Origin of the sequence: Halomonas getboli (assembly GCF_023094245.1) — a bacterium.
GTDB classification, from domain to species: Bacteria; Pseudomonadota; Gammaproteobacteria; order Pseudomonadales; family Halomonadaceae; genus Halomonas; species Halomonas getboli.
In genome coordinates this window covers 389397-445856 of record NZ_JALMEW010000001.1, presented here as the reverse complement: position 1 = coordinate 445856, position 56460 = coordinate 389397, and the positions used below count along the sequence as shown (strand labels likewise).

The window sequence follows — 56460 nt, the reverse complement described above, 5'->3', positions numbered from 1 at the left end:
GGTCATCCACCAGGCCTCCGGGCGCGAGCTCGGCTTCGGCGAGCTGGCCGAGGCCGCCGCCGACCAGCCGGTGCCCGACGAGGTCACGCTGAAGTCGCCCGAACAGTTCACGCTGATCGGCAAGCAGCAGCTGATGCGCCAGGACGGCCCGGCCAAGACCGACGGCAGCGCCCGCTTCACCCAGGACGTGCAGCTCGACGGCATGCTGATCGCCGTGCCCGCGCATCCGACCCGCTTCGGCAGCCGGCTGACCGGCGTCGACGACGCCGAGACGCTCAAGGTGCCGGGCGTGGTGGCCAGCGTGCGCTTCTCCTCCCCGACCCGCGACGGCGACCTGGTCGCGGTACTGGCCACCAACACCTGGGCCGCCATCAAGGGCCGCGACGCCCTGAGCCTCGAGTGGGACGACAGCCAGGCCTTCACCATGGGCAGCGAGGCACTGGAGGCCGACTACCGCGAGCGCGCCGGCCAGCCCGGCGACACGGTCACCGACCGCGGCGACGCCGCCGCAGCGCTGGACGACGCCGCCCAGGTGATCGAGGCCGACTACGTGGTGCCCTATCTGGCCCACGCCGCCATGGAGCCGCTCAACTGCGTGGTCGATCTCAAGGACGATCACTGCAACATCCTCAACGGCGAGCAGTGGCAGACCATGGACCAGAAGCAGGTCGCCGAGCTGCTCGGCCTGGCGCCGGAGCAGGTGCGCATCCAGCAGCTGTTCGCCGGCGGCAGCTTCGGCCGCCGCGCCAACCCGGTCAGCGACTACGTGCTGGAGGCCGCCGCGATCGCCAAGGCCGCCCGCGAACAGGGCCAGGCGGTACCGATCAAGATGGTCTGGACCCGCGAGGACGACACCCGCGGCGGCTACTATCGCCCGTTCAACTATCATCGCGCCCGCCTCGCCCTGGACGCCGACGGCAACCTGACCGCCTGGCACCAGCGCCTGGTCGGCCAGTCGATCATGACCGGCACGCCGATGGAATCGATGATGGTCAAGGACGGCATCGACCCTACCTCCGTAGAAGGCGTCGCCGAGCTGGCCTACGGCGTGCCCTCGCTCAACGTCGAGCTGCACACGCCAAGCGATATCGGCGTGCCGGTGCAATGGTGGCGCTCCGTGGGCCACACCCATACCGGCTTTTCCACCGAGAGCCTGATCGACGAGGCCGCCGCGGCAGCGGGCCAGGACCCTTACCAGTATCGCCGCGAGCGGCTCGGTGAGCGCCCGCGCTGGCAGGGCGTGCTCGACCTGGCCGCCGAGAAGGCCGGCTGGTCGACGCCGCTGGAAGGCGGCGCCGAGGGCGTGAAACGCGGCCGCGGCATCGCCGTCCACGAGTCGTTCGGCAGCTACGTCGCCCAGGTCGCCGAGGTCACGGTCGACGCCGACGGCCAGCTCAAGGTCGACCGCGTCGTCTGCGCGGTGGACTGCGGGCTGGCGGTCAATCCGGACATGGTCCGGGCGCAGATGGAAGGCGGCATCGGCTTCGCCCTGGCGGCGGCGCTGCACAGCGAGCTGACCCTCGACGACGGCCAGGTGCAGCAGTCGAACTTCCATGACTTCCAGGTGCTGCGCTTGAACGAGATGCCAGAGATCGAGGTGCATATCTTGCCGTCCGCCGAGGCGCCCACCGGCGTCGGCGAACCCGGCGTGCCGCCGCTCGCCCCGGCGGTGACCAACGCCATCTTCGCCGCCACCGGCCAGCGCATTCGCCGGCTGCCGATCGCCGACCAGCTGAAGGGCTGACCATGCGCGCACTGGACGTGGAGGTGGTCGAGGCCGCGAAGCGCTGGCACGCCGAGGGCCATGATCTGTGGTGGTGCACGGTGCTCTCGACCTTCGGCTCGGCGCCGCGCGAACCGGGCGCCCTGCTGGTCTCCCGGGGCGACGGCCGTCATCTGGGCTCGCTGTCCGGCGGCTGCGTGGAGGAGGACTTCCTGGAACGGCTTGCGGCCGGCGACTTTCGCGCGCCGGCCCAGGTCATCGCCTACGGTAACGGCCACGATGCGCTGCACGGCAGCCGGGTGAGCCTGCCCTGCGAGGGGCGGCTCGAGGTGCTGATCGAGCACTGGCCGGCTACCGCCGCTGCGGTGACGGTAGCCGACGAGCTCGACGCCTACGCCGAGGCGCTGCAGGGCGGCCAGCTGCTGGAACGCCGGGTGGCCCTCGCCGACGGCGAGAGCCATTGGCAGGTCGCGGCGACCATGGGACCTGGCGTGGCACGCGACGAGGAGGCAGTACGCATCCATGTCGGTCCCGCCGCGCGGCTGCTGGTCGCCGGCCTCTCGCCGGTCAGCCAGTTCTGCGTGCAGTTCGGCCTGGCGCTGGGCTTCGAGGTGGTGGTGTGCGATCCGCGCCCCGAGGCCTGGGAAGGCGTCGAGCTCGGCGACGCCCGCAGCCACCGCGAGCTGCCGAGCGAGTTCCTGCGCCGCGAGGGCGCCCACCGCATGACGGCGGTGGTCGCCGCCACCCACGACCCGCGTCTGGACGACCTGACCATGCTCGAGGCCGTGCGCGGTAAGGCCTTCTACATCGGCGTGATGGGCTCCCGGCGCACCTCGGAGAAGCGGGCCGAGCGCCTCAGGCGCAGCGGCGGCCTCGACGAGGCGGCCCTGGAACGCATCCATATGCCGATCGGTCTGGATCTCGGCAGCAAGACACCGGCGGAGATCGCCCTGGCCACGGTGGGCGACATCGTGCGGGTGATGCGCGGCAAGTGACAACCGACCCCACACAATCGCCCAGCAACGAACGAGGCCCCGCTTGGCGGGGCCTTGTTCGTTCCGGCTCGAGTCGAGCGGTCCTTCGCTGGTGGCCGGCTCAGGTGGTCGCGAGCTTGGCCGGCGCCAGCGGGTCGCCGGAGACCGAGACGTCGGTCTTGACGCTGCGGCTGTGGCTCAGCTGATCGGCGCGGGCCTCTTTCATGGCCTGGCTGCCGCCGCTGATCTGGCTGGCATCGAACCGGGCGGTCGGCGCCTGATGGCTCGGGGCGGCAACCGGCTGCTGGTTCAGCTCCAGGGCGCGCTGGGCGGCATTGTCATCGGCCTGGGCGGCCAGCGGAAGCGCGGCGATCAGCAGCGCGGAAAGGGTCAGCTTGGTGTTCATGAGGATCTCCTTAGAAGCGTGAAAGGCATCTGTGTGTGACGGTCAGGTCGGTGCCTGGCGGGATCTCCGCCGGCGGCCGGCTCGGGTTGTCGCACGCTTAAGTGGTGGCAAGCTTGGCCGGTGCCAGCGGGTCGCCGGAGAGCGGGACGTCGGTCTTGACGCTGCGGCTGTGGCTCAGCTGATCGGCTCGGGCCTGGCTCATGGCCTGGCTATCGCCGCTGATCTGGCTGGCATCGAACTGGACCGACGGCGCCTGATGGCTCGGGGCGGCAATCGGCTGCTGGTTCAGCTCCAGGGCGCGCTGGGTGGCGTTGTCATCGGCCTGGGCGGCCAGCGGCAGAGCGGCGATCAGCAGCGCGGAAAGGGTCAGCTTGGTGTTCATGATGGGGCTCCTGTGGACGTTGGGTTCGTGTCAATCTTTCGGTGCCTTGCAACTTGTTAGCTAGCTTACAGTCCTACTATTACGAACAAAAGCGGCTTAATTCGAATTATATTTTCGAAAACATTGAAAGATTTGCACTAACGGCGGCGAGAATCCGGCAGAGCGGACACAAGGCGAAGAGGCACGGGGATAGCCCGTGCCTCTCGCATCACACCGGATTGGCGCGTCGTCGCATCGCAGGCAGGATCAGGATCGAGGCTTGCGGGCGACGATCGTCCAGGAGCTCGAGCCCATCACGATCTTGCCGCCCTGCTCGAAGGGCGTCAGCGCCTTGCGCAGCGCCGCCTCGATCTCGGGGCGCTGCCGTTCGGCCTCGTCGCCGGCCTCGCGGAACACCTCCCCTGCCGGCCCCAGCGCCAGCTGGAAGCGCAGTGCATCCTCCACCGAGTCGCCCACCTCGACCGGACCGTCGTTGCGGTCGAAGCCGATGTCCTCGAAGCCGGCGATCTCCAGCTGAGCGCGCACCGTCTCGGGGTCGGCCATCGAGAAGGGACCGGGGCCGCAGCTGCGGGCGTTCTCTCCGGGCGGCGGCAGGAAGTCGAGCACCACGTCTCTGGGCAGCCCCAGCCAGGGGTTGTCGGCGATGTCGCGCCAGACGATGAACATCAGCTCCCCACCGGGCTTGAGGGCCTGGAAGACGTTGCGCATGGCGGGCACCGGATGCTCGAAGAACATCATGCCGAAGCGCGAGAAGCACAGGTCGAACGTCGGCGAGAAGGGAAAGCGCTCGACGTCGGCGGCCTCGAAGCGCACGTTGCGCACGCCGGCTTCCTCGGCGCGCCGTCGAGCGTCATCGAGGAAGGCGTCGACGCAGTCGATGCCCAGCACCTCGCCCTCGGGGCCGGTCATCCGCGCCAGCTGAATGGCGGTATCGCCCCAGCCGCAGCCCACGTCGAGAATGCGCGAGCCGGGTGCCACCTCGAGTTCCTCCAGGGCCACGCGGCTGTGATAGCTGAGGCCGTTCATCAGGATGGTCTGGAAGCGGTTGAACTTGTCGGCCAGGGTGTCGTTCCAGAAGGCCACGTAGTCGCTGGTCGAGGACACTCCTCTCGATGGTGGAGATGGGGAGGATGGAGAAGCGGAAGGCGTGCTCATGATGGTCTCCCATACGTGCCGGGCGGCACGACTGAAGAACGGAAACCGCATGTCGGCAGGAGACCATCCCTATCGCCCCCCGTCGGCATCGCGGGGCTCGTTTCTTAGTTCTAGCAGGCGCGCGTTATATGAGCAGGCGCCGCGATCGATCCTTCGGCGCCAGCCCTGTGACACGCGAACGCGCCCTCCCGGAATCGGGAGGGCGCGGAGACCCTGTGCCGACGTTCAGCTCAGGTGGTGAACGTCCTGCAGGCCATATACGGGCGTGGGAATGCCCTCCAGCCGGGCCTTGAGCTGCAGCGCCAGGTACTGGGAGTAGTGGCGGGACTGGTGCAGGTTGCCGCCATGGAACCACAGCGCCTGCTGCTGGGTCGGCTTCCACATGTTGCGCAGCTCGCCCTCCCAGGGCCCCGGGTCCTTGGGCGTGTCGGAGCCCAGCCCCCAGCACTTGCCGACCTTGTCGGCGACCTCCTGGGAGATGATCCGCGCCGCCCAGCCGTTCATCGAGCCGTAGCCGGTGGCATAGACGATCAGGTCCGCGGGCAGCTCCGAGCCGTCGGTCAGGGTCACCGAGTGCGGGTTGATGCGTTCGATGCTCACACCGCTGCGCAGCTTGATGTCGCCGTTGGCCACCAGATCGCAGGCGCCCACGTCGATGTAGTAGCCGGAGCCGCGACGCAGGTACTTCAGGAACAGGCCGGAGTCGTCGGCGCCGAAGTCGAGGAGGAAGCCGGCCGCCTCGAGACGGCGATAGAAGTCGGCGTCGCGCTCTCGGATGGCGTCGAAGGCCGGGCGCTGGAAGTCCGGCAGCACCTTGTAGGGGATCGAGGCGAAGATCAGGTCGGCCTTGTGATGATCGATGCCGTTCTGCAGCGCCTGCTCGGAGTAGAGCGGCCCCAGCGCCTCCTCCATCAGCGAGTCGGACTTCACCACGTGGGTGGAGGAGCGCTGCAGCATGGTCACGTCGGCGTCGTGCTCCCACAGCGCCGCGCAGATGTCATGGGCGGAGTTGTTGGAGCCCACCACCACGACCTTCTTGCCGCGATAGGCATCCGGCCCCGGGTGCTGGCTGGAGTGCTGCTGCTCGCCCTCGAAGGTCTCGGCACCGGGGAACTGCGGCACGTTGGGCATCCCCGACATGCCGGTGGCCAGCACCAGCTGCTTCGGCCGCAGGGTCACGCGCTCGCCGTCGCGATTGACCTCGACCACCCACTCGCCGCTGGCCTCGTCGAAGCGCGCGCTCTCGCACTCGGTGGAGCTCCAGTAGTTGAGCTCCATGACCTTGGTGTACATCTCCAGCCAGTCGCCGACCTTGTCCTTGGGCGCGAACACCGGCCAGTTGTCCGGGAAGGGAATGTAGGGCATGTGGTCGTACCACACCGGGTCGTGCAGGCACAGCGACTTGTAGCGGTTGCGCCAGGAGTCCCCCGCCCGCGGGTTCTTCTCGATCACGATGGTCGGCACGTTCATCTGCCGCAGGCGCGCCGCCAGGCCGATGCCACCCTGACCGCCGCCGATGATCACGCAGTAGGGCTGACGCTGGTAGCCGAGCTCGGCCTCCTCGCGCTGGCGGGCCTCCAGCCAGGTCTCGCGCGCCTTGTTGGCGCCATGCTCGGCGCCCATGGGACGCTGAAGACCGCTGGGCTCGGGAAAATCCCTGAGCTCGCGCATGACGGTCAGCAGCGTCCAGCAGCGGCCGTCCTTCAGGCGCAGCAGGCCCTTGCCGCGGGCCTCGGCGGTGTCGAAGGTGAACCAGGCCTCGACGACGCCACCGGCCTCGCTGGCCTCGCTGGCCTCGCCGTCCAGCTGCCAGTTCGAGGGCGCGACGCGGCCCAGCGTCGCATCGAGCATCGACTGAATCTCGTCCGGGCCTTCCAGCGTCTTGAGGTTCCAGGTGAAGGCGATCATGTCGCGCCAGTAGCACTCCTCGCCGAACAGCGAGAGGACCCGCGCGATATCGCGTTGCGTCAGGGCGGCATCGAAGTCATCGAGCCATTGCCGGGCGATCTGAGTGGGCGTGCGTGCGGTCATGACGAATCTCCGCTTGTTATTGGTGATGTGTGATCGTTATCGGGTCACGCCCCCAGCCACTGGCAGCATTCGTGCCAGACCGTCGGAAATCCACAGCAAACCACTGATAAAAAGAGAAAAACCCCACCCATCACGCGCCGGATCGATAGGCCATCACACGGCGCGATGTCACAGCTGTACCCCGTACGCCGTGACAGCCCGCATTACACCTGTCACCCCCGACCAAGGGCGAAGACCGCGCCGATTGACGCCCGCGCGCAGCGGCATAGGCTGAACAGAGCGCATCGACACATCACAACAACATCACAAGAGCCGCCATCAGGCGGCCCGAGCGGAGGCAGCCTTGGCTCTGCAACCCGAGAAACGCCAGCATATCCGGACCCTGATGCGACTGGGCGAAGGCCACGACGCCAGCCCTGCCGAGCACCGCGACGTCATCCGCCGCTCCTGGCAGCGCTGCCTGGGCGAGTACCGGCTCGACCCCTGCCACCCGCGGCCGGTGCGCGTGCTGACCCAGCAGGCGCTGCGCGACCACCAGGAATCGGTGGACGAGCTGCTGCACGTGGCCCGCGCCGGAGTCGACCGCCTCTACGGCCAGGTCGCCCAGCTCGGCTACGCGCTGCTGCTCACCGACCGGCGCGGCATCACCGTGGCCTTTCGCGGCCAGCCCGAGCAGGACCGGGCCCTGCGCCGCGCCGGGCTCTACCTGGGCGCCGACTGGAACGAGCGCTACGCCGGCACCTGCGCGGTGGGCACCTGCCTGCACGACGGCCAGGCCATCACCTGCCACCAGGGCGAGCACTTCGACGCCACCCACATCGACCTGACCTGCACGGCGGCGCCGATCACCGACCCCCAGGGCCGGGTGATGGCGGTGCTGGACATCTCCGCGCTGCAGTCGCCGCGCTCCCACGAGAGCCAGACCTTCGCCCTGTCGCTGGTCAACCTGCACGCGCGGATGATCGAGGACGCCTACTTCCTGCACCGCTACCGGGACAGCCTGATCCTGCGCTTCGACAGCGCACGGGAATTCGTGCACCTCAACGGCCGCGGACTGATCGCCATCGAGGAGGACGGCAGCCTGATCGCCGCCAATCACGAGGGCCGCGCCCTGATCGACGCCCACCTGCGCCGCTGGCCGCCCTGGTCGGCGGCCTGCCTGCCCGACGCCACCCAACTGTTCGACGCCGAGCTCGGCGACCTGCTGGGCATTCCGGCCGCGGGCGAGGATCAGATCCGCGCGTTTCGCGCCCGGGCCAACGACGCCACCTGCTTCGTCACCCTGCTCGAGCCGCGCGGCCGCCCGGTGAAGGCCACTGCCACGGCGGCCCCGCGCGACACCTCGGTGCCGGCGCTGGACCGCCTCGCCGCCGACGATCCCTCGATGCATCGCCTGCTCAAGCTGGCCCGCCGGCTGCGGAACGAGACCGTGAGCGTGCTGATTCGCGGCGAGACGGGCACCGGCAAGGAGGTGCTGGCCCGCGCCCTGCACGACAGCGGTCCGCGGGCCCAGGCGCCCTTCGTGGCGGTGAACTGCGCCGCCATTCCCGAAGCGCTGATCGAGAGCGAGCTGTTCGGCTATCTGCCCGGTGCCTTCACCGGCGGGCGGCCCAAGGGCATGCGCGGGCTGATCCAGCAGGCCGACGGCGGTACCCTGTTCCTCGACGAGATCGGCGACATGCCGCTGACGCTGCAGACCCGCCTGCTGCGCGTGCTGGCCGAGCGCGAGGTGATGCCGCTCGGCGCGGAGACGCCGGTGAAGGTCGACATCCGCGTGGTCACCGCCACCCACCGCGACGTGACCGAGCTGATCCGTGCCGGCGACTTTCGCGAGGACCTCTACTACCGCCTCAACGGCGCCGAGCTGCGCCTGCCCGCGCTGCGCGAACGCGCCGACCGGCACTACGTGATCCGCCGCGTCCACGACGAGCTCCAGGCCGAACGCGGCCAGTCGCATCACCTGCGCGCCGATGCCATGAGCGCGCTACTGGCCCACGACTGGCCGGGCAACATCCGCCAGCTCAGAAACGCGCTGGCCTTCGCCATGGCCACCGCAGAGGGCGACGAGATCACCCTTCACGATCTGCCCGAGGCCTGCCAGGGCGCCGCCGGGCCCACCACCCTCACGGCAACGGCGTCGTTTGGCTCGGCATCCGGTTCGTCCTCTCCTTCAACGTCGGCCGACGCCGCCCCCTCGGCGGACGGGCAGGCACTGCTCGAGCTGCTTCGGCGCTCGGCCTGGAACATCAGCCAGGTCGCCCGCCAGCTCGGCGTCTCGCGTCCCACCGTCTATCGCCGCATGCGTCGCCACGGCCTGGTGGCGCCCAATCACCAGCCTGTCTCGTGAGTCACGGGGGAAGGCGCAAGGGGAAAAGCGCGAGGAGCCCGGAGGGAGTGAAGCGTAAGGAGTGAGGAGAAAAATCGGCCCTCTCCCGCGACATCCCGCTGGCGCCGCACGGTTCACCTCGCTGCCTCACTTCTTCCTGTTCACCTCACCTCCCTTCCTGCTGCCGTCGGGCTTCTATGCTCAAGACACGGCCCTTCACGATCACGGCGCTTCACGATCACACCCTTGCACGAGCACGACCTTGGTCTAGGCCTCAAAAGCTGCACTTTACGTTAACGTCAACCAATCCTAGGCTAGACCACAACAGCCGAGCACTCGAACGCTCCCGGGACCAACAAACAAAGAACGGAGATCGCCGCCATGCACGCCCCCTACACGCCCCTCGACTTCGGCCTCGACGACGAGCTCAACATGCTGCGCGATCACGTCAATGCCTTCGCCCGCGACGAGATCGCCCCGCGCGCCGCCGAGATCGACGCGAACAACGAGTTTCCCGCCGACCTGTGGCGGAAGTTCGGCGACATGGGCCTGCTCGGCATCACCGTGCCCGACGAGGACGGCGGCGCCGGCATGGGCTATCTCGCCCACTGCATCGCCATGGAGGAGATCTCCCGCGCCAGCGCTTCGGTGGGGCTCTCCTACGGCGCCCACTCCAACCTGTGCGTGAACCAGCTCAAGCTCAACGGCAATGCCGAGCAGAAGGCGAAGTACCTGCCGAAGCTGATCAGCGGCGAGCACGTGGGCGCGCTGGCCATGTCCGAACCGGGCGCCGGCTCCGACGTGGTCTCCATGAAGCTGCGCGCTCGCCAGGAAGGCGACCGCTTCATCCTCGACGGCAACAAGATGTGGATCACCAACGGCCCCGACGCCGACGTGCTGGTGGTCTACGCCAAGACCGATCCCGACGCCGGCTCCAAGGGCATCACCGCCTTCATCATCGAGAAGGACATGCCCGGCTTCTCCACCGCCCAGAAGCTCGACAAGCTCGGCATGCGCGGCTCCAACACCTGCGAGCTGGTGTTCCAGGGCTGCGAGGTGCCGGCCGAGAACGTGCTCGGCGAGGTCAACAAGGGCACACGGGTGCTGATGAGCGGGCTCGACTTCGAGCGCACCGTGCTGGCCGCCGGCCCCATCGGCATCATGCAGGCCGCCATGGACGTGGTGGTGCCCTATATCCACGAGCGCAAGCAGTTCGACCAGGCCATCGGCGAGTTCCAGCTGGTGCAGGGCAAGGTGGCCGACATGCTCACCACCCTGAACGCCTGCCGCGCCTACCTCTACGCCGTGGCCGGCGCCTGCGACCGCGGCCACACCTCGCGCAAGGATGCCGCCGGCGTGATCCTCTACTGCGCCGAGAAGGCCACCCAGGTGGCGCTGGACGCCATCCAGCTGCTCGGCGGCAACGGCTACATCAACGAATACCCCACCGGACGGCTGTTGCGCGACGCCAAGCTCTACGAGATCGGCGCCGGCACCAGCGAGATACGCCGCATGTTGATCGGCCGCGAAGTCTTCAACGAATCGAAATAAGCCAGAAGCGGGAAGCTTGAAGCTGGAAGGACGGCCACGTCTCTCTCGGGGTGTCTTCCAGCTTCCGGCTTCGAGCTTTCCGCTTTTATCCCGGAGGGATAAATGAGCGTTCTTACGACCCAGATCAATCCGCGCAGCGAGGGCTTCCAGGCCAACGACGCGGCGATGCGCGCCGAGGTCGGCAAGCTGCGCGAGCTGACCGCCGCCATCGCCCAGGGCGGCGGCGAGAAGGCGCGAGCGCGCCACGAGGCCCGCGGCAAGCTGTTCGTGCGCGACCGCATCGACCACCTGCTCGACGAGGGCTCGCCGTTCCTCGAGCTCTCGGCGCTGGCCGCCCACGAGGTCTACGACGACCCGGTGCCCGCCGCCGGCGTGGTCACCGGCATCGGCCGCGTCTCGGGGGTGGAGTGCGTGATCGTCGCCAACGACGCCACGGTCAAGGGCGGCACCTACTTCCCGCTGACCGTGAAGAAGCACCTGCGCGCCCAGGAAGTCGCCCGCAAGCACCGCCTGCCCTGCCTCTACCTGGTGGACTCCGGCGGCGCCTTCCTGCCGCGCCAGGACGAGGTCTTCCCCGACCGCGACCACTTCGGCCGCATCTTCTACAACCAGGCCACGCTGTCGGCCGAGGGCATCCCGCAGATCGCCGTGGTGATGGGCTCCTGCACCGCCGGCGGCGCCTACGTGCCGGCCATGGCCGACGAATCGATCATCGTCCGCGAGCAGGGCACCATCTTCCTCGGCGGCCCGCCGCTGGTGAAGGCCGCCACCGGCGAGTCGATCAGCGCCGAGGACCTGGGCGGCGCCGACGTCCACGCCCGCATCAGCGGCGTGGCCGACCACTACGCCGAGAACGACGCCCACGCCCTGCAGCTGGCCCGGCGCTGCGTGGCCCGGCTCAACTGGCAGAAACGCGGCCGGCTGGCCATGCAGCCCTCGAAGCCGCCACGCCTCGACCCCGAGGAGCTCTACGGCATCGTCGGCACCGACCTCAAGAAGCCCTTCGACGCCCGCGAGGTGATCGCGCGGCTGGTCGACGACTCGGCCTTCGACGAGTTCAAGCGCGACTACGGCGACACCCTGGTCACTGGCTTCGCCCACCTGCACGGCCATCCGGTGGGCATCGTCGCCAACAACGGCGTGCTGTTCTCGGAGAGCGCGCTCAAGGGCGCACACTTCATCGAGCTCTGCGCCCAGCGCAAGATCCCGCTGATCTTCCTGCAGAACATCACCGGTTTCATGGTCGGCTCGAAGTACGAGCACGAGGGCATCGCCAAGCACGGCGCCAAGCTGGTCACCGCCGTGGCCTGCGCCAGGGTGCCCAAGTTCACCGTGCTGATCGGCGGCAGCTTCGGCGCCGGCAACTACGGCATGTGCGGCCGAGCCTACGATCCCAACCTGCTGTTCATGTGGCCCAACGCCCGCATCTCGGTGATGGGCGGCGAACAGGCCGCCGGCGTGCTGGCCCAGGTCAAGCGCGAGCAGTTCGAGCGCGACGGCAGCGAATGGAGCGCCGACGACGAGGACGCCTTCAAGCAGCCGATCCGCACCCAGTACGAGCACCAGGGCCACCCCACCTACGCCAGCGCCCGGCTGTGGGACGACGGCGTGATCGACCCGGCCCAGACCCGCGACGTGCTGGGCCTGTCGCTGGCCGCCGCCATGAACGCCGAGGTCGAGGAGACCCAGTTCGGCGTGTTCAGGATGTGACCCCGTGCTGCGCAAGGGAGCCGGAAGCTGGGAGCTCCAAGCTGGAAGTCACTACGGCACGCCCGCTGGAAAGAGACCGGGGTGACTTCCCGCTTCCAGGCGCGCAGCGCCGCTTTTCCAGCTTCCCGCTATATGAATGAGGTCTGACATGTCACAGACAAGCTATTCAAGACTCGAGATCGACGACCGCGGCGTGGCCCGGCTGACGCTCGACCGCCCCGAGGTCCACAACGCCTTCGACGATCACCTGATCGGCGAGCTCAACGATCACCTGCGCCGCGCCGGGGAGCTCGCCCACCGAGGCGAGGTGCGCCTGCTGGTGCTGGCGTCCGTGGGCAAGAACTTCTCCGCCGGCGCCGACCTGCACTGGATGAAGCGCATGGCCGACTACGACTTCGAGGACAACCTGGCCGACGCCCGCGAGCTCTCGGCGCTGATGCACGGCCTCGACACCCTGCCCTGCCCGACCGTGTGCCGCGTGCAGGGCGCGGCCTTCGGCGGCGCCGTGGGCCTGGCCGCCTGCTGCGACATCGTCATCGCCTCCGAGAAGGCCCGCTTCTGCCTCTCCGAGGTCAGGATCGGCCTGTCGCCGGCGGTGATCAGCCCCTACGTGCAGCGCGCCATCGGCGAGCGGCAGCTGCGCCGCTACGCCCTGACCGCCGAGGTCATCGACGCGGCCACCGCCCAGAAGCTGGACCTCGCCCACTGCGTGGTCGAACCCGACGCCCTGGACGCCGCCGTCGATGCCATGATCGACAGCCTGCTGGCCACCTCGCCCCAGGCCAGCCGCGCCACCAAGGCGCTGCTGGCCGAGGTCGCCCGCGAGCCCGACAGCAACGCCACCCGCGACCACACCTGCCGCATCATCAGCGAGCTGCGGGTGAGCCACGAGGGCCAGGAAGGGCTCTCGAGCTTCTTCGACAAACGCCGCCCCGCCTGGGCCCCGGATTCCGACACGGAGCGCCATTCATGAGCCCCACGCCCCCTTCCACCCCGCGCTTCGACACCCTGCTGGTCGCCAACCGCGGCGAGATCGCCTGCCGCGTGATGCGCACTGCCCGCCGCATGGGCCTGCGCACGGTGGCAGTCTACTCCGACGCCGACGCCAATGCCCGCCACGTGCGCGAGGCCGACGAGGCCGTGCGCCTGGGCCCGGCCGCCGCCCGCGAGAGCTACCTGAACGTGGACGCGGTGATCGAGGCCGCACGGCGCACCGGCGCCGGCGCCATCCACCCCGGCTACGGCTTCCTGTCCGAGAACGGCGCCTTCGTCGAGGCGCTGGAGGCCGCCGGCATCGTCTTCGTCGGCCCGCCCGCCCCGGCCATCGCCGCCATGGGCGACAAGTCCGCCGCCAAGGCGCGCATGCAGGACGCCGGCGTGCCGCTGGTGCCCGGCTACCACGGCGAGGGCCAGGACGACGCCCTGCTGCGCGAGGAAGCCGGTCGCATCGGCTATCCGGTGCTGCTCAAGGCCAGTGCCGGCGGCGGCGGCAAGGGCATGCGCGTGGTCGAGAGCGACGACACGTTCCAGGCCGCGCTGGACGGCTGCCGCCGCGAGTCGAAGGCTGCCTTCGGCGACGACCGCATGCTGATCGAGAAGTACCTGGTGCAGCCGCGCCACGTGGAGGTCCAGGTGTTCTGCGACAGTCACGGCAACGGGGTCTACCTGTTCGAGCGCGACTGCAGCGTGCAGCGCCGCCACCAGAAGGTGCTCGAGGAGGCGCCCGCCCCGGGCATGACCGAGGCGCTGCGCCGCGAGATGGGCGAGGCCGCCGTGCGCGCCGCCCGCGAGATCGGCTACGTGGGCGCCGGCACCGTGGAGTTTCTTTTGGATGCGGACGGGGCGTTCTACTTCATGGAGATGAACACCCGCCTGCAGGTGGAGCACCCGGTTACCGAGATGATCACCGGCCAGGACCTGGTCGAGTGGCAGCTGCGCGTGGCCATGGGCGAACGGCTGCCGCTGGCCCAGGACGAGCTGACGATCGGCGGCCACAGCTTCGAGGCGCGCCTCTATGCCGAGGACCCCGAGCAGGATTTCCTGCCCGCCACCGGCACCCTGAGCCGCTTCGCCCTGGACCTCGCCGGCGCCGGGCTGGAGGCCGACAAGGTCAGGCTGGACAGCGGCGTGGAGAGCGGCGATGCCGTCTCGATGCACTACGACCCGATGCTCGCCAAGCTGATCGTCCACGGCGACGACCGCGCACAGGCGCTGGCCACCCTCAACCGCGCCCTGGCGGCGCTGGACGTGCGCGGCGTGGTCACCAACCGCGCCTTCCTGCAGCGGCTGACCGGCCATCCGGCGTTTCGCGCCGCCGAGCTCGACACTCGCTTCATCGAGCGCCACGAGGCCACGCTGTTCGCCGAGCGCGAGACCGCGCCGGAGGAGTACGCCGCCGCGGCGCTGATCGGCCTGCATCAGCTGGCCCGGGAGTGCGAGAGCGACTCGCCCTGGGACCGCCACGACGGCTTTCGCCTCAACGCGCCACACACCATCCGCATCGCCCTGTGCGCGCCCGAGCATGCGGCGGACGAGGACGACGCCGAGAGCGTAACGGTGGTCGAGGGCCGGCGCGAGCGCGAGTCCGCGCCCTGGCAGCTGTCGCTCGATGGCCGAACGTTCGCCGCCACCCTCGAGCCGCTAGAGGGCGACGCGGTGGCGGTGACCATCGACGGCCACCGTCGCCGGCTTCAGGCACGGCGGGACGACAACGTGGTGGTGATGGTCGACCCGATGCGCGAGACCCGGCTTTACTGGCGGCGCATCGACGCCATCGACCACGGCCAGCGCGAGACCGAGTCCACCCTCACCGCGCCCATGCACGGCACCGTGGTGGCGCTGCTGGTGGAGACCGGCGCCCGGGTGGAAAAAGGCATGCCGCTGATGGTGATGGAGGCCATGAAGATGGAGCACACCCTGGCCGCCCCCGCCGACGGGCACGTGGAACGCTTCCACTTCGCCGCCGGCGATACGGTCGGCCAGGGCGACGTGCTGCTGGAATTCGCGCCGGAGGAGTAACCCATGCCATTCCCCACTCACGTTCGCCTGGTCGAGGTCGGCCCCCGCGACGGGCTGCAGAACGAGCCCGAGGCGATCGACACCGCCACCAAGCTGGCCCTGATCGACCGTCTGGGCGCGGCGGGCCTCACTCACATCGAGGCGGCGAGCTTCGTCTCCCCGAAATGGGTGCCGCAGATGGCCGACCACCGCGAGGTGATGCACGGACTGCGCCGCCACGAGGGCGTGACCTACTCCGCCCTCACGCCCAACCTCAAGGGCCTGGAGGCCGCACTGGAATGCGGCGTCGACGAAGTCGCGGTGTTCGGCGCCGCCTCCGAGGCCTTCTCGCGGAAGAACATCAACTGCTCGGTGGCGGAATCGCTCGAGCGCTTCGCCCCGGTGCTCGAACGCGCGCGGGAAGCCAACGTTCGCGTGCGCGGCTATGTCTCCTGCGTGCTCGGCTGCCCCTACGAGGGCGAGATCGCCCCCGCCAAGGTGGCCGAGATATCGAAGGCCCTGTTCGACATGGGCTGCTACGAGGTATCGCTGGGCGACACCATCGGCACCGGCACCCCGCTCAAGGCCAAGCGCATGCTGGAAGCGGTGGCCAGGGACGTGCCGATGGACAAGCTCGCCGCCCACTTCCACGACACCTACGGCCAGGCGCTGGCCAATCTCTACGCCGTGCTCGAGGAAGGCATCGCGGTGATCGACAGCTCGGTGGCCGGGCTCGGCGGCTGCCCGTATGCCAAGGGAGCGTCAGGCAACGTCGCCAGCGAGGACGTGGTCTACCTGCTCAACGGCCTCGGCATCGCGCACGGCATCGACCTGGAGAAGCTCGCCGCCGCCGGCAGCTGGATCACCCGCGCCATCGGCCGGCCCAATCGCTCCAAGGCCGGCGTGGCGCTGGCCTCGCAGTAAGAGCCCGCGCCACAACGCCAAAGCCCCGAACCGGTCTCTCGGCTCGGGGCCTTGCTTTTCAGGCAGGACGCGCGGCCGCTCACCGCGACGGCCATGGCCCAGGTGCGCCGGGGGCTACTCCGGCTTGTCGAGGTAGTCGAACACGGCCGCGAAATCCTCGCGCCCGTGCCCGGCACTGCTGGCCTGCCCGTAGAGAGACTTGGCCAGGCCGGCCAGGAACAGCGGCTGCTGCTGTTCGTAGGCGGTCACATCCAGCAGGTGCAGGTCCTTGAGCATCAGCTCCAGCGGAAACTGGGTGTCGTAGTCGCCTTCCTTGATCAGCTCCGCCTTGCCCTTGAGGAAGGGCGCCGTCACCGGCAGGTTCGGCAGGGTCTCCATGAGGAAATCCCGGCTGAAGCCGAGCTTCTCGCCCAGCAGCGACGTTTCGGCATACACCAGCATGCTCTGGGCCAGCATGGCGTTGACCAGCATCTTGAAGGCGCTGCCCTGGCCGGCGGGCCCCACGTGGAGGATCTTCTGCCCCATGTGGTCGAGCAATGGCCGCACCTGGTCGACATCGTCGGACTCGCCGCCGAGCAGGAAGGTCAACTCCCCGGTTTCGGCCGGCATCTTGGTGCCGGCCACGGGCGCATCCAGGAAGCGTATTCCCCCGGCGCGCGCCCGCTCGTTGCAGGTGCGCGTGTAGGACGGATTCACCGTGGAGCAGTTGACCCACAGCGCCCCGTCGTCCATGGCCTCGACGAAGCCGTCGTCGCCGAAGGCGACGCCGTCGACCGCGTCCGGCGCGCTGAGCATGGTGAACACCACCTCGGCGCCGGCCACCGCCTCCCGGGCCGACTCGGCGGTTCGGGCGCCGGCCTCCGCGAGCGGCTCCATGGCCTCCGGCGACCGGTTGAAGACCGTGAGGGCGATGCCGTCGTGGGCGAGCAGATTGCGGGCCATGCGACTGCCCATGATGCCGAGGCCGATGAAGGTAACGTTCATGGCGTTCTCCCTGGTGCGTGCAGTGAATGGGGGGCGATCGGACGCTGCGGTAATCGCCGGTCAACCGAGGGTCAGGGTCTCCCGATCGGGTGAGGCCTTTCAACAAGCGGGCCACAACGCAAAAGCCCCGAGCCGGTCTCCCGGCTCGGGGCTTTGCCTTGTCACGCGGCTTACCACACGCTACGGCGCGCTAGCGCGGCCGACGGCTCAGGCCTGGGCCTTCTCGGCGGCCAGCGCGGCACGATGCGCGTGCAGCTTCTTGTAGCTCTCGATCAGGCGCTGGTGACGCTCCAGGCCTTCGAGCTGCATACCGACCGGTTCCAGGCCCGGGAAGCGGACCGTGCCGTTCACGGCGCCGACCACGGTCTCCATGGTCTCCTCGCCGAACATGCGGCGGAAGTTGTAGAGGAAGTCCTCGAGCTCCAGCTCGTCGTCGAGCGCGATCTCCAGCACCGCGTTCACGGCCTGGTAGAACAGCCCGCGTTCGACGGTGTTGTCGTTGAACTGCAGGAACATCTGCACCCGATCCAGCGCGTCCTCGAACTGGCCCAGCGCCAGGTTGATCATCAGCTTGAGCTCGAGGATGGTCAGCTGGCCCCAGACGGTGTTCTCGTCGAACTCGATGCCAATCAGGGTGATGATGGTCTCGTGGTCATCGATCTGGGTCTCTTCCAGACGCTCCAGCAGCTCGCTCAGCTGCTCGTCGTCCAGATCATGCAGGTGCAGGATGTCCTCGCGGAACAATAGCGCCTTGTTGGTGTTGTCCCACACCAGATCCTCCACCGGATAGACCTCGGAGTAGCCCGGCACCAGGATGCGGCACACCGGCGCGCCCAGGTCCTCGTGCACGGCCTGGTAGGCCTCCAGCTCGAGCTCGTCGAGGATGCCGAACAGGGTCGCGACTTCCTCTTCGTTGCTGCCGGAGAAGTCCCACTCGACGAACTCGACGTCGGCCTTCGAGCTGAAGAAGCGCCAGGACACCACGCCGGAGGAGTCGATGAAGTGCTCGACGAAGTTGTTGGGCTCGGAGACCGCCAGCGAGTTGAAAGTGGGCGGCATGAAGTCGTTCAGGCCCTCGAAGCTGCGGCCCTGCATCAGCTCGGTCAGGCTGCGCTCCAGCGCCACCTCGAAGCTCGGATGCGCGCCGAAGGAGGCGAACACGCCGCCGGTCTTCGGGTTCATCAGGGTCACGCACATCACCGGGAACTGGCCGCCCAGCGACGCATCCTTGACCAGCACCGGGAAGCCCTGGGCCTCCAGCGCCTCGACGCCCTCGAGAATGTGCGGGTACTTCTGCATCACCGCCAGCGGCACGTCGGGCAGCGTGATCTCCTCCTCGATGATCTGGCGCTTCACCGCCCGCTCGAAGATCTCGGACAAGCACTGCACCTGGGCCTCCGGCAGGGTGTTGCCGGCGCTCATGCCGTTGCTGAGGAACAGGTTCTCGACCAGGTTCGACGGGAAGTAGACCGTCTCGCCGTCGGACTGGCGCACGTAGGGCAGCGAGACGATGCCGCGCTCGGCGTTGCCGGAGTTGGTGTCGATCAGGTTGGAGCCGGCCAGCTCGCCCTCCGGGTCGTAGATCGCCCGGCAGTGGTCGTCGAGGATGCCATCCGGCAGCGAGTCGTTCGGCCCCGGCTGGAACCACTTCTCGTCCGGATAGTGGACGAAGTCGTGGTTGGCGAGGTCCTGGCCGAAGAACTGGTCGTTGTAGAAGAAGTTGCAGCTCAGGCGCTCGATGAACTCGCCCAGCGCCGAGGCCAGCGCGCTCTCCTTGGTGGAGCCCTTGCCGTTGGTGAAGCACATGTTGGAGTGGGCATCGCGGATGTGCAGCGACCACACGTGGGGCACAATGTTGCGCCAGGAGGCGATCTCGACCTTCATGCCGAGGCGCTCGAAGATCGCCGTCATGTTGGCGATGGTCTGCTCCAGCGGCAGGTCCTTGCCCTCGATCCAGGTGCTCTCGCCCTCCTCCGGCTTGGCCATCAGCAGGGCCTGGGCGTCCTCGTCCAGGTTCTCGACCGTCTCGATCTGGAACTCGGGGCCAGTCTGCACCACCTTCTTGACCGTGCAGCGCTCGATGGAGCGCAGGATGCCCTGGCGGTCCTTCTCGGAGAGGTCCTCCGGCAGCTCGACCTGGATCTTGAAGATCTGCTTGTAGCGGTTCTCCGGGTCGACAATGTTGTTCTGCGACAGGCGGATATTCTCGGTGGGAATGTCCCGCGCGTTGCAGTAGACCTTGACGAAATAGGCCGCGCACATGGCCGACGACGCCAGGAAGTAGTCGAAGGGACCGGGGGCCGAGCCGTCGCCCTTGTAGCGGATCGGCTGGTCGGAGATGACCGTGAAGTCGTCGAACTTGGCCTCCAGCCGGAGGTTGTCGAGATAGTTGACCTTGATTTCCATTGACAAAGCACCGGATTCGTGTGTGGGGCGGCCGTAGCGCGTAGCCGGCCATTATCCAGCTTTTGGGGGGCTTCGTCTTGGGCGGGTGGTCAAAAAATCGCCGCGGGCGGGGGCCACGAGATGGCTGCTGAGCCCCCTATGGCTTGGCGGGGCGAGGTGTCATGGCAATGAAGAAATTTGTAACGCCTCAATAACCGGCGCAGCTTTGCTGCGTCCGGCGCCGAAGGCGCGAAGTTGATTGATTTGTTGAGGTGTGACGGTATTTACCTGACAGTCGGCCGCTGAAAAGCAAAGTGGCCATAGTGCCCCCCGTGGGTTATAGAACGAGTGTCTGACGCTCGGCTGTAACACCATGAGGAAACGACTATGACCACCGAAGAAAAGGTAGCACGACGCAAGCTCAGTCTCCTAGAACTGGCCAAGGATCTGCAGAACATCAGCAAGGCCTGCAAGGTCATGGGCTACTCCCGGCAGCAGTTCTATGAGATCCGTCGCAACTATCAAACCTTCGGCTCCGAGGGGCTCATCGACAAGCTTCCCGGGCCCCGGGGACCACACCCCAACCGTGTCAGCGAAGAGATCGAAACGGCCATTCTCGAGCACAGCCTGGCCTTCACCACCCACGGTCCGGTTCGCGTCGCGCAAGAACTGGCGCTACGTGGCATTCAGGTCAGCTCTACGGGCGTCAGAGGCGTCTGGGGACGCCATGATTTGCTGACCCGTCATGAGCGCCTCCTGCGGCTCGAGAAGGCCACACGCGAGCAGAAGATCGAGTTGACTGAAGATCAGGTTCGCCACTTAGAACGCTTCAGCCCTGAGTTCCGTGAACGGCATATCGAAGTCCACCACACCGGCGAACTGGTCGCCGTCGATACCTTCTTTGTCGGAAGGCTCAAGGGGGTCGGCAAGGTCTATCTGCAGTCCGTCATCGACTGCTTCAGCCGCTACGCCTGGGGTCGCCTCTACACCAGTAAACTGCCCATCACGGCAGTACATGTGCTCAACAACGACGTGCTGCCTTTCTTCGAGGCCCACAACGCCAAAGTCAGAACGGTGCTCAGCGACAACGGCCGAGAGTTCTGCGGCCGGAAGGATCAGCATCCGTATGAGCTGTTCCTTCAGCTCGAAGAGATCGAGCACCGCACCACCAAGGTTCGGCGACCGCAGAGCAACGGCTTCGTCGAGCGGCTGCACCGCACTCTGCTGGACGAGCACTTCCGCATCCAGGGGCGTACCAAGTGGTACGAGGCTGTGGAAGAGATGCAGCAGGACCTGGACGATTATCTGGTCATCTACAACACGAAACGGCCGCATCAGGGCCGCAACATGAAGGGGGCGACACCCTATGCCGTCTTCAAGAAAGGACTCCCCAAGGGGACGAAGAAGGAGCCCAGGAAAACGGCAGAAAACACTGCTTAACTATAGGGAGCCCACTGGGGCATGTGTCAGGCGAACACCATCACTGTACAGATTTGTTAAGTTCATTTTCTCCGAGACTTCTTTATCCAGCTATCCCAAGACTCAACTCTTATAGATGGAGAGTTACCCCTTTCATACTCATGCCTAAGTTTACTTTCATTAAGATCATCCTTGCTTCGCCCCCCGATAACAACGGTGTGAAGATTGATGTCTTTATTTGGGTCAACGCCGAGCTTTCCTTTAGGGCCAACAAATGAATTAAACCTTTCACCGCCTGATTCAACAAACTCTCTTGTTTGATGAACAAATTGACGAAACTCTTCATAGTTTCTAGTGATATATCCCAGCCGCTTTCTGATCTGCTGAACTGCTTGGTTTGTTTTGGCCGAGAAATCTTCATAGTGATTACCATTAATAAGATTGTAATCACCCCCCTTTTACTTCTATCAAACTTACATCCATTCTCGACCTTCCAGAGAACATGACAAAATCAACAAATCCGCCATCTAGAGGAAACTCAGAAAAACAAATATATTCCTCACTAGGATGCGAATAGAAATCACCGATAATGGATAAGTCAGATTTGATCAATTTCTGGAGTTCGGTTTCGATAGCACCCGTGTCTATCGCGGCCTGCAGGGTACCCAAAGGAAGGCGTTGATTGATTATGTCTTCCCTACGATTTATAACGTCATAGGATTCAGAGTAAGGCTCATCCAAGTAAGGATCTATCTCGTGGCGAATTTTTTCTATTTCATCATAAATTCGAGGTATTTCTAGGGATGGAGTTGAAAATTCTGACGTTTCAACAAGAAGCAAATCGCAAGCATCCTCAAGATTAATTGATTTCCAGCTTGGGTTGTTTGATTTATCGAAAGCGACCAAATCAAAGCTACCTCCATCTATAAATTCTTTATCATAGTGCTCTACGACCAGTGTTTCTTTTTGAATGAATCCTTTTTCAATCAAGCATTCTCGAATTGTTTCCACTGAGTTTGTAACAGAGGAGCTTGGGTTTTTATCACCTAGATCAGTCAAAACGACTATAAGATCATTATTTTTTCCAACAAAATTTCTTACACGACAAATGGCATCCCTTCCTGACCAGCTGCCGGAATTGAACCTAAATACAAAATCGGAAACTTTCACTTTAACTCCTTGTGAACTTAACGCCAACCATCAGCGGCGCACGCCTTTGGCGCGTCCGCTGGATGGTTTTTTATACGACTTTTCATCTGACAACAAACATACTGAGCTGCTGAGAAAATATGGATATCAACCTCTCTCGGCTAACATTGTACTGCCATAGAGACTGGCCAAATCTCTTTATTTCATCTTCCTCTGGAAGTTCAGAAAACTCTTTTTCGCTCAGCAAGCCATATCTTACCCATTGCATCAACCAATATAACCTTCTGTTGCTCTCACTTTCTTCATTCAAATTATGCAACTTCAACTTTTCTATTACATCGGCGTATGTTGCCCTTCCATGAAGCAACTCATCAAACAGTGAAGGATCGACGACTTTGATGACTGCCAGGAATACTACAATAGGAACAAGCCTTAAGTGGTTCTCCGCGCTTGCCCCATAAAACACAGCTAGATTTGTAAACACTTTTTCTAGCTGCCTTAGCGACAAGTTGAAATGGTTTGCAAGAGGCTCAGTACATTCAACTATATTTCTATCGTCGCCCCATGTTCGCATTTCATGCAACTGAAGCAGCCTTTTTATGTATTTGCTTAGATCGTTGGTATATCGCTCTCAGGTATGCTTTGGTAACTTCGCTTCAATATTTACGAATTTTTGTAAGTATGTATGCGCATCGATATTTTGACCGTACACGCTTTTAATTGATTCCTCTAATTGTGCTTTGTTCATCACCAACAAGAATACAACATTCTCTACTGAGAATAGATGCTTGACCTTCTCAACGACATCTACAGCAAACGTAGGTTTGCACCTATCCAGCTCATCTATAATAATTACAATAGGTTTGCTGTCTTCGCTTTGAAGTTTTGACGGCAACTCCGACAACAATGCTCTGAAAGACTTAATAAGCTCAATATCGTTTGAATGTGCTGCGATTCTTTCCTCGACAAAACCCGCGACCAAGTCCGATGCGGTTTTTGATAAATCGCCTTTTATATCTTTCAGCTCATCAATGTCTGAGTCTTTGATGATCCCAAGGGTGGCTGCTTTTACTCCAATCTTAGCCGACCAAGATAACAACTGACCACCAACTTCCTTAGATTTATCTTTTAGTTCCGTTAATTTCCCCCTATGGTCTTTTATGATATTTTTTTCTGCGTAATTCGTGATTGCGCTTGCCACAGTAATAAAGGCATCATCCACATGATCATTCGCAAACGCATCAATATATAAATTCGGAATATTTGATTCAGATAAAAGACCTTGCCACATCTTAACAAACGTGGTCTTACCTTCCCCCCACTTACCATCCAATGAGAGCACCAGCGCATCGCTAGAGCTATCCACTAAATTTCGCAATGCTTCGCCATAACCCTTGCGATCCAAGGCGTCTTTTGTAAATGAGTCTCCGTCCTCAACAATCAACGGTGGTGTAACTATTCTCACGTTCGCTCCTTTTGCGTATAACGCCGCCTTAAGTGGTGAGTAACAGTTGGCTATAATGTGAAGCGAAGCGGAAACGAGCCAACTGTTACGAATCCGAATTTAAGGCCTTGTTATGTTTTCCATACCCCAGTGTCGGAAGTATCTGCAATAAAAACTGGGACTTGTCGCCTATTCCCTTGCTTTTTTTGAACTTGTTCAAATTCATTGAGTAGCTGTATTACCCTCGCTCTATCTGGAGCATATTCACCAATTACTATCTTTTCAGCTGGGCTTCGTAGTAATTGCTGGATTATGTGCTCATCTTTACCGCACATAAATGAGCATCCAAAAGTAAAAACACTTCCTTCTACTTTTTGAAGCCGATCATAACAGTAGCTCAAGTATTTATTCCCCCTTATTACCTCTCGCTTTTGCCTCCCCGTTCCTTCAGAAACAGTTATTGGGAACACACCATTTTCAATATTCCTCTCTACTACAGCTAGAATCGGATCATATTGAGAGCTTCTTACTTTCGTAGCAGAGATGCCATTTCTGTTTAGGAACAAAGCACCATGAGGAAATAGAAAATTGGAGTTATTGTCGGGATTAAAAACAAGATCGTCATGCTCATTTGAGTTGCAGAAAGAGTCAGCTCCTATGTATGGTTTTTTGTAACACCGAAGCCAATAAAGCAACAAGTCGTAGTTTAAAGAGTATATTTCATCGAATTGCCTCAAAAATCTACGACCACTCTCGATTTTTGCACCCATTTCAGGGGTGGCATTTGCAAAACTATTGGGGTGCGACGCTGAAACAGCGAGAACCAACTGCTCTCTTAGTAGATCTACTTGTTGTTGGTAGAAACGAAACTTATTCTCATGCTCACCATATTTAACAAAAACATCTATAGCGCTGTTCAATTTTTGATGAGCCAACTCAAAGTCTAGATTGCACTCCTGAAGTAGAGCATGTAAAGGCGAACCTTCTTCGATCTCACAAAGCTCAAGCAAGTTATTCCAGCTAAAGCACTTTGAACCAAAAGCTTGATCAAATGAAATACCAAAACCGTTACCAATGATAATATTCTTTTTACCAGCTCTATTAAGCTCTTTTTCAAAGTTTAGAATTCTAGGTTCAAACAACCGACTCTCCTGAAAACATAACGCTGAACTTAGCGGCGACCTTGCAATGGACGCGAAGCCGCAATGAAAAGGGCGTCCGGCGGCCACAGGCCGCGAACTACAGCGCCTGGTTATGTGCTACCCGAAGAAACAGCCATTCTCATCGGCATTCACGATAGCAAAGAATTCCTCGATGGATCGTGACTCAGGTTCTGGCGTGTACGAATGCCACTTCAGATCGCTACGCATCCAGTAGATTTTCCAGCGCTGCGCTTTCTTCACGTAGGTAGCTTTTGCTACCGGTGATTCAATGATCGTGGACGGCTCCCGGAAATGAGGGCGGATCTCGACAATTTGCACGCTTTGGCCAGACACCCGAACGTCTATATCTAACTTGGGCCGGATCTCGACTGGCGGCCTCCGATTTTCCAGAAACTCTGAAGCGGCCCGCTCAATTTTCTTTGATTCAAACTCACTGAATGCCATACGGATTCTCTATTGGAACGCCCACATAACGCTGCGCTTTGCGGCTGCTTTGTAGCGGCAGCGGAAAAGCAGTCCGGCAACAGCGCTTTGTTACGCTTTTAGCCATGTGTAGAACTCTTCTGGCATTTCATCTTCTACTGCTTCAATGGTTCGAATATCGACGGTGGAATTGCAGCCCATCAAAGGCACTTCGATAATTTCCTCTTGGGTTGACCAATCCATTTTGAGATACCGTACTTGGTCTTCGTCATAGGCTATTCCATTCACTCGTCCATGCCCGTACAGCTTCATGGTTTTACCAAACTGCTCTCTTTTCTTTAGGACTACAAGATCGCCTTTGCATATGCTGTTGAAACGTTCTACCTGATGTTCACTCTCGTGATAATCGAATCTACAGATTCCCTTTTCCTTCCATTCGGTATCAAGGCGCTCATTGAAGTCCGCTCCGGGGCAAAACCCCATAAAAAGAATGTAAGAGTCGGTTGGCGCAGCGTTGCTTATCGCATCAAGAACGTACTTCGCTTCAGAATCACCCTTGCTATATTTTTCGTCAGCGTTCCACTTCAGCTTGACTAGATCGGCGCGACTCATGCTCCCGTTTTTGATTCGATCAATTACTTTGTCGTACTTCATAAAATCTCATTATTTAGATTGAGAGCGTAACAGTGATTAGGTGGATTTCTCGATAACAATGATGAACGTGCCAGCACGTTCATCATTGTTATCGAGCTGTCATTTTTCACCTAACCCATTGATACCATGGGAAGCTAAGAAAAGCTCGGCTCTTTTTATGCAAAATTCGCGCGCTTGCGCGTTTTCCAGGCAGCAATAATACTGTATACATATCCATGCATCGAGAGGGCTTTCATGGATACGCACAGCAAGCCGCGTAAGCTGATGGATCGCGTGAAGGCTACCCTGCGAGTCAAGCGCTACAGCCTGCGAACCGAGAAGATCTACTGCTACTGGATTCGCTTTTTAACCCACTTCAGCCATATCAAGTGACCGGCTAGTTAGGGAAGACATCATTCGCGCAGCCTTATTGAGCAATAAAGTGACTCGTCAGATCTTCAATCAGAGGGTTTCCCAAGAGCTCTTCCCTCACTTTGACAACCCACTTGAAAGAGCCATTTCTATGTTCAACCTTGTAAAACACCTTCTTGAAGTTTTTAAGACTCACACCAAAAGCGTACTCAACGTCAAACTCATCATCAAACACAATATAAACTAAATAGTCAAAGTTTTTGGCAACAACATTTGAGTCATTGATATAGGTTTTTGGCTTGTAGTTATCATGCTTCTTCACCCTCCCCTTAACCTCAATCTTTCTCCCAGCCCTATCTACCAGATCATGACCAGCAGTACCATTGCGCGTCCTCCCCCCGCCATAAACCTGATGGACCAAGTACTCCGCATACTGTCCAACAGGATCGGTCAAACTATTAGCCACCCCGACCTCTTCACCAGACAAGCGCTTTTTTATCTCTAAGAAGGCGCACATCAGACTCTTGACATCATACGTCTCTCTGATCGAATCCAACAAATTCACAAAAACCCTTACTATTTTTCAAAAAGATAATCGGGGGCAGCCCTCAATTACCTTTTACATTAAAAACCCTAATAACCATAAAGCCAAGCAACATCAAAACTTGAGCACGTCATACTTCTTCACCCAATCACTCGCGAAACATTAAGGGGCACACACTTCCTCTCTACTATTTCTTATCCAACATAATCTTTTTCAATACTGAACTAGATGGATAAAGAACCTTTGCGCTTGGAACCTCCCCTGCGGCTGGATCCAGATGCGAATCCTGATCATCGAAGAAAATATGAGGCTTAAACACTTTCAAAAACCTGCTTTTTTCTAGCCCGCCTAGAAAGAACGCCTGATCTATATATACATCCCAACTTCTGAGAGTTTTAATGACCCTCATTTCGGCAGGGCTATTCCTAGCTGTCATTATCGCTAACTTAACGGGGGAGTACTCAATGCGCCCAGGCAGTCTCTCTTGCACCTTAGAAAGCTTTTTCAACAAATTAGCATAAGGCCCTTCTTGTAAAGGAATATCCTGCTTTTCATTTTCGGTTCGCCAAAACTCCTCAAGCCCATCAGTCTGGTTAACTACCTCACTGTCTTCACTAAACAGCACTGCATCTGCATCAAAAGCAAATCGAACTTGGTCTTCATTCAAGACTTCTGATGAACTCGGCGGCCTCTTAACTAAAGCGGATGCACATACACCGCTATCAATCACTTCCTGAGCATCTTGCTCATTAGTGGTGAGAAACAAATCAACGTAAAAAGCATCAAGATAAATCGAGCTTGCTTCGCCAGCTGTAAACGCCGATCTGGTTATCGGCAGCTCTCTTCTGCGAATTTCATTTAATACACGAAAACCTGTTTCAGGACTATTCCTTGAAATCACCACAACTTCAACAATTGGCGCCTTGTCATCCGAGCTCTTGTGAGAGTTCAAGTTGAGCAATGAACGAACCAAAGGAATTGCCGTACCATCTTCCAAGGGCTCATCTTCATGTTCGAGCATATATGTACGATACTCATCAATAGCAGTATCTGGGTCTACGTCGTTTTTCTCTCTAAACATCTTGTCAGCTTCCGACAAGTCAAATAGAGCTGTCGCCGAGATTCCCACCACAAGCGTTTCACTTAAGTCAACTGGCATAGCAACCACCTCATCTTAATCAAGAAAAACCAGGCAAGCACTAAAAAACTTAAGATACTTATGAATTAACATTTAAATAGTGTGTAAAAAGCACGCCCCGAACCTATGTCAGCTCGGGACGGGCTTAAAAGGCAATATCCCAAGATTTGGCAACCCCGATGAAGGCAGGCTTGTTTACCCCCTCACCAGCGTCTCGAAGACACGCGCCACGGCTTCGGCGCCGGGGTCGACGATGCCCTTGAGCGCGCTTTCCGGCACGTAGGCGGAGCGCCCGGCGTTGGCGGTGGTGAGCGAGGCGGTGTCGTCGGCGCCTTGGCGGGCCGCTTGAGAGGCGTCGGCCAGGGTGTGACCGGCCTGCAGCAATGCGATCGCCGGCAGCAGGGCGTCGAGCATGGTGCGGTCCCCTGCCCTGGCGCCGCCGTATTCCTGCATCTTGTTCACACCTGCCGCGAGCGCGTCCGCCGGGGCGTCGCCGCGGTCCAGGGCGCTGCCCGCGGCGGTGAACAGGATCGACAGCAGCACGCCGCTGGAGCCGCCCATGTCGCGGGCCAGCAGCTGGCCGATGCCGGTGAACAGCGGTGCCAGCGCGGTGGTGGTCAGCTGCCGGGCATCCAGCGCGCGGGCCAGGCTGTCGGCGCCGCTCTGCATGCTGGCCCCGGCGTCGCCGTCGCCGCTGCTGGCATCCAGGGCGTCCAGCGCCTCGCGGGCGTCGCGCAGCGTCTCGATCACTTGCCACAGCGCCGCCGCGGTCTCGGCGTCCTGCGGGGCGTCGTCGATCAGGGCGTCGTGGCCCTGGGCCGTGTTCGGCGTGAAGGTGGGCGCCTGTCGCACGCCGCGAACGCCCGGCCAGGCGGGGGCGTTGGTCGGCGCCGAGAGGGCGGCCAGCAGCTCCGGCGTGCCGGGCACCAGGGTGACGGAGAAGCCGTGCATGTCGAGCGAGGTCATCAGCGGCGCGGGGCCGATCAGGTGGCTGACGCGGCCCTCACCCAGCTGACGCAGCAGGCTCTCGGCCAGCACGCCCATCTCCTGGGTCGAGCAGCTGCCGAGGTTGTTGAGCATGGCCACCCAGGCGGTATCCGGCGCCGCAGCATCGGTGACGGCGAGCGCCTCGCGCAGCGGCTCGAGCACCAGGCGCATGGCGTCGTCGGCGCTCTCGGGGGCGACCTCACGAGTACCGGTCTCGTTGTGAATGCCGAGGCCCAGCTCGGGCGAACGGGAGGCCGCCGGCTGGCCGGGCTGCGCCGCGGGCTTCAGCGCCATGCCGAGCGAGCCCATGCGCTCGCACAGGTCGCGCGCCTGGCGCTGGATCTCGCCGAGCGGCACTCCTTCGCCGGCCAGATACCCGGCCAGCTTGTGCACCAGCAGCGTGCCGGCGATGCCGCGCGACTGCGGCGCCTCGGCGATGGCCACGTCGTCGGCGACGATCACCATCTCGACGTTCAGCCCCTCGCCGCGGGCGCGCTCCGCCGCCAGGCCGAAGTTCAGGCGGTCGCCGGTGTAGTTCTTCACCACCAGCAGGCAGCCGGCCTCGCCGCACACCTCGCGGATCGCCGCCAGGATCGGCTCGACGCTGGGCGAGGCGAACAGGCTGCCGGAGATCACGCCGGTCAGCATGCCCCGGCCGATGAAGCCGGCGTGGGCGGGCTCGTGCCCGGCCCCGCCGCCGGAGAGCACGGCCACCTGCTCGCAGCCGTGTTTTGCCCGCTCCCAGTCTTCCCTGATCAGAATCCGCAGCCCGCTTTCCGGCTCGGCCACGCGCAGATCGGCGGTCGACGCCGCGGCGTGGAGGATGTCGTCGACGACGCGGTCGAGCGCGTTATAGAAGCGTTCCATAGGTCTCCCCGGTGGTGCCGGCGCGATCCGTACGATGCGGCCGGGATGAACTTGATATGGCGCTAACTATCCTGCTACCAGGCAATGGCGGCGTCCAGGCGCCGACGGGAAGGTCATGCTTATTCGGGGGAAGGCAACGGCAGCCGTCGAGGCGGTTCATCGGCGCCTGGGGAGAGGGAAAAACGGAAGGAAGCGTTTTGGGTCGGCCACGCTACCGCCTGCCGACCTGCATGATGCGACGACACTCCAGCCGTCTCTGCGGTAGCCCCCTGCGTCCCTTTATGTGGCCATCTTCAGTGGCCTTATTAGCCGATCCTATTCGAAGGGGATATCGGCTGCAAAAGGCACGGCTTGAACTGTGCCGAATGGCGCAGAAACGTGCGGGTTTGCAGAGGTTCGGGGCCCGAGTAGGCTGGGAAGCCACATCGCATGGTGGGAGCCACGGCATGTCAGGATCGAACGACCATCAGGAATCCGGCCACGACGGGCCCGAGCGCGACGAGGCGCCAGACCGCCGACTGCGGCTGGTCTACGACGGCGACTGCCCGATGTGCCGGCGCTACGTGCGCTGGCAGCGCATCCGCCGCGACGTCGGGGAGCTGGAGCTGATCGACGGGCGCCGGGAGAGCGAGGCGCGCCACGAGCTCAGCGACCAGGGCATCGACCTGGATCAGGGCTTCGCGCTGCAGATCGGCGAACGCTGGTATCACGGCAGCGAGGCCCTGCATCGCCTCACCCTGCTCGGCACGCGCAGCGGCGTGTTCAACCGGCTGATGTACCGCCTGTTCGCGAGCCCGCGGCGCGCCGCCCGCCTCTACCCCTGGCTCAAGGCCTGCCGCAACGCCCTGCTGCGCCTGTGCCGCATTCCGCCCATCGACAATCTGCGCCGCTGAGCGGACGCGTCTCAGCCGCCCAGCACCACGGCGTCGGGAATCTCGTAGCGCTCGTCGCCGACGCGGATCGTATGGAGGTCACCCGCGTGGCTCGCTCGGAACTCGCCGGGGTCGGCCTCGCTGGTGCCGGCGCCGATGGCCCGGCCCAGTCGGAAGTACACCGTCCGGCTCCGGCCATCGGGCTTGGCGATGACGACGGTGGCGTAGCCACCGCCGCTGCGCGCGACGCCGAATTCGCAGCGCGACATCGGCTGGCTGGGCGTCATGGCACAGGGCACGGAGCCGGTGGCATCGAAGTCGCCCTGCCCGGCCCGCAGTGCGGAGTCGTCGGGCCCGGTCGCCGCGCTGCCGTCCGGCGACATGGCAGGCGTCAGATAGTCGGCGGCCACATAGCCCCGCGGGCCGCCGCCGAGCGGTTGGACATCGCACCAGGCGCGCGCTTCTGCGGCCCGGCACCCCAGGTTATCGAGCAGGGTGCCGGCCTCGAGGCGGGCGACGACTTGTGCCGACACGGATGGCCCGGCTCGCAGGTTCAGTCTGCCGGACACGTCCACCACCTGCCAGTTGCGCGGCCCTCCCTCCTCGGGCGCGGCCGGCACGCCACTGGCCTCATTGGCGCTCGCCAAGGCAGGCAACATCAGCGCCATGCTCAGCGTCAGCGGCATCACTACTCTACGGGAAATCATGGCCCACCTCCGTGTCGAAATCGTCGATGCGGGAAGCATACTGGTATCTTCTCTCGCCATGAGTCGTTTTCCTGCCCACCAGGAACCGTGTCCAAGATCGACTCTACAGGGCCATGGTCGCCGAAAATGGCGCGGAAAACATCGAGGAAATCGTCTCGAGGGCTGAACCGATACCAGAGCATATGTACGATCTCATGATGCATATGGCCGATCATGGTGCGGTAGGGCTCGTCCAGTGCTTGGCAGCGATTGGCAGCGCGACAGTGATTATTGCAAGTGTCGATTATCCTGCAGATGACTGAGCCACTAGGGAGGAGGGGATGAGCTACATCACGTTCCTGGCGGGACTCTGCTTCCTGCTGGTCGGTGCCGAAATACTGGTTCGCGGCGCGTCACGGCTGGCGGCACATCTCGGTATCTCGCCGTTGGTCATCGGCCTGACGGTAGTGGCGTTCGGCACCAGCTCGCCTGAGCTGGCGGTCAGCATCAAGGCCGCGTTCGCGGACCAGGCGGGCATCGCCATGGGTAACGTGGTGGGCAGCAACCTGTTCAACATCCTGTTCATCCTCGGGCTCTCGGCCATGGTGACGCCGCTGGTGGCCGCTCAGCAGTTGATTCGCTTCGATATTCCCTTGATGGTCACCCTCTCGGCAGCCCTGTTGCTGCTTATGCTGGATGGGCAGCTTAGCCGCCTGGATGGTGCCCTGCTGGCGGCGGGCCTCGTTGCCTACCTCGCCTTTCTGCTTTACCAGAGTAAACGGTCTCACGCCGAGGCCACCGCCTCTACCCCGGCCTCAAGGCCTGTCGCAATGCCCTGCTGCGCCTGATGGGCGTGGCCCCCATCGACAACCTCTCCGGAGAGCGGCGGCGCCGAGGTGACGAAGAGTGACCGGGGAGAGACCCGCAGCTGGGATTATCTCGCTATTCCCGAGGCTTCCTCACACGCCAATAGCGGGCAATCGTGGGCTTTACGCTGACCCCGTGAACCACGATCGACAAGGCCACCACCACCAGGGTCAAGTGTATCAACTCCAGGGCTATCTCCTCTGGCAGCCCGTGTTGGATGGCATACATGAGATAGTACAACGAGCCAATGCCACGGACGCCAAACCAGCCCACGAGGTGGCGCATGCGCATGGGGGCCCTGCTGCCGAGCAGGCCAAGGTGCACGCTGACGGGGCGGGCGACAAAAAACAGAAACGCCGCGAAACCCACGGCTCGCCAACTCCATGAGTCCCAGAACAGCGAACCGCCGATCAGTAACACCAGCACGATTTCTGCCAGCCGCTCGAGATGTTCATTGAAGGCCAAGGAGCTTTCGCTCACGTGCACGTACACTCTGGTCTTCGGCTCGTCGTCCGGGCGAGTCTCGATACGCTTCGAGTACTCTTGCTTCAAGCCGGCCAATTTCAGTTCGGTATGGCGCAGCGCCACCGCGGCACTGAACACGGCCAAAAAGCCCCAGGCATCCACTAGCAGGCTGACGCCATAGGCGAGTGCTATCAGCCCCAGGCCGAGAAAGCTTTCCAGGAAGGCGGTATCCCAAAAGGTCGTGCGGATCTTGCTGACCAGCCAACCCACGCCAGAACCTGCCAGAATGCCGATGCCGATGCCGGCACCGCTGGCCCAGAACACATCCACTACCAACCACCGCCAACCGGCATCGCCAAGATCGTGCAGCCCCAGCAAGCCCAATCCGAGCATCACGAACGGGAAGGCGCTGCCGTCATTCATTCCGGCCTCGCAGGTCAGTGCGAAACGTAGATGGTCAGGATCACCGGCATAGCGCACCTGAACTTCGGTCGCCAGCACTGGATCGGTCGGTGCGACGACGGCACCCAGCAATACGGCAGCCCCAAGAGGCAAAGCGAGCCAATAATAGCCGAACAGCGCCACCAGCCCGACGGTAATCGCCATCGAGACGATCGCCAACTGCAGGGGATTTCGCCAGCGCTTCATGGTCACCGGTGCCGGCATTTTTACGCCGGCGCAATACAGTGAAATCAGTACGGCTATCTCGGTCAGAAACTCCAGTAACGCCGATTCTTCCAATGGATTGTAGTGAAACAGCTCAAAGCCCATCGGCCCGAAGATCAGGCCGATCACCAGATACAGAATGGCAGAGGTCGCGGGCACTTTCTTGAAATAGGAGAAGGTAAAGCCCACTACCAGCAGCAGCGTTCCAATCAGTATGAACCAGGTCGCGGTCGTCATAGGTGTCTCATTGCCCCTTCCCCGGCCTGAGGTCGGGAGATGTCCACGGCGTTCAGGCGCGGCATCCAGCCGCTCAGGTGAGTTCCTTCTGCTGGCGGCCTCCATGCGTATTTCCAAGCTTGCGGGGGCTGCATCATCATGCCGCCTTCACTCGCACGGTTCCGGCATCATTGGACGACGGCGACGCCCACGCTACCCAGCACGTCAACGCCCCTGCGCGCCCCGACGCAGCCAGTCATGCACGAAGGCGAGCTTACGGCGCGCGGCGTCAGATAGCACGAAGGGGTAGAGGTCCGACAATCCCATGGAGCGGTTGACGTGATTGACCCTCACCGTGAGGGCGGCCGCCATATGGATCAGGCGCTCGGCATCCACTTCCGAATACGGGTCCCAGCCCGGGTTCGGCAGCTCAGGCGAGGACAGGCCCGCCGCGACGAAGCTGTCGGCAATATCGGTCAGGTGCAACAGATGTGCAGCGGTTTCGGCCCAGTCCTCATGCGGATGCGAGGAAGCGTAGGTGGTCAGGAAGCGCTGCCGCCAATCGGGCGGAGGCCCCTCATGGTAGTGGCGCTGGAGAGCCGTGGGATAATCCGCGCGTTCGTCGCCAAACATGGCGCGGAAGGCGTCGAGGAAATCGCCTCGAAGGCTGAGCCGCCACCAGAGCATATGGGCGATCTCGTGGCGCATATGGCCGATCATGGTGCGGTAGGGCTCGTCCAGTGCTTGGCGGCGAGTGGCGCGCAGGACCGGGTCCGCCTCGGCGACGCTGATCGTCACCACACCCTCGACATGCCCCATCAACACGGGCGTCAGGCCTTCGGCGAGCAGGTGAAAGACGGGGCGCGCGCCCGGATCCTCCGGCCGGAACCAATGCCAGCGGCCAAGATTGTCGAGCGCCCAGCGCTTGGCGGCTTCGGTCTGCGACCAGTTGGGGATGGCGCCGGGTATGGCGGGGTCGGGGGCCAGCGCCGTCATGGCGCAGGAGCGGCAGAAGGCCCCCTGCGCAGGCGCCATCCAATTGCAACCGATGACGTCCCGGTTGGCGCAGAAGGGCGGCATCGGCAGGAAGGCCCGCGCCTGCGGGTCGTAAGCAACGGGAGTGCCATCGGCGGTGGTGAGGTTATCGAACCAGAGAGACCCGGAACCGACTGGATTGGCAAAAACGCGCATACAGTAGGGGCTCCCGAAGGACAGCGGGGCACAGGGCCCGAAACGTCATGAATTCATCCTTCGCTTCTCCCCGTCGTGTGTCAACTCGTTTGGGGCGCGGCCGGATATAGCCCCAGGCCAACATGCCCCATGCTGGCCACCCACTCCGACGATTGCCATCGTGCCGGTGGCTTGCGGCAGAATCGCTTATCATGCATGTGACTGAACCACTGGGGAGAAAGGGATGAGCTACATCACGTTCCTGGCGGGACTCTGCTTCCTGCTGGTCGGTGCCGAAATGCTGGTTCGCGGCGCGTCACGGCTGGCGGCACGCCTCGGCATCTCGCCGCTGGTCATCGGCCTGACGGTCGTGGCGTTCGGCACCAGCTCGCCGGAGCTGGCGGTCAGCATCAAGGCCGCGTTCGCGGACCAGGCGGGCATCGCCATGGGTAACGTGGTGGGCAGCAACCTGTTCAACATCCTGTTCATCCTCGGGCTCTCTGCCATGGTGACGCCGCTGGTGGTCGCCCAGAAGTTGATTCGCTTCGATATCCCCTTGATGGTCGCCCTCTCGGCAGCCCTGTTGCTGCTCGTACTGGATGGACAGCTGAGTCGCCTGGATGGAGTCCTGCTGGCGGCAGGCCTCGTTGCCTACCTCGCCTTTCTGCTGTACCAGAGTGCTCGATCTCGGGCCGAGGCCAGCGCCGGGAGCGACGCCATGCCTGCTGCCCGCGATGCCTGGGGGGTCAACCTGCTGCTGGTGGCGGCAGGGCTGGTCCTGCTGGTGCTGGGCTCGCGATGGCTAGTGGAGGGAGCGGTGACCTTTGCCAGCTTCCTTGGGATCAGCGAGCAAGTGATCGGCCTGACCATCATCGCGGCGGGCACGTCCCTGCCCGAGGTCATGACCTCGCTGATCGCGGCCCTGCGCGGCGAGCGAGATATCGCCGTGGGCAACGTGGTCGGCAGCAATGTGTTCAACATTCTCGGCGTGCTGGGACTTAGCAGCCTGCTGGCGCCGTCAGGCCTTATGGTGACGCCCGCCATGATCAGCTTCGATATCCCCGTGATGCTGGCCGTCGCGGCGGCCTGTCTGCCGATCTGTTTCACGGGCGGCTCCATCGAACGATGGGAAGGTGCCCTGCTGCTGGGCTACTACATCGCCTATACCCTCTACCTGATCCTGGCGGCGACTCAGCATGATGCACTGGCCGGATTCACCGGGGTCATGCTGTACTTCGCTCTTCCGCTAACGGTCCTGACACTGGCGGTGCTCAGCCTGCAAGAGCAGAAGCGGCGCTCCGGCAGGCTTCGCTGATCCCAGGGTTCGCTCGCGATCGGTGGCGCTGCCTCAGGACGAGGGGCGATCAAGCGCCAGCGTCCGGCGCCCCTTCCTCGGCTCGTTGGGGGATAGGCGGCACAGCCGTCGCCTCGGGGGTATCGCTGGAGTCATCGGCGAGGCGACGGTCGATATAGTGCAGTACCGCCAACTGGGCGAAGAGAAAGGCAACGCAGAGAACGATGCCAAGGATCATGGTCGTGTTCCGGAGAGGGGCCTGTCTGCATCATAGGCCAGCGCCGGCCAGCCTCACCATCGAATGCTGAGTGGCCGACGCTGGCCCACCGCTGCTGTCGAAAACGCGAGGCATGATGGGAGACCGATCAGGCATCACGCCCATCATCGGCTGAGGTCGCTTGAGCCGCCAGGAACTCGCGAATGACCTCGTTGACTCGTGCCGGCTGCTCCAGCGCCGAGAGGTGGCCGGCGCCGGGGATGATCTCGAGGCTCGAGCCAGGCAGCCGCTCGTGAATTCGCTGCGAGAACGGCACCGGCAGCGAGCGGTCTTCCTCGCCCACGATGACCAGCGACGGCACCTCGATCTCGGCCAGGCGTTCGAGCAGCGAGTCGCGCTTGATCAAGGCGTCGAGGCCCAGCAGCGCCGAGGGCACGTGGATGTCGGCGAAGCGCTGCTTCCACTCATCCACCAGAGCGGGATTCTCGCGTCGGGTGGTGGCGGCGAACATCAGCCGCGCCACCGAGGGCAACAGCGGGCGAAGGCCGAAGCGGCGGGCGCAGGCGCCCATGGCGCGGTACTTGAGTTTATGGGCGAGGGTCTCCGGTCCCGCGTCGGTGTCGAACAGGATCAGCCCGGCCACCCGCTCGGGGTGTTCCAGCGCGGCGCGCAGCGCCACCATGCCGCCGATGGAGAGCCCGCACCATACGGCTTGCTGGATGCCGAGCTCATCCAGCACCGCGATCACATCGGCCACGGCGTCGTAGAGCGTGAACGGTTCGTCGAGCTGGCTCGAGCGGCCGTGGCCGCGGAAGTCGACGTTGACGACCCGATAGTCGCCGGCCAGGGCGGGCAGCTGCTCGCGCCACATCTCGCCGGAGCACAGGAAGCTGTGCCCGAGCACGATGGGCAGGCGCTGACTCTGCTCGCCGCCCCCCTCGCGGCCATGCTCGCCACCGTGCTCCTCGAAGGCGATGGTGACGCCGCGATGCTCGACCTGGGGCATGAGAATTCCTTATGTAGCAGGCGTTAACATGATGAATAGCGACAGCATACCAAAAGCCCCGAACACCTGATGTCATCAGGGGCTCGGGGACTGGGGGATGGCAGAGTGGTGATTAGGGAGTGGCAAGTGCGTGGGGCCGGGCGTCGGTTGCCCTCGGCCCTGTCCACGGCCGCTGGGTCACTCACGGCCGAGAACACTGGCTTCGACGGCACGCCCCTTCTCCGCGCCGCCCAGCCGGGTCAGGCCGTTCGGCGCGGCGATGCGGAAGAAACGCTCCACCACCTCGGCCGGGGCCGGTCGGGTCGCCAGCGACACCGCCACGAACACCGGCAGGTTGAGCATCAGCCCCCAGAAGCCGGCGTGGATGCCCAGCGGGTGCTTCCACAGGGTGGTGAAGGCCACGGTCACCAGGAAGCCGCTGACGATGCCCGCCATCACGCCCCACTTCGAGGCCCGCGGCCACAGGAACATGCCGATGAAGGCCGGCAGCACCTGGGTGGCGAAGCCCAGCCCCACCAGCAGGATCATCACCAGGCTGCCGGGCTCGGCGATCGCCAGCGGCGCGATCACCAGCGCCATCAGCGGCAGAATCATCCAGCGCGCCAGCTTGCCGGTGAACGCCTCGGACAGCCCCAGCAGCGGCTGCGCCACGTCCTTGCTCCAGGACAGCGCCACCGAGTGGATGAACGGCTCGCTGGAGGACATCGACGCCGCCAGGGTGCCGGCGCCGAGCAGCCCCACCAGCCACACCGGCAGGAACTGCATGGCATATTCGAGCACCACGGTGTCGCTGCGCGCCAGGTCGGGCAGCGCGAAGATGCCGATGAAGCCCACCACCACCATCGGCAGGATCACCACGTAGTAGGTCGGCAGCCAGGTGGCGCTGCGGCGGATGGTGCGCGCCGACGAGGCGCTCATCCACTGGGTCCACACCGGCGGCATGAAGGAGAACATCGAGACGATGATCGAGGTGGTCCAGAAGCTGAAACTCATGTCGCCGCCACCGCCGGGCAGGGTCAGGAAGTCGCCGTGCTCGGCCAGCAGGCGCGAGAACAGCGCGCCGACGTCGAGCCCGCCGGTGGCGCTGTGCAGGGCCCACAGCCCCACCGCCCAGGCCACCGCCAGCATCAGCACGCCCTGGAAGGCGTTGGTGCGGCCGATGGCGCGCTGGCCGCTGACGAACAGGTAGACGGCGATGCAGGCCAGCACCAGCGGCACCGCCAGCCACACCGGAATCGCCCCGCCGCTCATCACGTTGAGGATGTAGGCCGAGCCGATGGTCTGCAGCACCGCGTAGGCGATCGAGCCGATCGACATCACCAGCGCCGCCAGCGCCCCCAGCAGCGGGCTCTGGTAGCGGTCGGCGATGGCGCTGGCCTGGGTGACATGGCCGAAGCGCTCGCCGAACTGCCAGACCTTGGGCCCGAAGTACCAGGCCACCAGCGCCAGGTAGGCCAGATAGACGGCGACGTAGAACACCGGCACGCCCTTGGCATAGGCCCAGCCCGGCGCGCCCATGAAGGTGTAGGCGCTGACGCTGCCGGCGGCGATCAGCAGGTACAGCGTCACCGGGCCCATGCTGCGCCCGGCCACGCCCCACTCCTCGAGGCTGTTCATGCGTCGCCCGCCCCGGGCGCGCAGGCCGATGACCATGGCAATGGCCACGTAGGCCAGGGTGATGAGAAGCGGCCAGGGGCTAGTCATGCGGCTTCTCCTGGCGCTCGAGCACGCGGTTGGCGACCAGCATCACGGCGAAGCAGGCGAAGATGATCACGTAGCTCCACACCACCAGCAGCGGCAGGCCCAGCACCAGCACGGCGCGATTCACCCAGCCGATCACCGGCCAGATCCCCCCCGCCACCAGGGCGACGAAGGCGATGAGCAGCCCCCAGCCGGCACGGCTGGTGGGCAGAACGACGAGACGAGACGACATGTCGAGGACTCTCCCATGATGACCCGATGCCCATGAAAACGAATGACGTGATGGGCAATACAAGAACGATGGAGGCGGACCTTACTGCGCCTCGGGGGGGGAAGGCCAGCGCGGCGCGAGCGCCAGGCGGGTCTCCAGCACCTTGCCCAGCTTGAGCACGAAGTGGTCCGCCAGTCGCGGGCCGATCAGCTGCACGCCGAGCGGCATGCCGTCGCGGGAAAAACCGGCGTTGAGCGACAGCGCCGGCTGCTCGCCCATGTTCCACGGCACGGTGTAGACGATGTGCTCGAAGGGGCGGCGCGGGTCGTTGGTGGGCGACGGCCAGTCCGCGGGGAAGGCGACGTTGGGCGTGGTCGGGGAGATCACCGCGTCGACGTCGTCGAACACCGCCTCGGTAGCGCGACGCATGGCCAGGGTCTGCTCGAAGCCGCGCACCGCCTCGCTGCCGCCGATCCGCCCGCCGTCGTCGGCCCAGGCCAGAATCGCCGGCAGCACCCGCTCGCGCTCCTGCGGCGTCAGCGCCGACAGCGCATTCCACTGACGCACCCGCCAGAAGTGATCCAGGCCGTCGAGCATCTCGCGCGTCATCACCGGCGCCAGCGGCACCAGGGTGGCCCCGGCGGCCTCGAGTCGGATGGCGGCAGCGTCCACGGCGGCGACGATCTCGTCGTCTAGCGGCAGGCCGCAGCCGGCCTCCATCATCACGCCGACACGCAGCCCCGACACGTCCAGCGCGAGGTCGGTCCAGTCGATCGTCTCCGGCGGCAGACGCGTGGCATCACGGCGGTCGGTGCGCGACAGCGCCGTCATCATCAGCGCGGCGTCGTCGACGCTGCGGGTCATCGGGCCGGCACAGCGCCCCACGTAATAAGGATCGATGGGAATCCGCCCCAGCGTCGGCTTGAAGCCGACGACGCCGCACCAGGCGGCGGGCAGTCGCACCGAGCCGCCGATGTCGGTGCCCAGGTGCAGCGGGCCGTAGCCGGCGGCGGCCGCCGCCCCGGCGCCTGAACTGGAGCCCCCGGTATTGCACTCGAGCCGCCAGGGATTGCGGGTCAGGCCATGGAACGAGGACAGTCCCGAGGACAGCATGCCAAAGTCCGGGCAGGTGGTCTTGCCCAGCAGTGGCGCACCGTCTTCCTCGAGACGCGCCGCCGCCGGTGCGTCCTCTTCGGCCGGCACCTGTTCGCCAAGCCCGGTGCCGCCCGGCACTGGCTGGCCGCGAGTGGCGATCAACTCCTTGAGGGTCACGGGCACGCCGTCCAGCGTGCCGCGCGGCTCGCCACGCGCCCAGCGCTCGCTGGCGGCCTTCGCCGACGCCAGGAACGCCTGCGGCCGGAAATCGTAGAGCGCATTGAGGTGTGGCTCCCAGCGCTCGACGTGCTGCACCACGGCCTCGGCGGCATCCAGCGGCGACAGGCGCTTGTCACGGTAGGCGGCCAGCAGCTGAGTGGCGGTCATCAGGTGGGGATCGGTCATAAGGGCGTCCATCGGTGTTGTTGTCATTGTTGCGAACATCAGGGTTGCAAACATCATTGATGTCGTGGATGCCCTCAGCTTGGTGCCAGGTAGCGTCATCGGCTAGCACAAAGAAGGCGCCAGGGCGTCCACTTTTTGTGTGCACCCTGCCCGACGTTTTGACCGGCCAGCGCCCTCGTCGGCCCGCCTCTCCGGTCAGTCCTGCTAACCCAGGTCCTGCAGCGCCGACGCCAGCAGCCCCAGGCAGGCCTCGCTGGCAAAGCTGCGCGGGCGATGCCGATGCACGCACAGGTCGAGCCGGGTGGGCGGCAACTCGCCCGGCGCCAGCGGCACGCTGACCAGCTGCCCGTCGCGGCACTCGCGGGCCACCGCCATCGGCGGCAGGATCAGCAGCGCGGCGCCGGCCATGGCCAGCGCCTTCTGGGTCTCCAGCGAGGCAGCGTGGAAGGTCGGCGTCAGGGTGACGCCACGCTCGCGGGCCGCCGCATCCAGCGCCTGGCGCACGCCGTAGTGCTCGTCGGGAAGCGCCAGAGGATGCTCGGCGAGCTCGGCCAGGATCAGTTCACCCGCCTCGGCCAGCGGATGGCCCGGCGCCATCACCGCGTGATGTTCCAGGCGGCCGCTGGCGAGGGGCTGGATATCGTCGTGGCGTGGCATGAAGAAGGTCAGGCCGATATCGGCATCGCCGCTGCGCAGCGCCTCGACGATGCCGCCGGCGCTGGCGATCTGGATATCGAAGCGCAGCCGTGGATGACGCTCGTTCAGCTCCGCCAGAACCGGCGCCAGCAGTCCGGCGACCACGCCCTCGGCCACCCGCAGGCTGACCCGGCCGGTGCGCAGCCCCTTGAGATCGCCGATCTGTTCCTGGACGCGTTCCAGATCGCGCAGGGTACGCCGGGCCTGCACCGCCAGCAGCTCCCCGGCGGACGTCAGGCGAATGCCGCCGGGGCCGCGCTCGAGCAGCGGCGCCCCGAGCTGGTGCTCGAGCAGATCGATCTGGCGGCTGATCGCGGTGGGCGCGATATGCAGCCGTGCCGCGGCTTCGCGCAGCGAGCGGCAGCGGGCGACCGTGTCGAAGTAGTGCAGCGCTCGCCAGTGCATGGCTCAGGCCCGCTGCGGGAGGGCATCAGACGACAGCGTACGCCGCATGATGGTCACGGCCTCGCCGTGGTACTCGCGCTCCTCCACGTCTTCCCAGCCCAGGCGCCGATAGAGAGACTGCTGATCCGGCGTATAGAGATAGAACAGCGCGTGGCCCTGGGCCTGGGCCTCCTGCTCCACGCGGCGCACCAGCTGCGAGGCGATGCCGCGCCCGCGCCATTCGGGCAGCACATAGACCGACGCCAGCCAGGGCGTCAGATCGCGGCGGTCGCTCATGTCGTCGACCACCAGGCTGGCCATGCCCACCGGCCGCTCGCCGTCCATGGCGGCGAACACCGACGGCACGCCTTCGCTGCCACAGTCGGCGCGGAAGGCGGCGATGGCCGCAGCGAGGCTGCGACCGGGATGCAAGTGGCCCCACTCGGCATGGGCCCAGCCGGCCAGGGTGGCGACGTGGGGCGAATGAACGGTGATGCGGGCGAGCGGCAGGCCTGAAACCATGGCGAAAAGCGTCCTTGGGCGAGATGCATGGGGCGAAACCGCCCAGTATCCCGATTCTCATGTCGCCTCGCCAGACGCATCGCCCAGAGGCCGGCGACTCGGCTAGACTCGACGTCTGGCCAACAAGGAAGCGGTCCATGTCCACCACGCTCGAACAACGCGCCCTCAAGCGCTCCATCATGATGACCCTGCTCGTCTCGAGCCTGGGCATCGCCTTCGGCCTCATGGCCGGCTCACGCTCGATTCTCTTCGACGGCGTCTTCTCGACCATCGACGCGGCCATGTCGGCCCTGGCGCTGGTGGTGACGCGGCTGATCGCCCGCGAGGTGAGCCAGCGCTTCCAGCACGGCTACTGGCACCTGGAACCGCTGGCCGCGGCGCTCAACGGCGCCATCTTGATGCTGCTGTGCTTCTATGCGTTCCTGAATGCCGTGCAGGGATTGATGTCGGGCGGCCACGAACTGGCCTTCGGCGTGGCCATCGTCTATGCCGTGATCGTCGCCGCGGCGTGCTTCACCATGTTCGCCTACCAGCGCCGGCTCAACCGCGACGCCGACTCGGAGTTCGTGCGCATCGACATGCAGGGCTGGCTGATGGCAGGCCTGATCACCGGCGCGCTGCTGGTGGCCTTCGCCATCGCCCTGATTCTCCAACAGACCCGCTACGCCGGCTTCACGCCCTACGTGGACTCGCTGCTGCTGGCGGTCCTGACCCTGGGCTTCATGCCGGTGCCGCTCGGCATCGTGCGCCGCGCCATGAAGGAGGTGTTCCTGATCGCGCCGAGCGCGGTCGACCGCGAGGTGCACGCCGCCATGGCGCCGGTGATGGAGCAGGACGGCCTGCTGGAGTACAGCAGCCACGTGGCCAAGGCCGGCCGCGGTCACTTCATCGAGATCCACATCGTCACCCGGCCCGACTTCGCCGCCGAGCGCGGCGTGGCCGAGCTCGACGAGATCCGCGCGGCCATCGCCTCGGGCCTGAGCATTCCCGCCGAGCATCGCTGGTTCACGGTGTCCTTCACCGCCGATCCGGCCTGGACCTGACACCGCACCCACGCCGCTCGCCGACGCCGCCTATCAGCCGCCGTCGGCGGCCCGCTCCAGGTCGGCGATGACGAACTTCTCCATCTGCATCATCGCCTCCATGGCGCGCCGGGCCCGGCCGGGATCGGGGTCGCCCATCAGCTCGTGCATGCGCACGGGTACCACCTGCCAGCGCAGCCCCCAGCGATCCTGGAGCCAGCCGCACTGGATGGGGCTGCCGCCCTCGCTCAGCGCCTCCCAGTAGTAGTCCACCTCGGCCTGGTCGGCGCAGTCGATGTGCAACGAGATCGCCTCGGTGAAGGGCATGCCGGGCCCTCCGTTCATGGCCAGGTAACGCGCCCCGTCGAGGACGAACTCCACCAGCAGCACCTCGCCGGCCGACACGCTCGGGGTGTCGACCGGCGAAGGCACCACCCGCTCGATGCGGGAAGCGGGGAAGACCGAGACGTAGAAGCGGGCCGCCGCTTCCGCCTCGCCATCGAACCACAGGAAGGGGGTAATACGGTTCATGGCGCTACTACTCCTCGATCACCATTTCGAAGCCACCATAAATCAGCCGCTTGCCGTCGAAGGGCATGGGATTGGCCTCCGGCGACAGGCGTGGATCCTCCATGATCCGGGCCATGGCCTGGTCGCGCACTTCTCGAGACGGCCACACCAGCCAGGAAAAGACCACGCTCTCGTCGGGCCTGCGCTGCACCGCCATGGTGAAGGACGTCAGCTCGCCTTCCGGGACGTCGTCGCCCCAGCATTCCACCACCTTGAGCGCCCCATATTCCTTGAACACCGCCGCCGCCTTGCGCGCATGCTCGATGAAGGCCTGCCGGTTGGCGGTGGGCACGGCGGCCACGAAACCATCCACATAGTTCATGAGGGATCTCCCGTCTCGTCTTTGGGGGGCAGCTCGCGCACCGGGCGCACCTCGATGGTGCCCAGCCGCGCCGGGGGAATGCCCCCAGCCAGCCGCAGCGCCTCGTTGAGGTCGCGGGCCTCGAGCAGATAGAAGCCGGCCAGCTGCTCCTTGGTCTCGGCGAAGGGTCCGTCCGATACCAGCGTCTCACCGTCGCGCCGGCGCACGCTGGTGGCGCTTTCCACCGGCTGCAACGCCCGGCCGGTGATGAAATGGCCCTGCTCGGTGAGGCGCTCGACGCAGCCCAGACATTCCTGGTTGAGGTCGTGCCAGTCGCGCTCGGACATGGCCTCGATCAACCGCTCCTGGTAGTACACCAAAGCGACGTATTGCATGCCTTCCTCCTGGTGTCGTCGACACGGTGGGATGATGGACGCCGTGGGATCACGGACACTGCTCGCCGGGCGTGGCGACCATCCACTGCACGCCGAAGCGATCGGTGGCCATGCCGAAGCCCTTGGCCCAGAAGGTGGCCTCGAAGGGCATCTGCACCTGGCCGCCATCGGCCAGGTGCTGGAACACCTCCGCCGCCTGGTCGACGTCCTCGTAGTCGAGGAACAGCTGGACCCCCTGGGGCGCCCGGTAGCAGTCGCCCTGCATGTCGGCGCCCATCAGTCGATGGCCGCGGACATTGAGCGAGGCGTGGGCGATCCGGTCGTGCCATTCGGTCGGCACCTCCGCGGCCGCCGGGGTCTCGCCGAAGGTCAGCATCGCCTCCAGGTGGCCGCCGGTGACCTCGGCGTAGAAGGCCATCGCCTCGCGGCAATTGCCCGCGAAGGCGAGGTGCACCTGCAGCCCCCGGGGCAGCCTGGCCTGGGCGACGTGCCGCTCCAGCCCGGCACCGGGCTCGAAGTCCTGCAGGGTGAAGTAGCGGCGCAGCTCCAGGGTGACGTGCCCCTCGCCGTCCTCCCGCGGCCAGTCCTTGGCCCACTCGATGGCCTCCTCCAGGGAATCGGCCTCGATCACGCTGTAGCCCGCCAGCAGCTCCTCGGTGGCCGCGAAGGGTCCCTGGACGATGTGCGGCTCGCCGCCGCGAAAGGCGATCCGGCAGCCTTCCCGGCTGGGTCGCAGGCCGTCGCCGGTGACGAAGACCCCGGCGCGGATCATGCGCTCGTTGTAGTCGCCCATGGCCTGCAGCAGTTCCTGGCTGGGCAGCACGCCCTCTTCGGTGGCCGCGTCGGCCTTGCGCATCAGCATGTATCGCATGACATCGCTCTCCTGGGGGATGGTAATCATGAGTCGTGCGGCGCCGCCCAGAATCGACAGCTCGGAAAAATTTTTTTCGCTTCAGCCGTCGGCGCGTCCCAGCGCCGCCAGGCGGCGGGACAGGAAGCGCCGCTCGGGTTCCTGCACGGTCAGCGCCAGGGCCCGCTCGTAGGCATGGCAAGCCGCCTCGCGGTGACCGGCACGTCGATGCAGATCGGCGCGGGCGGCGTGGAACAGGTGGTAGTCGTCGAGCCGATGACGCTCGGCCAGGGCGTCGAGCAGGGCCAGCCCCGCATCCGGGGAATCGCGCATGGCCATGGCCACGGCCCGATTCAGCTCGATCACCGGCGAAGGCTGGACCCGCAGCAGGGTCTCGTAGAGCCGCACGATCCGATCCCAGTCGGTGGCCTCGGCGCTGGGCGCCTCGGCATGCACAGCGGCGATGGAAGCCTGCAGGGTATAGGCACCGACAGGCGTCAGCGCCAGGGCACGCGCCAGCCAGGCCAGGCCGATCTCGATCTGCCGGCCATCCCAGCGACGGCGATCCTGCTCCTCCAGCGGCACCAGCTCCCCGAGGGCATCCTGGCGCGCCTCGCGGCGGGCGTGATGGAGACGCATCAAGGCCAGCAGCCCGAACACCTCCCCCCACGGCAACAGGCCGGCCAACGCCTCGCCCAGGCGGATCGCCTCTTCGCACAGGTGCACGTCGACGACGCGCTCGCCGTCGCTGCACGAATAGCCCTCGTTGAAGATCAGGTAGATCACCCCCAGCACGTCGGACAACCGTGCCGGCAGGTCGGACGCCTCGGGCACTTCATAGGGAATGCCGGCAGTGCGCAGCCGGCGCTTGGCACGAACGATGCGCTGGGCCAGCGCGGCGGGCCGCTGCAGCAGTGCGCTGGCCACCTGCTCGGTGGTCAGCCCCGCCATCTCACGCAGGGTCAGCGCCAGGCGGTCCGGCATCGACAGGGCGGGATGGCAGCAGATGAACAGCAGCCGCAGGAGATCGTCCTCGATGACGCGGGCTTCCTCGGCTGCGTCATTGTCGGGTATCAGCAGGTGGGCATGCTGGCGGGCCGTCTGGCGGCGCCGTATCTGATCGATACCGCGGCGATGGCCCACCCGGATCAGCCAGGCCACCGGCGCATCGGGCACGCCCTCCTGCGGCCAGCGGGATACCGCCGCGGCGAAGGCGTCATGCGTGGCCTCCTCGGCGACATCGAAGTCGCCGAGGCGGCGAATCAGCGTCGCCAGCACGCGCGGGGCGTGCCGGCGATAGAGTGAGGCGAGGAAGACAGGGTCCGGCATGGCGGGTCGGCTCCGGGCGCCGCGGCGGGAGTGACGCGCTCGACGTCAGCCACCAGCATAGCCGCCATCATGCCGAGAGGCGCGGGCAGCCCCGGCCCTCAGCCGAGAATGAACACCACGCAGCCGGCGGTCAGCGCGCCCATGGTGCCGTTGAACGCCCGCCAGGCGCGCGGCCCCTTGAGCCAGCGGCCGATGGCCATGCCGAAACCGGCCCAAAGCGAGATGCAGGGAAAGGCGATCAACTCGGAGACCCCGGCCAGCAGCAGCGCATTGATGACGGTGTTGCCGTCCTCGGGCAGGAAGCTGGCCATCAGCGTCAGGCCCATCACCCAGGCCTTGGGATTGGCGAACTGGAAGGCCGCGGCCTGCCAGAAGCTCAGCGGGCGCCCCTCGGCATTGTCGAAGCTGGGCGGCGGCGCGGTGGCGATGCCCCAGGCCAGGTACAGCAGGTAGAGGCTGCCGATCACGCGCAGCGCCGTCTGCACCACCGGAAAGCGCTCGAACACCAGCCCCAGGCCCAGCGCCACCGCCGAGAAAAGCAGGAAACAGCCGCCCATGATGCCGAGCAGGTGCGGCAGGGTGCGCCGATAGCCGTAGTTGGCGCCGGAGGCGGTGAGCATCACGTTGTTGGGACCCGGCGTGATGGTCATGGAGATCATGAACAGGGCGGCGGGCCCCAGGGCGGCGAGCGTGTCCATCCTAATTGTACCCCTACAATTTTGGTGATCAGGTGTTTTATTGCCGGCTTTTCTGAGCATAATGGGCACAATAATGGCGTCAAAGGTTTTATTGTCACCATGACAATCTGGACTCCGACACTCACCGACGGCGGCCCCCGCTACCGGCGCATCGCCGAGGCCATGGTCGCGGCCATCGGCTCGGGCGAGCTGGCCCCCGGTGACAAGCTGCCGCCCCAGCGCCAGCTGGCCGACCGCCTCGGCGTCACCGTCGGCACCGTCACTCGGGCCTATGCCGAGGCCCAGCGTCAGGGCTGGGTGGCATCCCGGGTCGGCAGCGGCACCTATGTGTGCTCGCCCGAACAGGAGGCGCCGACCAGCTTTCGTGCCGGCCAGCCCGTCGACCAGGGCGTGATCGACATGGGCATGAGCCTGCCGCCGCCCCACCCGCTGCGCGTCCGAGGCCTGCAGCGCGCGCTGGAGGACATCGCCGCCTCGCCCGAAGCACTGCGGGCCGTCGGCGAGTATCAGCCCGAGACCGGCAACGAGGCCCATCGTGCCCGCATCGCCGCCTGGCAGGGCCGCCTCGGCCTGCCCGACGATCCCGAACGCCTGGTGATCACCCAGGGCGGCCAGCACGGCATCCAGCTGGCCTTGCAGGCCGTGGCCCAGCCCGGCGACCCAGTGGCCGGCGACGCCCTCACCTACCCCGGCTTCCTCCACGCCGCCCAGCAGGCCCATCTGCGCCCGCTGGCGGTGCCGATGGACGCCGACGGCATGGACATGGACGCCCTGACCCGACTGTGCGCGCGGCAGCCGCCACGCCTGATCTACACCACGCCGGACCTCAACAATCCGACCGGCGCCAGGCTCGACGAGGCGCGCCGCGAACGCCTGGTCGCCCTGGCCCGGGAGCACGATATCTGGCTGATCGAGGATGGCGTGCAGTACCTCCCCGAGGCCCAGCGCGGCACGCCCCTGGTCACCCTGGCCCCGGAGCGCACCCTGCACATCTTCAGCACCTCCAAGGTGCTGGCCGGCGGGCTGCGCATCGGCAGCCTCACGCTGCCCGAACGCCTGCGGGAGCGGGTCGGCACGGCGATCCGCGCCCAGAGCTGGATGGTACCGCCGCTGATGGCGGAAGCCGCCTGCCGCTGGATGGAGGACCCGGACAGCCGCGAGCTGCTGCGCTGGCAGGTCGAGGAGCTTGCCGCTCGCCGCTCGCTGGCCCTGGAGCGCCTGGCCGCCTACGGCCCGATGAGCCGCGAGGGCTCGTCGCTGGTCTGGCTGCCGCTGCCGGCCGGGCGTCGCAGCAGCGAGGTACAGGCGCTGCTCAAGCGGCGCGGAGTCAAGGTCTCGACGCCCGAGCCGTTCTGCCTCGGCAGCGAGCCGGCGCCCCAGGCGCTGCGGCTGTGCCTGGGGCCGGCCGCCAACCGCCAGGCGCTGGAAGAGGCCCTCACGATCATCGACGACACGCTGGCGGAGGCCCCGACCTCTCCCTGGCAGACGCTATGAACGTTCTGCCCGGGTTGTAGGCCGGCGGGCGTCTGGACAGGCCTCGATGCACGATCGAGGTGAATAGCGCCTCCAAAAGCACTCTTACAGTGCAAAACCGACAGAAATGACGATGCATGCCCATCTTCAGTGCTTGAAAGTCGCTGCCCTGGCACACAATGCGCCATGATGGAACGCGGCTTGCATCTCTCTTGCGACTCCCGTCCTCCCCCCATGCATCAAGAGAGATCATTCCCGTGGATATCACGAGTGCTGTCGAGACTCTGACCCAGAGCGCCAACACGCTCTTCCTGCTGATCGGCGCCATCATGGTGCTGGCCATGCATGCCGGCTTCGCCTTCCTCGAGGTCGGCACGGTGCGCCACAAGAACCAGGTCAACGCCCTGGTCAAGATCATGACCGACTTCGGCGTCTCGGCGCTGGTCTACTTCTTCGTCGGCTACCACATCGCCTACGGCACCCACTTCTTTCACAGCGCCGAGGCGCTGACCGTCGGCAACGGCTACGCCCTGGTGAAGTTCTTCTTCCTGATGACCTTCGCCGCGGCGATTCCGGCCATCATTTCCGGCGGCATCGCCGAGCGGGCCCGCTTCTACCCGATGCTGATCGCCGCCGCGGTGATCGTCGGCGTGGTCTATCCCTTCTTCGAGGGCATCGTCTGGAACGGCAACCTCGGCCTGCAGGACTGGCTGGCCGCAACCTTCGGCGCCGGCTTCCACGACTTCGCCGGTTCGGTGGTGGTGCACGCCTTCGGCGGCTGGGTGGCGCTGGTGGCGCTGCTGCTGCTCGGCGCCCGCCGCGGCCGCTACCGCGGCGGCAAGGTGGTGGCCTTCGCGCCCTCCAACATTCCCTTCCTGTCGCTGGGCGCCTGGATCCTGACCATCGGCTGGTTCGGCTTCAACGTGATGTCGGCCCAGACGCTGGACGGCATCAGCGGCCTGGTGGCGGTCAACAGCCTGATGGCCATGGTCGGCGGCATCCTGGTGTCCATGGTGCTGGGCAGGAAGGACCCGGGCTTCATCCATAACGGCCCGCTCGCCGGCCTGGTGGCGGTGTGCGCCGGCTCCGACCTGATGCACCCCATCGGTGCACTGATCACCGGCGGCGTGGCCGGGGCACTGTTCGTGGTGCTCTTCGAGTGGGCCCAGAACCGCATCGAACGCCTCGACGACGTGCTCGGCGTATGGCCGCTGCACGGCGTGTGCGGCGTCTGGGGCGGCATCGCCGCCGGCATCTTCGGTCAGTCGTGGCTGGGCGGCCTCGGCGGCGTCAGCCTGATGGCCCAGCTGATCGGCTCGCTGGCCGGCGTGGCCGTGGCGGTGATCGGCGCCCTGGCGGTCTACGGCGTGATCGCCAGGGTGGCCGGCCTGCGCCTGAGCGAGGAAGACGAGTTCAACGGCGCCGACCTCAGCATTCACCATATCGGTGCCACCTCGATGGACTAATCCGGGCCGGAAGCATGCCAAACACGTCGCGGGGCCCGATCGGGCCCCGCGCTTCCTTCCTGCCCCCTCCAGGCCTCCTCACTCCTCACTCCTCACTCCTCACTCCTCACTCCTCGCTTCCTCGCCACTCGCTTCCTCGTCCCTGTTTCATTCCTCCAGCGTCTCGCCGGAGCCGCCGAGCTCCGCCGGCACGTCCTTCATCTTGGGCAGCCCGTCGGGGATGCGCAGCACCGACTCCTGGTAGTGCACGTGCAGCTGAGGCACGAAGTCCAGATCGGGCAGCAGCGCCGCATAGACGTCAACCAGCCCCATGCCGGGATGCTCGGTCAACACGTGCCCGCCACAGTGGCGGCACCAGCGGCGCCGGCTGGCGGGCGTCTTCTCGAAGCTCTCCAGCGCCTCCTCGCCCCGGGTGATGCGTACCGCGTCCGGCTTCCACAGCGTGAAGGCGTTGACCGGGCCCGCCGACCAGTGCCGGCAGGATTCACAGTGGCAATAGCCCATGGCCTCCGGCTTGCCCTCGACCTCGACCTGGACGGCACCGCAGAAGCAGCCGCCCGCATGATGTTCGCTCATTGCATGGCCCTCCGATGACATCTCGCCTGGCGCCTTCAGTGTAGTGTCCTGCCGGCCGGCCCCTCCATCGACACCCTGTCCGAACGCGCGGCGAGTGGACCATCCGCGCCCCAGCGCCTACACCTTCAACATGACCCGAGCGGATACAGGGAAAGTCGAGGGCCGCGGCGCGCGGGGCGTGCTGCGCTTTCTGGGGCTGGTGGCGCTGGGCGGCGTGACCGGCGGCCTGGCGGCGCTGCTCGCCGTGGGCTTCGTCGGCGCCGTGGTGTGGCTCAACGACCTGCTGCTGGTCTCGCCGCGCGGGCGCATGATGTTCGCCCACCCCGAGTGGCTGGCCGTGGCCACGGTGCTGGTGCCGATGCTGGGCGGGTTGATCGTGGGTCAGCTGCATCGCGCCATTCCCGAGGGCCGTCCGCATACGCCCGCCGACGCCATCGCCGCCGTGCAGACCCGCCGCGGCCGCCTGCCGCCCCGCGCCGGCGTGCTGTCCGCGCTGTCCGGACTGGTGTCGCTGGGCGCCGGCGCTTCGGTGGGCCAGTACGGTCCACTGGTGCACATGGGCGCGAGCCTCGGCTCGGCGGGTGCTCGTCTGCTGCGGCTGGGCCGCTCCGAGGACAACATCACCATCGCCTGTGGCGTGGCCGCGGCCATCGCCACGGCCTTCAATGCGCCGTTGGCCGGCATCGTCTTCGCCCATGAGGTGGTGCTGCGCCACTACGCCCTGCGCGCCTTCGCCCCGGTGGCGGCCGCTGCCCTGGTCGGCCACGTGATCGCCGCCGAGGTGCTCGACCGTGGCGCCCTCTTCCACGTGGTCGAGCTCGCCATTCCCCGCCCCTGGGAGTTCGCCGTATTCCTCGCCATCGGCGGACTCGGGGCACTGGTGGCCGGCGGCTACATGCACGCCATCCTCGGTGTGGCCCGGCTGGCGCGGCGCCTGCCGGTGGCCGCGCCGCTGCGTCCGGCACTGGCCGGGGCGCTGCTCGGCGTGACCGCGCTGTGGGTGCCCGACATCCTCGGCATGGGCCAGGAGACACTGCGCTTCGCCACCATCGCCGGCGCCTTCGGCGGCGCGGAACTGGCGCTGGTGATGGCGCTCAAGCTGGCCGCCACGGCGCTGTGCCTGGGGATGGGCTTCGGCGGCGGGGTATTCAGCCCGGCGCTGGTGATCGGCACCCTGTTCGGCGCGCTGTGCGGCACCCTGGTGGGGCTGGCCGGCGGCGCCCAGGACACCTTCGTCTTCTACGCCATCTGCGGCATGGTGGCGGTCACCGCACCGGTGATCGGCGCGCCGCTGACCAGCCTGCTGATCGTCTTCGAGCTCACCGGCAGCTACGCGCTGACCACGGCGGCGCTGGCCAGCGTGACCCTGGCCAGCCCCATCGCCGCCCAGCTGTTCGGCCGTTCGCTGTTCGACATCCAGCTGGTGGCCCGAGGGCTGGATCTGTCCTCGGGCCGCGGCCGGGCGGTGCTGGAGGATGCCCGACTGGGCGATCTGCTCAGCCAAGAGGGCGTGACGCTGCGTCCCGAGACCACGGTCGCCGAGGCCATTCACACCCTGGGCCAGGCGGGCCACGGCGAGGCCTATCGGGTCGACGCCGACGGCCGCTACCGCGGCAGCCTGACGCTGGCCGACCTGGAGGTGATGCGCGAGCAGGACCGGGGCGACGCCCCGATCGCCGACTGCCCGGCCACGCCGCGCCCGGTGCTGGGGCCCGAGGCCTCGGTCTGGGTCGCCATGCGCCAGCTGCAGGAGATGACCGGCGAGGCCATCGCCGTGGTCGACGAGGACGACACCTTCCATGGCGTGGTCTATGAATCGAGCATCGCCCGCGCCTTCCTGCGCTACAGCGACGAGCTGAGAAAGGAGGAGCACGGTGCAGGCTAGGCGAATACTGGCCGCGATGGCGCTGCTGTCGGGCCTCATCACTGGCGTAATGGCGCCGGGTCAGACGGGCAAGGCGAGCCCTCCGACCGGCACCGGGCCGCTGACGGTGCTGAGCTGGGGCGGTGCCTACGAGCGCGCCCAGCAACAAGCGCTGTTCGCCCCCTTCACCGCGGCCACCGGCATCCCGGTCGCGGTCGAACGCTACGACGGCGGGCTGGCGGCGCTGCGACGCGCGGTGGCCGAGCGGGATGTGCCCTGGGACGTGCTCGACATGACCCGCAGCGAGGCCATGGCGGCCTGCGACGCGGGCCTGCTCGAGCCGCTGCCAGACGACCTTGCCGCCCCGGCGCCGGACGGCACGCCCGCCCGCCGCGACTTCATCGACGGCGCCTTCGGCGACTGCAGCCTGACCCACTCGGTGTTCGCCACCGTGGTCGCCTACCGCACCGACGCCTTTCCCGGCCGCCGCCCCACCGAGATCGCCGACCTCTTCGACCAGCGCCGCTTCCCCGGCCCCCGGGCGCTGCAGCGCACGCCCTCGGTCAATCTCGAATGGGCCTTGCTGTCCTACGGCGTGCCACGCGAGGAGCTGTACCGGCTGCTCAGCACCCGCCGCGGCCTGTCGCTGGCCTTCGCCCGGCTGGCAGGGATCGAGGACCTGCGCTGGTGGGAGGCCGGCAGCACGCCGGTCGAGCTGCTGCTCGACGGCGAGGTGACCATGGCCTCGGGCTACAACGGCCGCTTCTTCGATGCCATGGTCAACCGCGACGCGCCGATCGCCATCCTCTGGGACGGCCAGGTTCAGGAGCACGAGGTGTGGGCGATGCCGCGCCACGCCAGACACGCCGAGGCGGCACGGCGCTTCATCCGCTTCGCCACCGCCAGCGAGCGCCAGGCGGTGCTGACCCGCTTCATTCCCTACGGCCCGTCGCGCCGCAGCGCCATGGAAGGCGTCACCACCCACGCCGGCAGCGGCATCGACATGCGCCTGCACCTGCCCACCCATCCGCTCAACGCCGCCGGTGCGGTGACCAAGGACGAGGCCTGGTACGCGCGGACGCGCGAGCGCATCGGCGAGCTCTTTCGCGCGACCTTCGGCGACGCAGACCATACGCCCTGAGGCGCCCCTCCCGGCAAGATCACGTCGCCCATTCGACGACCAACATTCGCCTAAAGTTGTATTCACCACGGCCGATAGCTCTCGCTCACGACGTCATACAACAATCCTCTCCAACGACGTTCTCCCCGACCTTCCACGTTTTTCTGCAGGGAAAGAGTGATCCCATGACGAGTCTGAACACGAGCGCTCGCCTCGCGACGAGCCAGGCCCCCACGGTCTCGAGGCGCGCAGACGCGGCGGCACCGCGCCCCCGCTGGTCCCTCAAGCGCAAGCTGTGGCTGACGCTGGGGATGATGTGGCTGGTGATGATCGGCATCGTCGTCAGCATGGCCTGGGAAGGCCGCGACACCATGATCGAGGAACGCCAGCACTCGCTGTCCAACACCATCGGCATGGTGCACACCCTGCTCGAGGGCTATGCCAAACGCGTCGAGAACGGCGAGCTGAACGAAGCCGATGCCCAGGCGCGAGCCACCGAGGCTCTGGATGCGATTCGCTTCGGCGACAGGCGTGACAACTACGTCTTCGTGTTCGACGACGACGCCCGCCTGATCTATCACCCGCGCCGCGACGCCGGCACCGACATGTCGTCCTACACGGACCCCAACGGGGTCGCGGTCTACCGCGAGCTGGCAACGATCGCCCAGAACGGCAGCGGCTATCTGCCTTATGCCTCGCGCGACGCCAGCAGCGATGCCCTGTTTCCCAAGCTGAGCTACGTCGAGCGCTTCGCGCCCTGGGGCTGGAACCTGGCGGCCGGGGTCTACATGCAGGACATCCAGGCGGCCTTCCTCGGCAAGCTGGGGCAGTACGCCCTGGTGCTGCTGATCGCCGGCGGCCTGCTGACCGCGGCCTTCCTGGTGGTCATCCGCAGCGTCTACCGCACCCTGGGCGGCGAGCCCAGCGAGGCCGAGCGCGTGGTGGAGCGTATCGCCGAGGGCGACCTGACCCACCCCACGCCGCTGCGCGACGATGACCAGCAAAGCCTGATGTATGCCATCGAACGCATGCGACGCGAGCTCGCCGCCACCATCGCGCGCATCCGCCATGCCGGCGAAACCATCGACCAGGGCGCCAGCGAGATCGCCAGCGGCAACAACGACCTGTCCGCGCGCACCGAGCAGCAGGCCGCCTCCCTGGCGGAAACTGCCTCGAGCATGGAAGAGCTGACCGCTACCGTGCGCCAGAACGCCGACAACGCCGACCAGGCCAACCGCCTGTCCGACGAGACCACCGCCTCGGTGGCGAACGGACAGGACGTGATCGGCCGCGTGGTCACGACCATGGGCGAGATCCGCGAGAGCTCCGGCAAGGTGGCCGACATCATCTCGATGATCGACGACATCGCCTTCCAGACCAACCTGCTGGCCCTCAACGCCTCGGTGGAAGCCGCCCGAGCCGGCGAGCAGGGCCGCGGCTTCGCGGTGGTGGCCAGCGAGGTGCGCAACCTGGCCAGCCGCAGCGCCGAGGCCGCCAGCGAGATCAAGACGCTGATCGAGGGCTCGGTGAGCCATGTCAACGCCGGCGCCGAACTGGTCGATCAGGCCGATCGCGCCATGGGCGAGATCCGCACCGGCGCTCAGCGCGTCAGCGACCTGATGGCCGAGATCTCCGCCGCCTCCCAGGAGCAGTCCGCCGGCATCGAGCAGGTCAACCAGGCGGTGACCCAGATGGACCAGGTGACCCAGCAGAACGCCGCCCTGGTGCAGCAGGCGGCCGGCGCCGCCGGCTCGCTCGAGGGCCAGGCCGGCGAGCTCTACCGCGCCGTGGTCGGCTTCCGCGTGCCCGAGCAGGCCTGACGATCCGGCTGGGCGATCTATCCCCTCGGATCGCCCTTGCCTATCATGGGCGGCTGCCACCTCAAGGGAGCCGCTCATGATCTGGGACCAGCAGGACATTCGCCTCTCGCCCCGCGCTCGGGGCTTTCATCTGATCACCGACGAGATCGCCCGCGCCCTGCCGCGCCTGGCCGAGCTCGAGGTCGGCCTGTTGCACCTGCAGCTGCTGCACACCTCGGCCTCGCTGACCCTCAACGAGAACGCCGACCCGGACGTGCGCCATGACCTGGATGCCTTCCTGCGCGACCGGATTCCCGGCGATCTGCCCTACTTCAAACACACCCTGGAGGGCCCGGACGACATGCCCGCCCACGTGGCGGCCAGCCTGCTCGGCACCCAGCTGTCCGTGGCGGTGCGCGACGGCCGCCTGGCGCTCGGCACCTGGCAGGGCATCTGGTTCGGCGAACATCGCGACCACGGCGGCAGCCGGCGACTGATCGCCACCCTCAACGGCCGCGGGCGCTGAAGCGGCGCCGGGTTGACGCATATCAAGGGCGCCACCGAGGCTCGGCATTAAGCTCCAGGAAAGGGCCGGCCCGTCACGACATTCCTCCTGCCGGCCCCGCCAGGAGAGACGCCATGCCACATCGCCGCTTGCACCACACGTTGCTTGCCCTGTTGACCGCCGCGACACTCGCAAGCCCGCTCGCCCTCGCCCATGGCGGCCACGGGGCCGGCCAGGGCGGCGCTGCCGACGGCCCGGGCCGCTACGCCCCCTGCACGGGGCCCGGGATGATGAACGGCTATGGCCAGGGCATGGGGCCCGGCATGATGAAC

55 protein-coding genes (1 of these 55 cut by a window edge) are annotated in these 56460 nt (G+C 65.1%); 21 read left to right on the top strand and 34 right to left on the bottom strand.

Annotated elements, in window-relative coordinates; genetic code table 11:
• Together MYL53_RS02165 and MYL53_RS02160 are read left to right on the top strand one after the other, a co-directional pair.
• Positions 1 to 1744 carry the 3' portion of a xanthine dehydrogenase family protein molybdopterin-binding subunit gene (locus MYL53_RS02165; RefSeq protein ID WP_247851731.1) on the top strand. The gene continues 521 nt to the left of window position 1, outside the view, so only the last 1744 of its 2265 coding nucleotides appear in the window; its start codon lies beyond the left edge, outside the window; it ends in the stop codon at positions 1742 to 1744.
• Positions 1745 to 1746: 2 nt separating this feature from the next.
• Complete coding sequence (locus tag MYL53_RS02160; RefSeq protein WP_247851730.1) at positions 1747 to 2718, top strand: XdhC family protein; 972 nt, start codon at positions 1747 to 1749, stop codon at positions 2716 to 2718.
• A gap of 100 nt (positions 2719 to 2818) precedes the next feature.
• Here MYL53_RS02160 and MYL53_RS02155 read toward each other — a convergent pair whose 3' ends face one another.
• From MYL53_RS02155 to MYL53_RS02140, 4 genes are all read right to left on the bottom strand, one after another.
• Entirely contained in the window at positions 2819 to 3103 is a 285-nt protein-coding gene (locus MYL53_RS02155; RefSeq protein ID WP_247851729.1) for a hypothetical protein, read from the bottom strand.
• A 97-nt stretch (positions 3104 to 3200) separates the two neighbouring features.
• Positions 3201 to 3485, bottom strand: coding sequence for a hypothetical protein (locus MYL53_RS02150; protein ID WP_247851728.1), 285 nt, complete (start codon positions 3483 to 3485; stop codon positions 3201 to 3203).
• 246 nt (positions 3486 to 3731) lie between these two features.
• Positions 3732 to 4589, bottom strand: a complete 858-nt coding sequence (locus tag MYL53_RS02145) for a class I SAM-dependent methyltransferase (protein ID WP_247851727.1) — start codon at positions 4587 to 4589, stop codon at positions 3732 to 3734.
• A 276-nt stretch (positions 4590 to 4865) separates the two neighbouring features.
• A complete protein-coding gene (locus MYL53_RS02140; protein WP_247851725.1) occupies positions 4866 to 6671 on the bottom strand; it encodes an NAD(P)/FAD-dependent oxidoreductase in 1806 nt (601 codons plus the stop codon).
• Positions 6672 to 7056: 385 nt separating this feature from the next.
• On the opposite strand from MYL53_RS02140, the gene MYL53_RS02135 reads away from it, so the two are divergent.
• The 6 genes from MYL53_RS02135 to MYL53_RS02110 all read left to right on the top strand — a co-directional run bounded on the left by MYL53_RS02135 (position 7057) and on the right by MYL53_RS02110 (position 16179).
• A complete protein-coding gene (locus MYL53_RS02135; protein ID WP_247852364.1) occupies positions 7057 to 9018 on the top strand; it encodes a sigma-54-dependent Fis family transcriptional regulator in 1962 nt (653 codons plus the stop codon).
• A 360-nt stretch (positions 9019 to 9378) separates the two neighbouring features.
• Positions 9379 to 10548 (top strand): isovaleryl-CoA dehydrogenase, encoded by a 1170-nt coding sequence (locus MYL53_RS02130; RefSeq protein WP_247851723.1) that lies wholly within the window; start codon positions 9379 to 9381, stop codon positions 10546 to 10548.
• Positions 10549 to 10650: 102 nt separating this feature from the next.
• A complete protein-coding gene (locus MYL53_RS02125; RefSeq protein ID WP_247851721.1) occupies positions 10651 to 12258 on the top strand; it encodes a carboxyl transferase domain-containing protein in 1608 nt (535 codons plus the stop codon).
• Between the two features lie 148 nt (positions 12259 to 12406).
• On the top strand, positions 12407 to 13231 hold the full coding sequence (locus tag MYL53_RS02120) for an enoyl-CoA hydratase-related protein (RefSeq protein WP_247851720.1): 825 nt from the start codon (positions 12407 to 12409) through the stop codon (positions 13229 to 13231).
• On the top strand, positions 13228 to 15276 hold the full coding sequence (locus MYL53_RS02115) for an acetyl-CoA carboxylase biotin carboxylase subunit (protein WP_247851718.1): 2049 nt from the start codon (positions 13228 to 13230) through the stop codon (positions 15274 to 15276). The genes MYL53_RS02120 and MYL53_RS02115 overlap by 4 nt, the downstream gene beginning before the upstream one ends.
• A 3-nt stretch (positions 15277 to 15279) precedes the next feature.
• Positions 15280 to 16179 carry a hydroxymethylglutaryl-CoA lyase gene (locus tag MYL53_RS02110; RefSeq protein WP_247851717.1) on the top strand — a complete coding sequence of 300 codons (900 nt, stop codon included), beginning with the start codon at positions 15280 to 15282 and terminating at the stop codon, positions 16177 to 16179.
• Between the two features lie 114 nt (positions 16180 to 16293).
• Here the strand turns inward: MYL53_RS02110 and MYL53_RS02105 are convergent, their stop codons facing one another.
• Complete coding sequence (locus tag MYL53_RS02105) at positions 16294 to 17163, bottom strand: NAD(P)-dependent oxidoreductase (protein ID WP_247851715.1); 870 nt, start codon at positions 17161 to 17163, stop codon at positions 16294 to 16296.
• A 207-nt stretch (positions 17164 to 17370) separates the two neighbouring features.
• Positions 17371 to 19569 carry an OsmC domain/YcaO domain-containing protein gene (locus tag MYL53_RS02100; RefSeq protein ID WP_247851714.1) on the bottom strand — a complete coding sequence of 733 codons (2199 nt, stop codon included), beginning with the start codon at positions 19567 to 19569 and terminating at the stop codon, positions 17371 to 17373.
• A 366-nt stretch (positions 19570 to 19935) separates the two neighbouring features.
• Between MYL53_RS02100 and MYL53_RS02095 the strand changes: the two genes are divergently transcribed.
• Positions 19936 to 20988, top strand: a complete 1053-nt coding sequence (locus MYL53_RS02095; protein ID WP_247851713.1) for an IS481 family transposase — start codon at positions 19936 to 19938, stop codon at positions 20986 to 20988.
• Between the two features lie 62 nt (positions 20989 to 21050).
• Here MYL53_RS02095 and MYL53_RS17360 read toward each other — a convergent pair whose 3' ends face one another.
• The 7 genes from MYL53_RS17360 to MYL53_RS02065 form a co-directional block, all read right to left on the bottom strand.
• A complete protein-coding gene (locus MYL53_RS17360; RefSeq protein WP_425591733.1) occupies positions 21051 to 21404 on the bottom strand; it encodes a Shedu anti-phage system protein SduA domain-containing protein in 354 nt (117 codons plus the stop codon).
• A gap of 10 nt (positions 21405 to 21414) precedes the next feature.
• The gene (locus MYL53_RS02090; RefSeq protein WP_247851712.1) at positions 21415 to 22137 is read right to left on the bottom strand and encodes a Shedu immune nuclease family protein; all 723 of its coding nucleotides are present in this window, start codon (positions 22135 to 22137) and stop codon (positions 21415 to 21417) included.
• A gap of 82 nt (positions 22138 to 22219) precedes the next feature.
• Complete coding sequence (locus MYL53_RS02085) at positions 22220 to 22699, bottom strand: hypothetical protein (protein WP_247851711.1); 480 nt, start codon at positions 22697 to 22699, stop codon at positions 22220 to 22222.
• Between the two features lie 48 nt (positions 22700 to 22747).
• Complete coding sequence (locus MYL53_RS02080; protein ID WP_247851710.1) at positions 22748 to 23581, bottom strand: KAP family P-loop NTPase fold protein; 834 nt, start codon at positions 23579 to 23581, stop codon at positions 22748 to 22750.
• A gap of 110 nt (positions 23582 to 23691) precedes the next feature.
• On the bottom strand, positions 23692 to 24702 hold the full coding sequence (locus MYL53_RS02075) for a DUF4917 family protein (protein ID WP_247851708.1): 1011 nt from the start codon (positions 24700 to 24702) through the stop codon (positions 23692 to 23694).
• A gap of 117 nt (positions 24703 to 24819) precedes the next feature.
• On the bottom strand, positions 24820 to 25167 hold the full coding sequence (locus MYL53_RS02070; protein ID WP_247851706.1) for a DUF3024 domain-containing protein: 348 nt from the start codon (positions 25165 to 25167) through the stop codon (positions 24820 to 24822).
• A 90-nt stretch (positions 25168 to 25257) separates the two neighbouring features.
• Positions 25258 to 25800, bottom strand: a complete 543-nt coding sequence (locus MYL53_RS02065; protein ID WP_247851705.1) for a hypothetical protein — start codon at positions 25798 to 25800, stop codon at positions 25258 to 25260.
• Between the two features lie 234 nt (positions 25801 to 26034).
• Here MYL53_RS02065 and MYL53_RS02060 point away from each other — a divergent pair, with 234 nt between their 5' ends.
• On the top strand, positions 26035 to 26172 hold the full coding sequence (locus MYL53_RS02060) for a phage integrase N-terminal SAM-like domain-containing protein (RefSeq protein ID WP_247851704.1): 138 nt from the start codon (positions 26035 to 26037) through the stop codon (positions 26170 to 26172).
• A gap of 34 nt (positions 26173 to 26206) precedes the next feature.
• Here the strand turns inward: MYL53_RS02060 and MYL53_RS02055 are convergent, their stop codons facing one another.
• The 3 genes from MYL53_RS02055 to MYL53_RS02045 form a co-directional block, all read right to left on the bottom strand.
• Complete coding sequence (locus MYL53_RS02055) at positions 26207 to 26668, bottom strand: hypothetical protein (RefSeq protein ID WP_247851703.1); 462 nt, start codon at positions 26666 to 26668, stop codon at positions 26207 to 26209.
• A gap of 214 nt (positions 26669 to 26882) precedes the next feature.
• On the bottom strand, positions 26883 to 27854 hold the full coding sequence (locus MYL53_RS02050; protein WP_247851701.1) for a 5'-nucleotidase: 972 nt from the start codon (positions 27852 to 27854) through the stop codon (positions 26883 to 26885).
• A 174-nt stretch (positions 27855 to 28028) separates the two neighbouring features.
• The gene (locus MYL53_RS02045) at positions 28029 to 29687 is read right to left on the bottom strand and encodes a dihydroxyacetone kinase subunit DhaK (RefSeq protein ID WP_247851700.1); all 1659 of its coding nucleotides are present in this window, start codon (positions 29685 to 29687) and stop codon (positions 28029 to 28031) included.
• Between the two features lie 446 nt (positions 29688 to 30133).
• Between MYL53_RS02045 and MYL53_RS02040 the strand changes: the two genes are divergently transcribed.
• Positions 30134 to 30580, top strand: coding sequence for a DCC1-like thiol-disulfide oxidoreductase family protein (locus tag MYL53_RS02040; protein ID WP_247851699.1), 447 nt, complete (start codon positions 30134 to 30136; stop codon positions 30578 to 30580).
• Positions 30581 to 30591: 11 nt separating this feature from the next.
• On the opposite strand, the gene MYL53_RS02035 is transcribed toward MYL53_RS02040, so the two are convergent.
• Complete coding sequence (locus MYL53_RS02035; protein WP_247851698.1) at positions 30592 to 31266, bottom strand: SH3 domain-containing protein; 675 nt, start codon at positions 31264 to 31266, stop codon at positions 30592 to 30594.
• Positions 31263 to 31550 carry a putative zinc-binding metallopeptidase gene (locus MYL53_RS02030; RefSeq protein ID WP_345740352.1) on the bottom strand — a complete coding sequence of 96 codons (288 nt, stop codon included), beginning with the start codon at positions 31548 to 31550 and terminating at the stop codon, positions 31263 to 31265. Before MYL53_RS02030 ends, MYL53_RS02035 begins: the two co-directional genes overlap by 4 nt.
• 36 nt (positions 31551 to 31586) lie before the next feature.
• On the opposite strand from MYL53_RS02030, the gene MYL53_RS02025 reads away from it, so the two are divergent.
• A complete protein-coding gene (locus MYL53_RS02025) occupies positions 31587 to 32093 on the top strand; it encodes a sodium:calcium antiporter (RefSeq protein ID WP_247851696.1) in 507 nt (168 codons plus the stop codon).
• Between the two features lie 94 nt (positions 32094 to 32187).
• Here the strand turns inward: MYL53_RS02025 and MYL53_RS02020 are convergent, their stop codons facing one another.
• Entirely contained in the window at positions 32188 to 33480 is a 1293-nt protein-coding gene (locus MYL53_RS02020) for a cation:proton antiporter (protein ID WP_247851695.1), read from the bottom strand.
• A 204-nt stretch (positions 33481 to 33684) separates the two neighbouring features.
• Positions 33685 to 34650, bottom strand: a complete 966-nt coding sequence (locus tag MYL53_RS02015; RefSeq protein WP_247851694.1) for a zinc-binding metallopeptidase family protein — start codon at positions 34648 to 34650, stop codon at positions 33685 to 33687.
• Between the two features lie 223 nt (positions 34651 to 34873).
• On the opposite strand from MYL53_RS02015, the gene MYL53_RS02010 reads away from it, so the two are divergent.
• Positions 34874 to 35944, top strand: a complete 1071-nt coding sequence (locus MYL53_RS02010; protein WP_247851693.1) for a calcium/sodium antiporter — start codon at positions 34874 to 34876, stop codon at positions 35942 to 35944.
• Between the two features lie 49 nt (positions 35945 to 35993).
• Here MYL53_RS02010 and MYL53_RS02005 read toward each other — a convergent pair whose 3' ends face one another.
• The 7 genes from MYL53_RS02005 to MYL53_RS01975 form a co-directional block, all read right to left on the bottom strand.
• Positions 35994 to 36161, bottom strand: coding sequence for a hypothetical protein (locus MYL53_RS02005; protein WP_183386306.1), 168 nt, complete (start codon positions 36159 to 36161; stop codon positions 35994 to 35996).
• Between the two features lie 127 nt (positions 36162 to 36288).
• Positions 36289 to 37146 (bottom strand): alpha/beta fold hydrolase, encoded by an 858-nt coding sequence (locus MYL53_RS02000; RefSeq protein WP_247851692.1) that lies wholly within the window; start codon positions 37144 to 37146, stop codon positions 36289 to 36291.
• Between the two features lie 177 nt (positions 37147 to 37323).
• A complete protein-coding gene (locus MYL53_RS01995; RefSeq protein ID WP_247851691.1) occupies positions 37324 to 38850 on the bottom strand; it encodes a sodium:solute symporter family protein in 1527 nt (508 codons plus the stop codon).
• The gene (locus tag MYL53_RS01990; protein WP_247851690.1) at positions 38843 to 39079 is read right to left on the bottom strand and encodes a hypothetical protein; all 237 of its coding nucleotides are present in this window, start codon (positions 39077 to 39079) and stop codon (positions 38843 to 38845) included. The genes MYL53_RS01995 and MYL53_RS01990 overlap by 8 nt, the downstream gene beginning before the upstream one ends.
• 81 nt (positions 39080 to 39160) lie before the next feature.
• Positions 39161 to 40558, bottom strand: a complete 1398-nt coding sequence (locus tag MYL53_RS01985) for an amidase (protein ID WP_247851688.1) — start codon at positions 40556 to 40558, stop codon at positions 39161 to 39163.
• A 204-nt stretch (positions 40559 to 40762) separates the two neighbouring features.
• Complete coding sequence (locus MYL53_RS01980) at positions 40763 to 41659, bottom strand: LysR family transcriptional regulator (protein WP_247851687.1); 897 nt, start codon at positions 41657 to 41659, stop codon at positions 40763 to 40765.
• A gap of 3 nt (positions 41660 to 41662) precedes the next feature.
• Positions 41663 to 42160 (bottom strand): GNAT family N-acetyltransferase, encoded by a 498-nt coding sequence (locus tag MYL53_RS01975; RefSeq protein ID WP_247851686.1) that lies wholly within the window; start codon positions 42158 to 42160, stop codon positions 41663 to 41665.
• A 137-nt stretch (positions 42161 to 42297) separates the two neighbouring features.
• Between MYL53_RS01975 and MYL53_RS01970 the strand changes: the two genes are divergently transcribed.
• A complete protein-coding gene (locus tag MYL53_RS01970; protein WP_247851685.1) occupies positions 42298 to 43203 on the top strand; it encodes a cation diffusion facilitator family transporter in 906 nt (301 codons plus the stop codon).
• Positions 43204 to 43236: 33 nt separating this feature from the next.
• Here MYL53_RS01970 and MYL53_RS01965 read toward each other — a convergent pair whose 3' ends face one another.
• The 6 genes from MYL53_RS01965 to MYL53_RS01940 form a co-directional block, all read right to left on the bottom strand.
• A complete protein-coding gene (locus MYL53_RS01965; protein ID WP_247851684.1) occupies positions 43237 to 43713 on the bottom strand; it encodes a VOC family protein in 477 nt (158 codons plus the stop codon).
• Between the two features lie 7 nt (positions 43714 to 43720).
• Positions 43721 to 44074, bottom strand: a complete 354-nt coding sequence (locus tag MYL53_RS01960) for a DUF1428 domain-containing protein (protein WP_247851683.1) — start codon at positions 44072 to 44074, stop codon at positions 43721 to 43723.
• Positions 44071 to 44448, bottom strand: coding sequence for a YciI family protein (locus MYL53_RS01955; protein WP_247851682.1), 378 nt, complete (start codon positions 44446 to 44448; stop codon positions 44071 to 44073). Before MYL53_RS01955 ends, MYL53_RS01960 begins: the two co-directional genes overlap by 4 nt.
• Before the next feature lie 49 nt (positions 44449 to 44497).
• Complete coding sequence (locus tag MYL53_RS01950) at positions 44498 to 45319, bottom strand: YciI family protein (RefSeq protein ID WP_247851681.1); 822 nt, start codon at positions 45317 to 45319, stop codon at positions 44498 to 44500.
• Between the two features lie 81 nt (positions 45320 to 45400).
• On the bottom strand, positions 45401 to 46627 hold the full coding sequence (locus MYL53_RS01945) for an RNA polymerase sigma factor (RefSeq protein ID WP_247851680.1): 1227 nt from the start codon (positions 46625 to 46627) through the stop codon (positions 45401 to 45403).
• Positions 46628 to 46725: 98 nt separating this feature from the next.
• Positions 46726 to 47325 carry a LysE family translocator gene (locus MYL53_RS01940; protein WP_247851679.1) on the bottom strand — a complete coding sequence of 200 codons (600 nt, stop codon included), beginning with the start codon at positions 47323 to 47325 and terminating at the stop codon, positions 46726 to 46728.
• A gap of 99 nt (positions 47326 to 47424) precedes the next feature.
• Between MYL53_RS01940 and MYL53_RS01935 the strand changes: the two genes are divergently transcribed.
• Both MYL53_RS01935 and MYL53_RS01930 read left to right on the top strand, forming a co-directional pair.
• A complete protein-coding gene (locus MYL53_RS01935) occupies positions 47425 to 48819 on the top strand; it encodes an aminotransferase-like domain-containing protein (RefSeq protein ID WP_247851678.1) in 1395 nt (464 codons plus the stop codon).
• A gap of 236 nt (positions 48820 to 49055) precedes the next feature.
• A complete protein-coding gene (locus MYL53_RS01930; protein ID WP_247851677.1) occupies positions 49056 to 50264 on the top strand; it encodes an ammonium transporter in 1209 nt (402 codons plus the stop codon).
• Between the two features lie 147 nt (positions 50265 to 50411).
• Here MYL53_RS01930 and MYL53_RS01925 read toward each other — a convergent pair whose 3' ends face one another.
• On the bottom strand, positions 50412 to 50840 hold the full coding sequence (locus MYL53_RS01925; protein ID WP_247851676.1) for a GFA family protein: 429 nt from the start codon (positions 50838 to 50840) through the stop codon (positions 50412 to 50414).
• Between the two features lie 94 nt (positions 50841 to 50934).
• Here MYL53_RS01925 and MYL53_RS01920 point away from each other — a divergent pair, with 94 nt between their 5' ends.
• The 5 genes from MYL53_RS01920 to MYL53_RS01900 form a co-directional block, all read left to right on the top strand.
• Positions 50935 to 52725, top strand: a complete 1791-nt coding sequence (locus MYL53_RS01920) for a chloride channel protein (RefSeq protein WP_247851675.1) — start codon at positions 50935 to 50937, stop codon at positions 52723 to 52725.
• On the top strand, positions 52715 to 53845 hold the full coding sequence (locus MYL53_RS01915) for an extracellular solute-binding protein (protein WP_247851674.1): 1131 nt from the start codon (positions 52715 to 52717) through the stop codon (positions 53843 to 53845). The genes MYL53_RS01920 and MYL53_RS01915 overlap by 11 nt, the downstream gene beginning before the upstream one ends.
• A gap of 164 nt (positions 53846 to 54009) precedes the next feature.
• A complete protein-coding gene (locus tag MYL53_RS01910; protein WP_282103355.1) occupies positions 54010 to 55644 on the top strand; it encodes a methyl-accepting chemotaxis protein in 1635 nt (544 codons plus the stop codon).
• A 79-nt stretch (positions 55645 to 55723) separates the two neighbouring features.
• The gene (locus MYL53_RS01905) at positions 55724 to 56149 is read left to right on the top strand and encodes a secondary thiamine-phosphate synthase enzyme YjbQ (RefSeq protein ID WP_247852360.1); all 426 of its coding nucleotides are present in this window, start codon (positions 55724 to 55726) and stop codon (positions 56147 to 56149) included.
• 113 nt (positions 56150 to 56262) lie between these two features.
• Positions 56263 to 56460 (top strand): hypothetical protein (locus MYL53_RS01900; protein WP_247851672.1); only part of this gene is annotated, 198 nt, incomplete at its 3' end.

Bases quoted from the DNA above. Each gene is read 5' to 3' on its own strand.
- MYL53_RS02160 (WP_247851730.1), top strand. From the start codon at position 1,747: ATGCGCGCACTGGACGTGGAGGTGGTCGAGGCCGCGAAGCGCTGGCAC.
- MYL53_RS02155 (WP_247851729.1), bottom strand. From the start codon at position 3,103: ATGAACACCAAGCTGACCCTTTCCGCGCTGCTGATCGCCGCGCTTCCG.
- MYL53_RS02150 (WP_247851728.1), bottom strand. From the start codon at position 3,485: ATGAACACCAAGCTGACCCTTTCCGCGCTGCTGATCGCCGCTCTGCCG.
- MYL53_RS02140 (WP_247851725.1), bottom strand. From the start codon at position 6,671: ATGACCGCACGCACGCCCACTCAGATCGCCCGGCAATGGCTCGATGAC.
- MYL53_RS02135 (WP_247852364.1), top strand. From the start codon at position 7,057: ATGCGACTGGGCGAAGGCCACGACGCCAGCCCTGCCGAGCACCGCGAC.
- MYL53_RS02130 (WP_247851723.1), top strand. From the start codon at position 9,379: ATGCACGCCCCCTACACGCCCCTCGACTTCGGCCTCGACGACGAGCTC.
- MYL53_RS02125 (WP_247851721.1), top strand. From the start codon at position 10,651: ATGAGCGTTCTTACGACCCAGATCAATCCGCGCAGCGAGGGCTTCCAG.
- MYL53_RS02120 (WP_247851720.1), top strand. From the start codon at position 12,407: ATGTCACAGACAAGCTATTCAAGACTCGAGATCGACGACCGCGGCGTG.
- MYL53_RS02115 (WP_247851718.1), top strand. From the start codon at position 13,228: ATGAGCCCCACGCCCCCTTCCACCCCGCGCTTCGACACCCTGCTGGTC.
- MYL53_RS02110 (WP_247851717.1), top strand. From the start codon at position 15,280: ATGCCATTCCCCACTCACGTTCGCCTGGTCGAGGTCGGCCCCCGCGAC.
- MYL53_RS02105 (WP_247851715.1), bottom strand. From the start codon at position 17,163: ATGAACGTTACCTTCATCGGCCTCGGCATCATGGGCAGTCGCATGGCC.
- MYL53_RS02100 (WP_247851714.1), bottom strand. From the start codon at position 19,569: ATGGAAATCAAGGTCAACTATCTCGACAACCTCCGGCTGGAGGCCAAG.
- MYL53_RS02095 (WP_247851713.1), top strand. From the start codon at position 19,936: ATGACCACCGAAGAAAAGGTAGCACGACGCAAGCTCAGTCTCCTAGAA.
- MYL53_RS02070 (WP_247851706.1), bottom strand. From the start codon at position 25,167: ATGGCATTCAGTGAGTTTGAATCAAAGAAAATTGAGCGGGCCGCTTCA.
- MYL53_RS02065 (WP_247851705.1), bottom strand. From the start codon at position 25,800: ATGAAGTACGACAAAGTAATTGATCGAATCAAAAACGGGAGCATGAGT.
- MYL53_RS02060 (WP_247851704.1), top strand. From the start codon at position 26,035: ATGGATACGCACAGCAAGCCGCGTAAGCTGATGGATCGCGTGAAGGCT.
- MYL53_RS02055 (WP_247851703.1), bottom strand. From the start codon at position 26,668: ATGTGCGCCTTCTTAGAGATAAAAAAGCGCTTGTCTGGTGAAGAGGTC.
- MYL53_RS02050 (WP_247851701.1), bottom strand. From the start codon at position 27,854: ATGCCAGTTGACTTAAGTGAAACGCTTGTGGTGGGAATCTCGGCGACA.
- MYL53_RS02045 (WP_247851700.1), bottom strand. From the start codon at position 29,687: ATGGAACGCTTCTATAACGCGCTCGACCGCGTCGTCGACGACATCCTC.
- MYL53_RS02040 (WP_247851699.1), top strand. From the start codon at position 30,134: ATGTCAGGATCGAACGACCATCAGGAATCCGGCCACGACGGGCCCGAG.
- MYL53_RS02035 (WP_247851698.1), bottom strand. From the start codon at position 31,266: ATGATTTCCCGTAGAGTAGTGATGCCGCTGACGCTGAGCATGGCGCTG.
- MYL53_RS02025 (WP_247851696.1), top strand. From the start codon at position 31,587: ATGAGCTACATCACGTTCCTGGCGGGACTCTGCTTCCTGCTGGTCGGT.
- MYL53_RS02020 (WP_247851695.1), bottom strand. From the start codon at position 33,480: ATGACGACCGCGACCTGGTTCATACTGATTGGAACGCTGCTGCTGGTA.
- MYL53_RS02015 (WP_247851694.1), bottom strand. From the start codon at position 34,650: ATGCGCGTTTTTGCCAATCCAGTCGGTTCCGGGTCTCTCTGGTTCGAT.
- MYL53_RS02010 (WP_247851693.1), top strand. From the start codon at position 34,874: ATGAGCTACATCACGTTCCTGGCGGGACTCTGCTTCCTGCTGGTCGGT.
- MYL53_RS02005 (WP_183386306.1), bottom strand. From the start codon at position 36,161: ATGATCCTTGGCATCGTTCTCTGCGTTGCCTTTCTCTTCGCCCAGTTG.
- MYL53_RS02000 (WP_247851692.1), bottom strand. From the start codon at position 37,146: ATGCCCCAGGTCGAGCATCGCGGCGTCACCATCGCCTTCGAGGAGCAC.
- MYL53_RS01995 (WP_247851691.1), bottom strand. From the start codon at position 38,850: ATGACTAGCCCCTGGCCGCTTCTCATCACCCTGGCCTACGTGGCCATT.
- MYL53_RS01990 (WP_247851690.1), bottom strand. From the start codon at position 39,079: ATGTCGTCTCGTCTCGTCGTTCTGCCCACCAGCCGTGCCGGCTGGGGG.
- MYL53_RS01985 (WP_247851688.1), bottom strand. From the start codon at position 40,558: ATGACCGATCCCCACCTGATGACCGCCACTCAGCTGCTGGCCGCCTAC.
- MYL53_RS01980 (WP_247851687.1), bottom strand. From the start codon at position 41,659: ATGCACTGGCGAGCGCTGCACTACTTCGACACGGTCGCCCGCTGCCGC.
- MYL53_RS01975 (WP_247851686.1), bottom strand. From the start codon at position 42,160: ATGGTTTCAGGCCTGCCGCTCGCCCGCATCACCGTTCATTCGCCCCAC.
- MYL53_RS01970 (WP_247851685.1), top strand. From the start codon at position 42,298: ATGTCCACCACGCTCGAACAACGCGCCCTCAAGCGCTCCATCATGATG.
- MYL53_RS01965 (WP_247851684.1), bottom strand. From the start codon at position 43,713: ATGAACCGTATTACCCCCTTCCTGTGGTTCGATGGCGAGGCGGAAGCG.
- MYL53_RS01960 (WP_247851683.1), bottom strand. From the start codon at position 44,074: ATGAACTATGTGGATGGTTTCGTGGCCGCCGTGCCCACCGCCAACCGG.
- MYL53_RS01955 (WP_247851682.1), bottom strand. From the start codon at position 44,448: ATGCAATACGTCGCTTTGGTGTACTACCAGGAGCGGTTGATCGAGGCC.
- MYL53_RS01950 (WP_247851681.1), bottom strand. From the start codon at position 45,319: ATGCGATACATGCTGATGCGCAAGGCCGACGCGGCCACCGAAGAGGGC.
- MYL53_RS01945 (WP_247851680.1), bottom strand. From the start codon at position 46,627: ATGCCGGACCCTGTCTTCCTCGCCTCACTCTATCGCCGGCACGCCCCG.
- MYL53_RS01940 (WP_247851679.1), bottom strand. From the start codon at position 47,325: ATGGACACGCTCGCCGCCCTGGGGCCCGCCGCCCTGTTCATGATCTCC.
- MYL53_RS01935 (WP_247851678.1), top strand. From the start codon at position 47,425: ATGACAATCTGGACTCCGACACTCACCGACGGCGGCCCCCGCTACCGG.
- MYL53_RS01925 (WP_247851676.1), bottom strand. From the start codon at position 50,840: ATGAGCGAACATCATGCGGGCGGCTGCTTCTGCGGTGCCGTCCAGGTC.
- MYL53_RS01910 (WP_282103355.1), top strand. From the start codon at position 54,010: ATGACGAGTCTGAACACGAGCGCTCGCCTCGCGACGAGCCAGGCCCCC.